Genomic DNA, 57671 nt, shown 5'->3' on the forward strand with positions numbered 1-57671 from the left:
TTTATTCTTATTAAAAAAGTCACGTTTTATATTCCGTGACTTTTTTAATAATTGAATTAATAGATAGAGGAAAGGCAATATTGGTTGTGATATTCCTTGTTTGATTTATGACATTTACTGATTATTTACCAAAAACAGTTCCACTTGTAATATTTCTGGTTTGTTTTATGACTTTTACTGATTATAATGTTTGTTATAAATAAGTGAAATACATTTACCAAGGAATAATACTAACTAATTATAAAATGTCTATCAAAACCTTTCTTTCGGTTTTGCATCGTGCTATGTTATAGCTGGGATACAAGTTCTAAATACAACTACACTTCATCCAGTGTACACAAATCATGTATCAAAATCATATTATAAAAATAAAAAACAATGACAAATAAATTAAAAAGCGTTGAATACGGTTTAGAAAAAATATTTGAAGGAGCACAAGACTTTCTTCCACTTTTAGGAACTGATTATGTAGAATTTTATGTAGGAAATGCTCTTCAGGCAGCGCATTATTACAAAACGGCTTATGGATTCCAATCTGAAGCTTATGCAGGATTAGAGACAGGAGTAAAAGACAAAGTATCTTATGTTGTAAAACAAGACAAGATTCGTATTGTACTGACGACTGCACTTAACTCTTCTTCTCCAATCGGTGAGCATGTGAAAAAACATGGAGACGGAATAAAAGTAGTTGCTTTATGGGTGGAGGATGCCAAAAGTGCATTTGAAGAAACTATCAAACGTGGAGCTAAGCCATTTATGGAGCCTACCGTTACTAAAGATGAAAATGGAGAAGCAATACAAGCGGGTGTTTTTGTATATGGTGAAACGGTTTTTATGTTTACAGAACGTAAAAATTACAAAGGAATCTTTTTACCTGGATTTACGAAATGGGAATCAGACTATAATCCGGAACCTGTTGGTCTGAAATTTATTGATCATATGGTTGGAAATGTAGGATGGAACGAAATGGATACATGGGTAAAATGGTTTGAAGATGTAATGGGATTTGTTAATTTCTTATCTTTTGACGACAAACAGGTTTCTACCGAATATTCTGCCCTAATGTCAAAAGTTATGGCAAATGGAAATGGAAGAATTAAGTTCCCGATTAATGAGCCAGCTGAAGGTAAAAAGCGTTCTCAAATAGAAGAGTACTTGGATTTTTATGAAGACGCTGGGGTTCAGCATTTGGCATTGGCTACCGATGATATTATCAAAACGGTAGAGGAAATGAAAAAAAGAGGTGTCGAGTTCCTATCCGTTCCGCCACAGGCATATTATGATGCCATCCCTGATCGCATCAAAGCTCATGCTGACAATTTCAAAGAAGATTTAAATGAATTGCAAAAACTGGGAATTCTGATAGATGCTGACGAAGAAGGTTATTTGTTACAGATATTTACAAAACCTATTCAGGATAGACCTACATTCTTTTTCGAAATTATTCAAAGAATGGGAGCTAGAGGTTTTGGTGCTGGAAACTTCAAAGCTCTTTTTGAATCAATTGAAAGAGAACAGGAACGCAGAGGTACCTTGTAATGTATAATGTGTAATTTTAGTTTGAATATATACAAAGCCCTAAAAAAATAGGGCTTTGTTATTGAGAAAAACGTTGATACAAATATTCATAGATAGAGAAAAAATGGATGACGGATTAAATAAAAACCAATCGATAGGATATCTGGATTTTGATGATAAATCTGAAAATAGTATAAGTAGCAATACGCTGCTTGAAGACTACTATAAAATCATTTATATGGAGAAAAACGGTAGCATTATTGTAGATTTCGTAGAGTACAGCTTTACAGAAAACGCCTTGCTTTTCTTTAGTATTGGCCAGCATTTTCAAATATCCAAGGAATCTAGAGGAAGTATTATTTATTTCAATACTGATTTTTATTGCATAGCTTTCCATGATAAAGAGCTTGCCTGTGACGGGCTCCTTTTTGATAATGTATTCGAGCTGCCTTATCTAAATTTGTCAACGAATCTGGACATACTTTTCCTAAAACTAATATCTTCTATAAAAGTAGAGATTAATAAAAAAGATTTTTGGGCTGAAGAAATGATAAAAACATACATCAAACAAATAATCATTTCAGCAACCAGAACTTTAATAAAATCAAATAATGATAGTCAAATCGTTTCATATGATAAGGAGTTAGCCAGAAAATTCAGCCAATTGGTCGAGCTTCATTATCGTACGAATCATAATGTCTCTGATTATGCAAATATGCTGAATATTACACCTAAAAACCTCAATAGAAAAATTGTATCTGAAAAACAGGTAGCACCAAGCATCATTATTAAGCAAAGAATTATTCTTCAGGCTAAAAGGTTACTTGCTAATACAACCTTAAGCATTAAGGAAATTGCTGATTACCTCGGGTATGAAGACTACTCATATTTTGTGCGATTTTTCAAATCACAAACGGGTCTGCCACCTCTTTCTTTCCGAAACGCTCTTTAAAGAGTTCGTTGAAGGAAAAAAGTCCTATTAAGAATGAAGTATATGCATTGATGACACGTTTTATAGATAGTAATTTTGTCAAGTAATTTAAAACAAATTTAAAAATGAAAGCAAAAGTAACAGCTAAGTGGCAAGGTAATTTTAAAAATGGAAGCGGTAATTTCGATGCAGCACATTCAGCCATTGGAAGCAGTGTTTTTAAACACAATAAATCTGAAGGAGAAAATACCGCTACAAATCCAGAAGAATTGATGGCCGCAGCACACGCTGCATGTTATACAATGACGTTAAACTATATACTTACAAGCAAAGGGATTGAGGCAGAATCTTTAGAAACATCTTGTACAATAACAGCAACCAGCTTCGATATTACGAACTCTGATTTAGTGCTAAATGCAAAAATATCAGGTTTAAATGAAGAAGAATTTTTAAACTATGCAGAACAAGCAAAAGCTATGTGTCCGGTAGGAAAAGCTTATAAATTAGAAGTTTCACTAGTAGCTACTCTAAATTAAGACTAATTTCGTTTATTCTTATTAAAAAAGTCACGTTTTATATTCCGTGACTTTTTTAATAATTGAATTAATAGATAGAGGAAAGGCAGATGAAAATATCTGCCTTCTTAAAAATTACCAAATCTGGATTTTAGATCTGTATCAACAATCCGAGAAGTGAAGACAGTAACAGTACACACTTCCAACAGTTTAGTCTGTTTTTCATAATCAATCAATTTAAAGATAAATTTAAAAGTATTTTGTATTTATTTATAGATGTATTGCCTCACCTAAGGCATCTTCAATAGCATCTTTTATGGCTTCACTCATAGTTGGATGTGGAAAGATAGTATCCAATTGCTCGTGCCATGTTGTTTCCAATTTACGCGCAGTTGTGGTTTGAGCTATCAACTCCGTTACATTATAGCCAATCATATGCGTTCCAATCCATTCTCCATACTTGGCATCAAAAATCACTTTTACAAAGTCTATTAATTAAGTCAATACAAAATCACAAATAATGTACAACTAACACCATTTATTAAAAAATGAAAAAAATTTTTGTCGCAATTGCTCTACTATCCATTTTTGGAGCCACGGAATTGAAGGCTCAATATGCTTCTGAATATGACGGCGGTTTGGTCGTTAAATTAAATCCAGAAGGAAGTAAATATGTCCGATTTATTCTTTTGGGACAAACTTGGTTTCAGGATTACGAAGGAAAACACGCCAATGATGGATTTTCTATCAAACGAGCGCGCGTTCTTGCTTATTCACAAATCAATGATCGATTTATGATTTTAACACATTTTGGTGCAAATGGAATCTATGATAATAATCTTTCTCCGATGGGAAAAAGTACAGATGTATCGTTTTTCTTGCATGAAATGTTTTTACAATATAAGGTAACAAACAATTTAGCAATTGGTGCTGGAGTTCACAATTTTGGTGGAATTTCTCGTGGAAATGGTCAAGGTTCTATCAATATGTTGACCTTAGATAATAACAGAGCTGACTGGTCAACACTTGGTTTGTCTGATCAATTTTCAATTCATTTGGGAATGTTTGCAAAAGGGCGAATTGGAAAACTGAATTATCGTTTAGCATTAAGTGATGCTATTACTAATACTTTAGATGGAAACTCTTCGACAGTTTTAGAAAACGGACAAGAAAAGTATTTAGGAAAAGCGATACTTGGAGAAGGAAAATATGCGGTTTCAGGATATTTTGATTATCAATTTTTAGATCAAGAATCAAATGCTTTACCTTATCGCGTTGGAACCTATTTAGGAACTAAAAAAGTATTTAACATCGGAGCAGGATTTTTCAATCAAAGTAATGCAATTGTCAAAAAAGAAAATGATAATTTGGTTGGAGAAAATGTAACTCATCTTGCTGTTGATGCTTTTTATGATGCGCCAATCGGAAAATCTTCTTCGATAACAGCTTATGCGAAATATCAAAATTCGGACATGGGCGAAAATTATGTACAAGGAAATGTTGTAGGAGATGGAAATCAGTTTTCTGGACATGTCGGGTATTTATTGCCTAAAAACATCAAAGAAGGAGAAGGAAAATTCCGTAATAGAATTCAGCCGTATGTAGGATATTCTTACAGAGATTTCAAAGGTCTAGTAAAGCCTGCAAACGAATTAAAATTAGGTGGAAACTGGTACATTGATGGTCAGAATGCTAAAATTTCTGTAGAATATCAAAAATCTTTCGATCAACCAAAACACATGGACGACATGATAACAATACAAGCAATGATATTATTATAAAAAAACACACAAGAATTAACACAAAAACACATTATTTATGAGCGAAACTGCTAACAAAAAAACAATCTGGAAAGTGATTGGTGCTTCCTCGATGGGAACGCTAATTGAATGGTATGACTTCTTTATTTTTGGAAGTTTAGCTGTTGTAATTTCTACTAAATTTTTCCCTGCTGACAATCCTACAGCTGCCTTTTTATCAACATTAGCAACATTTGCTGCTGGAACTATGGCAAGTAACCTTGTGATAAGTCTTCGCAACAAAGGGTTCATTCGAAAGCGTAGATAACCTTCCATTACTATTTGTCCGGCAAGCGTACCCGTAATGGTACTGCTTTGTCCGGCAGCAATCAAAGCTACAGCAAATAGTTTTGCTGTAAAATCGCTTCCGAGGTGCTGTGGCAATAATTCATAAGCCTGCTTTAGCTCTGCCACGTCGGAACGTCCGGTTTTATAAAAAACTGTAGCGGCAAGAATTAATATAGCTGCATTTACAAGCAATGCCATATTTAGAGCAATGGCACTATCCCAAAAATTGAGCTTAATTGCTTTTTTGATACTGGCATCATCACGATTAAATTTACGTGTCTGCACCAGTGCAGAGTGTAGGTATAAATTATGTGGCATTACCGTTGCACCGATAATACCGATAGCAATGTACAATGCAGTATCATTCTGTATATGTGGTATCAGTCCTGTTGCAATTTCATCTACATTAGGGTCAGCTACCCATATTTGTACAAGAAACGACATTCCTATAACGAATATCAAACCGATGATAAAGGCTTCGAGCTTGCGCATTCCCCATTTTTGCAAAGTCATCAACAGGAATGTATCTAAGGCTGTAATAGCAACACCCCAAATCAAAGGCATTCCCGTGAGCAACTGTAAACCAATTGCCATCCCCAATATTTCTGCAAGGTCTGTCGCAACAATAGCGACTTCAGCAAGTATATATAATACAAAATTTACCTTCTTAGGATAAGTTTCCCGGTTTGCCTGTGCCAAATCTCTATTTCGAACAATCCCTAACCTGGCAGACAAGCTTTGTAGCAACAAGCCCATAATACTACTCATTACTAAAACCCAGAGTAATGAGTAGCCAAATTGGCTACCACCGGCCAAGCCTGTTGCCCAGTTGCCTGGATCCATATATCCGACACTGACAAGATAAGCCGGTCCAAAAAAAGCCAAAACTCTTCGCCAGCGAGATTGACCAGGAACAGTCGTGTCTACAGAATTATGTACTTCGCTTAATGAAGATTGTGATTGTTTTTTAGCCATTTCACAAATATTTTTAGGATAAAAAACTGCCGCAAGATTTCTTGCGGCAGTCTAGCTTCTTAGTTAGAACTTCATCTTTTGAATTCGAACCGCATTTAGAATAGCTAATAAAGCTACACCTACATCTGCAAATACGGCTTCCCACATAGTGGCTAATCCTCCTGCACCGAGTATAAGCACTATTGCTTTTACTCCGAATGCCAATGCTATATTTTGAAAGACGATTTTTTTAGTCTGTTTTCCGATATTAATAGCCATTGGTATTTTGGATGGCATATCATCCTGAATGACAACATCAGCAGTTTCAATAGCGGCATCACTACCTAATCCTCCCATTGCAATCCCAGCATCACTCAACGCAATAACAGGCGCATCATTTACACCGTCTCCAACAAACGCCACGCTGCCATTACGGGATTTGATTTCCTTTACTCTATTAACCTTGTCTTCAGGTAATAAATCTCCGTAGGCACTGTCAATGCCCAACTGTCCCGAAACAAACTGAACAACGGTATTTTTATCACCACTCAACATTGTGGTTTTTACACCCATTTTACGCAGCTTTTCAATTGCTGCTTTTGCATCTACCTTAATGCTGTCCGAAATGGTTAAATATCCTACAAACTTTCTATCATAAGCAACAGCTATTACCGTGTAAACGATGTTTGCGGTATCTGCATCATGGCTGATGTTGAATTTATCGAGCAATTTGAAATTACCTACTAAAAGCTCTTTACCGTTAACGGTGGCTTTTAATCCGTGTCCTGCTATTTCTTCAACATTTGCTAAATTTACGTCGGCATCTACCTCTCCCCAATAATTGTGGATTGCCGTTGCAACAGGGTGTGTACTTTGACTTTCCAATACGTTGACGAGGTTGAGAATTTCGTCTTTATTGAATTCTGGTTTGATAAAGACTTCCTGTACTTTGAAAACACCTTCGGTGAGGGTTCCCGTTTTATCCATCACTACATTTTCTACTTTGGCAAGAATATCAAGGAAATTAGACCCTTTAAGCAGAATACCATTTCGACTTGCGGCCCCAATACCACCAAAATAACCCAGAGGGATGGAGATTACCAAAGCGCAAGGACAAGAGATAACAAGGAATACCAATGCTCTATACAACCATTCACTGAATACATAATTATCTACGAAAAGTGCGGGAAGTAAGGTAATAGCAATAGACAGATATACGACTATCGGCGTATAAATTTTGGAAAATTTACGGATAAACAACTCCGTTGGTGCTTTTTGTGATGTAGCATCCTGAACCAGTTCCAAAATTCTGCTCAACTTACTATCCGAATAATCGGTTGTTACCTTTATTTGGCTTACGGTGTTGAGGTTAATCATACCTGCCAATACAGTTTCACCTTTACTTTTTGTATCAGGTTTGCTTTCTCCTGTAAGGGCTGCTGTATTGAAAGAGGCGGTTTCTGAAATTAACTCCCCGTCCAATCCTAATTTTTCGCCCGGCTTTAATTGAATAACATCACCTATGTAGGCATCTTCAGCTTTTACAACAATAGGCTTACCTGCTCTGATAACCGTTACCTCATCAGGGCGTTGGTCTAACAGGGCTTTAATATTACCTTTTGCTCTTGATACTGCAATAGTCTGAAAGACTTCGCCTACGGAGTAGAACAGCATTACAGCTACTGCTTCAGGATATTCGCCAAGTGCAAATGCACCGATTGTTGCAATAGCCATTAAGAAAAATTCTGAAAAGAAATCTTTGTATCTGATACTTTCAACAGCTTCTTTGATTACTGGCAACCCAACAGGCAAATAAGCGATAACGTACCAGGCAATTCTAACCCAACCCGTGAACCAGGTTTGGGGAAAGTAATTATCAAAACCAATAGCAACAAGTAATAAAGCTAAAGATATACCCGCAGGCATAAATAACTGAAAGGTGGTTTTACCCTCTATGTCGTGACTGTGGTCGTGGTCATCACCGTGGCTGTGCCCGTGGTGATCGTGATTGTGTCCGTGGTGGTCGTGATTGCGTCCGCTTTTTTCTATATGGTTGTGGTCATCATCACAATGTTTAGTATCGGCTTTACTGCAACTTTTGCCGCCAGTGTGTCCGTGTCCGTCATCGGAATGATTAGCATCTTTCAGCAAATCTGATGCACCTGCATTTTTATAAATCTTTTCTGTTTTCAAACAGCATAGTTGATTTCCCTGTGTATCATATTTATGTTTATGCTCTTTTTTATTTACCAGGTTCAGACTATCGTCTGTACTACAACATATTTTTGACATATCTAAAATTTTTTTTATTTCTATTTGTAAAACAAAATTACTCTGCCATTTTGGGAACCTGGTTGCAAAAGCGAAACAGCTACCATTTTAGCAAAACCCTTATATTTGATTTACTGGCTGATTGCTTATTAGGAACAATCAGAGGGTATTTGTTATTTTAGTGTGCGTGAGCGTGACCGCCACCACCTGATAATTTCGCATTGATGAAAAACGCACCTTTGGTAACTATCCTTGCATCTTTGGGAATTTCCGTTACTGGAGTAATGCTCGTATAACCCATTTCTGTAACACCTGTAACCACTTCAATTTTTTCAAAATTTACCGTGCCTGCCGCTTCCTCTTTATGCGCTGTCTTTTCATCGCCGTGGTCGTGCCCGTGTCCGTCTTCTTCTCCGGCTGCCTGCGGCTTTTTGTTGGTAATGACAAAGATGTATTTCTTACCGTCCGCATCTACCACCGCATCATTTGGAACTGACGGGGAAAGCACATTGTTGAGGCTCACAATCGCCGTAATGTTCATCCCGTCAATCAGTCCCTTTACATTGCCTTTTACACGGGCGTGTATGGGAATGGTTTTGCTGTCGTTTTCAAACGCCGAACCAATACCGTATATCACGGCATCGTGCTCGTTTACCGGATTATTGGTCAGGGTAAAATGTATGGTCTGCCCGGTTTTCAGCAAGGGCAAATCTTTTTCAAATACATTCAAATGCAAATGCAGGGAACTGTTATCTACAATTTCAGCCACAGGCGAAGAAACATCTACATAGCTGCCGATTTTGCCGTACACATTGCTAATGGCTCCGCTAATGGGGCTTGTAACTATCAGTGAGGATTTAAGTGAACTGTTGCTGACTGAATTTGGATTGATGCCCATTAGCTGTATTTGTTGATGCAAAGAGGCTTTGCGGGTTCTTAACGCATTGAGTTCGGCGGTGGCATTTTGCAGGTTTTTCAATGCCCCGGCATTGCCGGTGTTCAGTTCTTTTTGTCTTTGCATTTCCTGTTCGGCAAAAGTTATTTTACTGTTGATGGTCAGGTATTCTTCCTGCAACTGGATAAACTGCGGGTTGGCAATGGTGGCAATAACCTGTCCTTTGCGTACATAGTCGCCAATCTGTACATTAATAGATTTTATCACGCCACCGTATAAAGAGGTAGCATTTGCCTTGCTACTGTTGGGCAAACTCAAAATACCGTTCGCTTTAATAGTGGCGGTTAGTTCTTTCATTTCCACCACACCGTATTTGATACCTACAGCTTCAATCTGTTGGGGCGTAAGTGCCGCAACGGTGGCAGCGCCCTCTTCGGCTCCGTGCTCGTGTCCGTGCCCTGTATCGGCTTTTGCTTCCGTTTTGTGCTCGTGGTTATGACCGTCTTCGCTTTCCTTTTTTTGACTATCTCCACAGGCGGTCAGGGAAACTGTAAAGAGTGCTGCTAAAAACATTTTCGATATATTGTTCATCTTATTTGTTATTAAGGTAATTGTATTGAATTGCTGAGTGATTGTAACTGTTCAGAACGTCCAGATAATTTTGGCGGATATTGATTGCCTGCGTTAAGAACTGGCTTAGTTCTGCAAAGCTGATATCTCCCGAGCGGTAGCTTTGTGACGCCGCTTCGGTAATATCCTTTGCCTGTTGCAGTCCCGATGTTTCAAAGAAGCTCAACAAAGCCATATTCTTTTCCATTTCTGCGATGGCAGATTTCTTGTCCGTTGCCATTACCTGCGTTTGGTAAGACAATAGGTTTTCCTGTACTTCCTTTTCCTTGTTGGCTACATTCACTTTGTTTTTATACGCACCTGCACCAAACAACGGGAAGCCTACCGAAACCGAAAAGCCCGTAAACGGGTCTGAAACGCCGTACAATCTCTGGCTGAATACCCTTGCTGAAAATTCGGGCAAATTGCTTTTCTTTTGTATCTTGATATTTGCCGCCGCAACGCTTACATTTTGCTGCTGCAACTGCAATACCGGGTGTACATTGTTTTCATCATACAAGTTCGTTTCCAATTTCTGTAACGGCTCATCTATTGGGAGTATCCATTCGTTACGATTGAGCAATACCATTAATTGCTGTTGCTGTATTACAATTTCCTTATTGTTCTGCTCCACGTAGGCTTTTAACTGTTTGAGTTGGGCATCTGCCGCAATCTGGTCGAGCTTTGCGACGTCGCCCGTTCTAACCCGAACCTGTGTTGTATTGAAGAGGTTGGTGTAAATGCTGTCAAGGCTTTTCAGTAACAGATTTTTATCCTGCAAAAACCACAACTGGTAATAAGCGGTTCTAACGTCTTTTCGGATATTGGCATTCATAACCTCTGTATTCAATTCGGAATATTTTAGCTGTGCTTTTAAATAGTCCTTGCGGGCAGCATATAAGCCGGGCCACGCAATACTTTGCGTAAGCCCGATTTTCCATATACCCGTTTTGTCCGATGGTCTTAAATCTTCATTTTCTACAAATACCTGTGTCATTGGTATATCGTTAGCGGTCTTTACATTGTATTTAGCCGCATCAATCTCCGACTTATTGACGTTGACCTGCCCATTGCTTTGCAATGCGGTATTAATAGCAGTATCTATGCTTACCCTTTCCTGGGCATTGGCAGTGGTCATACCTCCGATACCCAGTAAAAGAGCGATTACGGTTGTTTTCACACCTTTACTGTTTTTGAAATTAAATTTTGAATTGAATATGATGTAGAGCAATGGCAATACAAACAGGGTAAGAAATGTAGCCGTTATTAATCCGCCAATCACTACTGTAGCCAATGGCTTTTGTACTTCTGCCCCGGCACTGGTGCTGATTGCCATCGGCAGGAAGCCCAGTGATGCTACCGTTGCCGTCATCAATACCGGACGTAACCGGATTTTTGTTCCCTCGATTGTCCGTTTTATCACATCATCCAAACCGTCTTTTTTCAGTTGGTTGAATGTGCCTATCAATACAATACCGTTCAATACGGCAACACCGAACAGGGCAATAAAGCCGATACCTGCGCTAATACTGAAAGGCATTCCCCGCAGCATCAAAGCAAACACACCGCCGATGGCACTCATCGGGATGGCAGTAAATATCAAACCTGCCTGCTTGAATGAACGGAATGTGAAATAAAGCAATGCGAATATCAATAACAGCGATACTGGTACGGCAATCATCAGGCGGTTACTGGCTTCTTTCAGGTTCTCAAACTGACCGCCGTAAGTAAAGTAATACCCTGTGGGCAATTTTACTTTTTCGGAAAGCTGCTGCTGAATATCGGTAACAACGCTTTGCACATCACGTCCGGCTACGTTAAAGCCAATCACAATGCGGCGTTTTCCCGCTTCACGGCTGATTTGTGCGGCATCCAATTTGTAATTGACATCAGCAACCTGCGATATGGGTATCTGAAAGCCTGTATTAGTTGGTATCATCAGGTTCCTTACATCTTCGATGCTGCTGCGGTGTACGCTATCCAACCTTACCACAAGCTCAAACTGCCTTTCGTTCTCATAAATAACCCCGGCTGCTTTACCTGCAAATGCGGTACTCACAATATCGTTTACCTGTTGTATCGTCAGCCCGTAATTTGCCATCCGGGTACGGTCGTAGTCGATGTTAATCTGCGGCAAGCCGTTTACCTTTTCCACCTGTGGCGGTGTGGCTCCTTTTACCTGCTGTACTACTTCGCTAACCTTATTGGCATACACGCTTAACGTGTCCATATTCTCCCCGAATATCTTAACGGCAACGTCCTGACGAATACCTGTCATCAATTCGTTGAAACGCATCTGTATCGGTTGGTTCTTCTCAAAGAAAACGCCCGGAATAACGGACAGCCTTTCCATCATTTCATCCCCTAACTCGTTGTAGCTTTTCTTGCTTTTCCATTCGTCCTGCGGTTTGAGGATAATCATCATATCCGTAGCTTCAGGCGGCATCGGGTCGGTAGGCACTTCGGCAGCTCCGGTCTTGCCGACTACCATTTTAACCTCGTCAAATTCTTTAAGAATGCGGGATGCCTGCATCGACGTTTCTATACTCTGATTGAGCGAACTTCCCTGAGGTAAAATACAGTGAAAGGCAAAATCTCCCTCCTGCAACTGCGGGATGAACTCGCCGCCCATTCTGCTGAACAGAATAACGGCAACTACAAATACCGCAGTGGTAACGCCCACTAACCAATATTTAACCCTGATAGCTTTCTGCAACAAAGGTTGGTAGAAGCCTTGCAGCTTATCCATAAACTTGTCGCTGAAATTCGGCTTGTCGTGCCCTTTTTTCGGCAGGAACAACGCACACATCATTGGGATATAGGTCAAGGACAATATCAATGCGCCGAAAATGGCAAAGCCTACGGTTTGCGCCATCGGTGTGAACATTTTACCCTCAACGCCTACCAACGTCAGGATTGGGATATATACGATAAGGATAATGATTTCGCCAAATGCGGCACTTGTCCTGATTTTGGAAGCGGACAAAAATACTTCCTCGTCCATTTCGCTTTGGGTCAGTTTATTGGTGGATTTCCGCAAGCCCAAATGGTGTAGGGTTGCTTCCACGACAATAACGGCACCGTCCACAATCAAACCGAAGTCAATCGCTCCCAGGCTCATAAGGTTGGCACTAACGCCAAACACGTTCATCATCCCCAATGCAAACAGCATCGCTAACGGAATGGCTGATGCTACGATTAGCCCGGCTCTTAGGTTGCCCAGAAACAGCACAAGCACAAAAATCACAATCAAAGCTCCCTCAATCAAGTTCTTTTCCACTGTGTCCATTGCCCTGCCTACTAATTCGGTACGGTCTAAATACGGCTCGATGGTTACATCTTCCGGTAATGATTTCTGAATGGTGGGTAATTTCTCTTTTATCCGTTTTACCACCTCGTTACTGTTCTCGCCTTTGAGCATCATTACCACACCGCCCACGGCATCTACTTCTCCGTTATAGGTTAGTGCGCCGTAACGCACGGCACTACCGTAACGCACATCGGCTACGTCTTTAATAAAAATGGGTGTATGCCCCGTGATTTTTACGGGTATATTTCTAATATCTTTCCAACGAAGTAGCCAAGCCCACACCACGGATAAAATAAGCGTTAGGCTTCTTGTCGATATATGCACCGCCCGTATTCTGATTGTTTTGTTCCAGTGCGTTGAATATGTCGGGAATACTTACGGTCATCGCTCTCAATCGGTCGGGGTTTACCGCAACCTCGTATTGTTTCAATTCTCCGCCAAAGCTGTTTACTTCGGCAATGCCTGGCGTGCCGTACAACTGGCGGGCAACAATCCAATCTTGCATTGTACGCAGGTCTTTGGCGTTGTACTTATGCTCGCTGCCTTTTTTGGGGTGGATGATGTATTGATAGACTTCTCCAAGCCCTGTACTTACCGGAGCCAGTTCAGGCGTGCCGATACCTTTCGGAATTTTTTCTTCGGCTTCTTTCAGTTTTTCATTGACCAACTGCCTTGCAAAGTAGATGTCTACATTTTCTTTGAACACTACCGTAACGACGGAAAGCCCGAACCGGGATATACTTCTTGTTTCTACTAAATCGGGAATGTTGGCGATGCTCTGCTCAATGGGGAACGTAACCAACTGTTCCACTTCCTGCCCCGCCAGTGTAGGACAGGCAGTAATAATCTGTACCTGATTATTGGTAATATCCGGTACGGCATCTATTGACAATTTGGTTGCACTCCATACGCCCCAAATGATAAGAACCAATGTCATTATAGCAATGACGATTTTGTTCTTGATGCTGAATTTAATTATACTATCTAACATTTGAATTTGTATTAAGCCTGAAATGTTTTGTATTTGGTGTCTACTGCGGATATTCCATCATTAAAAAGCAGCCGGAATATCGGTCGTCAATCATAATGAGAATTACAGGCTCCCGCAGTTCGTCGAGGCTTTCATCGTAGAAGAAGTCATAAGATTTCATCAGGGCTAAATTGCCAATGATGACTTCGTGCCCGTTTACAAATCCTTTGATACCATAACCAGGTATCTCTTCAAATTTTTCGACCTTGTAATCGGATAGCGTGATACCCGGAAGAAATTTGAGCAAACTGCTTGCTATACGGTGCGTGGAATGGGATTGCATTGCTGCCGTATAAGCAATCACGATTTCTTTTTCGGGTACTGCACATTCAAAGGAAATTACATCAAACAGGCGGTTGCTTTTGTAGGCTGTATCTATATCTGCTGAATAATGATTTTTTATTGCCATTGTCATATTATTTTAATTTACAAGGCAAAATTATCAGTCGGTTTTGGGAACCTGGTTGCAAATACAAACAGCCATATCGGGAAATATGGCTGTTTGTAAATTTAAAGATGAGTATCATAAAATATTATTTTGTTTTAACGAACCTCGAACATTCGTTGCACATTCCTTTCATTACAAAATTGATACTCTCCAACAAAAATTTGTCGGGCAACTGGATAGGCGGAATGGCAATACTTTCGAGGCAGAAGGTATTCTTGCATCGGTTACAGTTAAAGTGCACGTGCAAGTCGCCAACGGTGCACATACAGTTATCGCTGCAAATAGAATACTTCATTGCGCCGGAGCCATCATCAATAGTATGAATGAGTAGGTTATCGTGAAAGAGGGTCAACGTCCTGAATATGGTCGATTTATTGACCGTTTCCAGTTCGGTTTCCAAATCAGTCAGGCTGAAAGCCTTTTTAAAGTCAGACATTCTTCTAAAGATTAACAGCCTAACCGAAGTTGGTTTTATGTTCCTGCGCAATAGTTTTTCTTCTAAATCTTTCATTTTGTCATTGTCGGTTTTAGAACCGTATTTAAAATCTAATGTAAAATTATAGAAGCTGCTATGCACAAGTATTATAATTTCCTTTGATAAATTTGTGATTTTTACTGTTAGGTTTTATAGGTAATGGATATAACCTATTTCGGGCAGGTATTTACAGTCTTCGCAGTTGTCATACGCAACGGTTGCTTTTTCGGGTTGGTCAAAATTGATTTCCAAAAACGCATTAGAAAATAACGCATATGGCGGGTATTCCGCAATGTGATTTTTCAGCATCTTGTGGGCTTCTACCACTGGTGCTCCGTAGAGCTTCTCGAATTTCCCGATTTTGTATTTGGTAAATTCCCCGTAGTGTACAATTATCTTTAATGATAAAGGAATTTCTATTGCCAGTTGTAATGCGAGGCGTTTGCATTCCTTTTGAAAATCGTTGTACATCTGTTCTATCTGCATCAATGTTTCTTCAAAGGTGGGCAGGTTGTGGTACTTGTAAAAAAGTATCGCATCGCCCTCAACCTCGGAAATTTCAAGGCAAAGGATATTGCTATCCATTACTGATTTGAGCAGGCTTTCTGTTATGTATTTTCCAACAAACATATTTGATTTGATAACGAAATCCGTAAAGCCTGAAATGTCGGGTATCATTATCATACCGTTTTTATTGGCAGTATCGTGTTGCATTTATATCATCGTATTAACCATTAAAAATGCAGGGGCTTGTTACCGTCCCCCGCAAATTGAGTGTATCTCACTCCAACAAAAACTATTTTATCTGCCCAGTAGCTTTGTGGTACACAGCTTCGGCTATTTTGTACCGTATTTTTGCATCCAACATATTGCTGTATGCTCTTTGCCAAAGCGTTTCAGCTATCAGCACATCTTCTCCGGTAATGGTTCCGGCTTTAAAGCGGTCATTGCTCAACTTCAAATTTTCGTCGGCTTCAATTAATGACGCCTGCATCAAATCAATGTTATTCGCCTGCAATTGCAGATTAAGCATTGCGTGCTCAATCTCCACCGTGATTTGGCTTTTCAGTTCTTTCAAACCGTATTCAGCCGAACGTATATTAGCTTCCTGCTGTTTTACTTTTTCTTTTCTGCTACCCCAGTCAAAAACCGGGATTTTCACGCTTAGCATACCAAAGTAGGTTAGCATATGGTTTTTGGTCGGGTCGCCAAAGTTAATACCCTCTTTTCCAAAGGCAGCCATTCCATTGAGCGATAAGCCTACCGATGGTTTCAGGTCGGCTTTGAGCATACTTTTGGTAAGCTGGCTCATTTTAATGCCATTGGTTGCCAACTCAATTTCCGGTCGGTTCGCATCGACAGCATCCAAAACACCCTGCTTAGAAAAGTCGCCCGTACTCAATGTATCGGCTACGTCTATACCTGTTGGGGCTTCCATCCCGATTAACTGGCTCAATCTTCTTTTTGCCAGGATGAGCTTATTCTCCGCAGCCTGCAAACGGGCTTCGTTTTCATTCTGGAGCACCTTTGCCCGCAATACATCGTTTTTGTAAATCAATCCTGCCCCAAACTGGTTGTTCAGGAATGTATAATGCGAAGCCAGTTGCTTTTTAACCTGCTGTTCCAGTTTGATTTCTTCCTTAGCCTGCACTAAAAGCCAGTAAGCGGTTTCGGTAGCCAGTAATACTTCGTCTTCCACCAATCGTTGTTGCGCATTGCTCATCTGTATATTGGTTTCTGCCATCTGCTTGCCGTACTTAATCTTACCGCCTGTGTAAATCGGCTGTGTAACGCTGACCATCGGTGCAAACCCGTATTCGGGCAGCATTGTGTTCAATGGCTCGCCAAAGTAAAAGGCGGTTGCCGAAGCATCCAGTTTTGGTCTGCCTGCCACATCCGCAATCAGCTTGTCGGATTGGGTGGCAATTACGTCTTCTTTAGCTTTGCCTATTCTGTTATTGTTTTTTAATGCCAGTTCTTTGCTTTCCGCAAGGGTTAGCTGCTGTTGTGCAAAGAGGTTGTTTGTTCCCTGCAAAAGAACGAAACCGCATATAAAAACCTTTATGACTGTTTTATATCTTTTCTGTAACATAATCCCTTTTTATGATAAATATTTTTGGTGGTGAACATCGGTATCGGTATTGCGCTCGTGCTGTTCATCCGATTGTTTGTTTTTAGGTGGTTTTACGAACCTGTAATACAGTACCGGAACGATAAATAATGTGGTAATCATTGATACCAGAATACCGATTGAAATGGTACTTGAAATCGGTCCCCATTCCGGCGAGCCACTCGCCATTAACGGTATCAAACCGATTGCTGCCGCCATTGAGGTAAGGAAGATTGGTCGCATTCTTCGTTTAGCTGCAAACAGGGCTGCTTCTCTAATCGTATGACCGTGCTCCCTTACCAGTTCATCTGCATAGTCCACGAGGATAATCCCGTTACGGACTACGATACCCAGTAAGGCGGTAATACCGATGATTGCCATAAACCCGAACTCGTACCCTGTAAGGAACAAGCCCAACATTGCGCCCAGTAAACTCAACGGGAACGAAGCCAGTACAATGAATACTTTACCCACACGCTTGAACTGGAATAACAGCACAAGGAAGATGAGAACGAAACTTATCATAAAAGCCTTTCCCATTTTGGGACCGCTTTCCAGTCCATCCTCATACTCGCCGCCGTAGGCAATCTTAATGCCTTTAGGCAGTTTCAGGCTGTCAATTTTAGGCTGTACTTCTGCAAATACTTCTGCGGGTTTTCTGCCCAACTGCGCTTCGGAAGAAACGGTTAAGGTTCTTAACCCGTTACGGTGTACAATAGCCCCAGTATGCCACGACGGTTGTAAATCTACCACCTGCTTTAGAGGAACCTTAGCACCGAATGTTGAATTGATGTACATATTGCCCAAAGCATCCAGATTTTCCCTGTCGCTTTCGTCTGTACGCAATACAATGTCGATGGCTTTATTGCCCTCCCACATCTGCGATACCGGGTATCCTTTTATCTTTGCACCCAATGCCTGTGCTATCTGCGCTTTGGTAACGCCCAAACGCAAGGCTACATCTTCTTTAACCACGGCTTTCAGCCCTACATAATCATTCTGATAATCGGTGCGCACCCAGTTAGAACCTTTAGTGTTTTCCAGTAATGCTGCAACCTGCTTGGCTACTTTTTTCTGCTCGGTCATATCCTTGCCAATCACACGGATTTCAATCGGTGCGTGCTGCTGCTTCTTGCTTAGCTGCCTAACCCGCACATAACCGTTCGGCAGGTAGTTGTTGAATTTCTGTACATACTCGTCTATCATTTCTGCCGTTGCATCTTTGCTTGTGGTATTGATGAATACCTGCGCAAAGTTTTCCCGTGGGTGCTCCGGTGCATAGGTAGAGTAGAAACGTGGCGAGCTTGTACCGATAAAACTTGCTGTGTTTACAATGCGCTTATCGCCTGCAATTTCCTTTTCTATCTTCTTAACGGCTGCTTCGGTTTCGTGGATATTCGTACCGTTATCCATCCACAATTCAAGGTTGAACTGGTTTCTTTCCACGATAGGGAAAAATTCGGTTTTAACCTGACTACCTACCACGAAAGACAGTAAGAAGATAACCAAACCTGCTACCAACGTAGTTTTCTGCCATTTCATACAGAACTCGATTGCCCGGTCGAAACCGTCCTGCATCCGGTCTAAGAAATTGCGTTTTTTGGGTTTATCATCGTGCTTTTTCAATCCTTTTTTCAGGAAGTGGTAACACATATACGGCGTAAGGAACAAGGCTACAAGGAACGAAACCGCCAAAGCTATGCTTACGGTAATCGGTATCCATTGCACAAACTCTCTCGTAAGCCCGGTAAGCGTAAATGCCAACGGCAGAAACGATAGGACAATGGTAAGCGTAGCCGTGAAAATGGGAACCATCAACTGCGTGGCACTCTGCCAGGCGGCAGTCCACGACGGTATTTTTTCGTCCACTTTCTCGATGTAATTATCCACTACGATAATGGCATCATCGACCACCATCCCCAGTACGATAATCATTGCCGCCAAACTAACCTGGTGCATTTCGATACCCAACAAATTGAGGATAGCAAATGTTACGGCAATGGTAACGGGTGCTGCAATGGCTGAAATGGTGGCAACCCTGAACGGCAGCAGGAGCATTACGACCAAGATAACGGCTGCAATGGCGATACCGAACTCGATAAAGAAATGCCCCAAATTCATATCAACCACTTCGGGTTGGTCAACAATGGTGCTGACCTGCACATCTGATGGCAGGATTTCTTTTACTTCAGCAACTTTCTGTGTCAGCGCATTACCCAAATCGACAATGTTCTGTCCGGGCTGCATTTCTACGGTCAGCATCATTACATCGTTTCCTGAAACGGTAATTTTGCTTTTCAGGTCTTCATATCTTCTCTCGATGTTGGCTATATCCCGCAAACGGATATTGCCGCCCTGCGGGGAACTATATACAATCAGGTTCCCGATTTCATTTTCATTCTGATACTGCGCATCCGTGAAAATAAGGAAACGGTTTTTGTCAATTTCAATATCGCCACTCGGAATAGTTACATTCTGTTGGCTTAATGTGTTTGTGATTTCGTTGATACCGAAACCGTATTGCTTCAATACATCTTCTCGCAGGGTAATAAATACCTGCTGCTTCTGTCCGCCGTAACGCTTGATTTTGGAAACGGACGGTATCGTCTTAATGCCGTCTTCCAGTTCATCCAAATAGTTTTCCAACTGGGCGTAAGAACGACCGGGGGCTGATACGGCAATCATCTGAACAACCACATCGCCGAAATCGCTGTTCACATACGGTCCCTGTACGCCCCGTGGCAATGCTAAAGGCATATTGGCATCCAAACCGTGCTGTAAAGTATTCCAGAATTTTTTGGTGTCCTTTACATAGTCCTGCAATTCTACCGTTACAACCACCTGTCCGGGCTTACTTTCCGAATGGGTTTTTTCTTTTTTGATTTCCTCGAAACCGAACAGGTATTGTTCCAGCTTGTCGGTTACTTCTTTCTCTATCTGCTCTTCGTCGGCTCCGGGGTAGAAAGCCACAACAAGCCCCTGTCTAACTGTTACACGGGGGTCTTCACTTCTCGGCATCGTCATTAATGAAATTAACCCGGCAAACACCATAATAACGGTAATCGCTATCGGTACTTGCGGAAATTTCATTGCCGCTTCAATGAGGTTTATCTTTCTTTTCATAAATTATTCAGATTTTGGGGCTGATGCTGTTACCGATGTAGTTTGCGCTTTTACTTTCTGCCCGTCTTTCACGTTATTTTGCCCGGCAAGGATAATGGTCTGGCTTTCGTTAAGACCATCGGTTATAATAACCGCATCGCCTACGATTTTGCCCACTGTAACCCTCGTCAGCTTAGCGGTGTTGTTCTTATCTACCACGTACACGTGCGGGATTTTATCTACATTGTTGATGATGGCGGTAAGTGGTACACGTACCTGCTTAACCTTTACCGGGACGCCTGCAAGCACTTCGGTAATCATTCCCGGCATCAGCACGCCGCCCGGATTGTCCAAGCGTACTTTAAGGGTAAATGCTTTTGAAATTTCATCGGCTACGGGATTAATGATGGTGATTTTACCCGTGAAATTGCGTTGCAATGTAGGAATATTCACATCTACCTGCATCCCTTGTTTAAAGCTGCCGATTTCGCTTTCGGGTACGGCAAACTGCGCATATACCATATCTGTTTTTACAATGGTAAAGGCAGGAACGCCCGGTGCTGCCATACCGCCAACCTCGGCAGTTTTCACGGTAATTATACCATTGGTAGGCGAATGCAAACGGCTGTCGGCAATGCGCTTGCGGTTGATTTTTTTGTTGGCTTCTGCCTGCGCTACTTTGGTCTTGATGTCGATGTAATCCTTTTCAGGGAAACTTCCTTTTTTGTACAGTTCATCAAATCTTCTGAACGCATCCTGGCTCTGCTCTAAACTGGCATTGGCAATCTGCAATGCCGCTTCGTACTCGGTGGCATCAATGCTTGCAAGAAACTGTCCTTTGCTCACTCGCTACCCCTCATTTACACCCACACTGTTAATCGTGCCGGGAACGGCAAAACTTATGGTAGTCATATTGTCGGGAACAATGGAACCCGAATAGGAAACGGATTGCTCGGTTTCCGAACTGTTGATAGTGGCTACGGTTACTACCGGAGGCTCATCTTTTAACTGTTTTTCTTCTTTTTGTTTGCAACTCTGTATCAATCCGGCTCCGATAAGGAAGAGGGATAACAAACCAATTTTACTTGTTCTCATCTTACATTTATTTTGTTACGCTTCTTTGTTTAGTTAAACTTTGAAAATTTTAAATACAGGGGCAAAGGTCGGGTTACAGCTAAGGTGCAGCTATACGAAATGACGGGTAAAAGTTGTGAAATTTACTTTTTTGATTTGGTGGTATCTGCCTGAAACAAACAGAGCTACTGATGTTTCAGTAGCTCCGATGCCTGCATTAAAAAAATAGCAAAATGCTTGGGGGATGGATTGGAAAACCCTTAATGCGGGGGTTGCGCTTCGTCCATCTGCATAGTAACGGCTTCCCCGTGTTCCTGCTTTACCTGCTTGAAATAGCTTGATGTAAAGCCCGTGTGTTTTTTCAACTGGTTGGAAAGGTATGCCTGACTGCTGTACCCCAGTACGTGGGCAATCTCGGTCAGCGACATTTCGGTATGTACCAAAAGGTCTTTTACCTTTTCAATCTTCCGACGAATGATGTACTTTTCGAGTGTAATTCCCTCCACTGAAGAGAATAAGGCACTCAATGTATCGTAGTTCTTGTGCAGCTTGCCACTGATTAAGGTTGTGAATTTGGTAGGTGTGCCGCTTTGCAGTTGCAACGTGATACCTTTCTCCACCAACTCTTTTATCCTGTTTATTGTCTTTTGGTTTTTGTCATACATCAGTTCCAAGCCGATGCCTTTCAGCATCGTTTTGATTACTCCCAACTTCTGCGAAAAGTCTGTCGTATCCTTTATGATGGCTTGCCCCAGTTTTATATCCAAAACCTCAAAACCCAAAGCTGTCAATTCCTGTTCAAGAACATAGGTACATCTATTGCACACCATTCCTTTTATTAATAGTGTCATATCTTCTAAAATGTATAAGTTCCTTTATTCAATGGTCAAAATTCTGCATTTGCCCCCGACAAACTATTATGATATTCCGGCTTTGTTTTGTGAAATTTTATGAAAATCGGTGCAGTAACATTAAATATCATAAACTAAATAAGGAAAAGTACATAGCTACTTCCGACCATCTTACGGAATTTTGTAATAGACAACATCCGTATAAAAATGAAGAACAAAAAGAGCAACGAACATCAGGTTTTAAAGGTGCTGAAAGATTACAACGCAGGTAAAAGCGGACTGGAACTTTTCGAGAAATACGGCGTTTACGGCACGAACATTTTTGAACTGAAACACAAATACAAGGATTTAGGGATGGATATTCTTGTAGAATTGGTAAATTTAAACGAAGAAAACAGCAGGCTGAAAACAATGTATGCCGAACTGTGCATACAGCACCGGAAGCTCAAAGACCTGCTGAAAGAAGATTTCTGACAGGACAGTCGGGAGCGGTAAGCAGCAATTTAAAATACTATTACTATGACAAATGTAACGTACAAATACGCTACGGTTTTGGTAGCAATACAGAACCTACGCAACGAGGGGTATAACGTGGATTTCAATCTCGAAGAGAACTGTTTAATCTGCGGCGATAACAAATATACCATTGATGATTTTGAGATTGAGCAGGTCTATCGCTATGAGGGCGAAAGCAACCCAAGCGATGAGGCTACGGTGTATGGCATTGCCTCGAAAGACGGTTTAAAAGGAATTTTGGTTACGGCTTATGGTGCTTATACCGATAGTATGAGTACGGCAATGCTCCGCAAACTGGCACTAAAAAACGATTAAGATTTTAAAGTATGATAAAAGTGTTTATAGCCGGAGCCACCGGGTGGGCAGGCTCGGCAATCGCAAAAGGTGTTTATAACGAAAAAGGAATGCAACTGGCAGGCGGCTTGTCACGCTTCAATAAACAAGAGAATTTAGCCGAAATCCTGGATTTCGGAAATGATGAAATCCCATTGTTCGGAACCATAGAAGAGGCACTGGAGCAAGTGGATTTTGATGTACTTGTCGAATTTACCAAACCAGATATTGCCAAAAAGAATATCCTGTCAGCCTTAAATAAAGGAAAAAAAGTTGTGGTGGGTACTTCGGGACTTACTAATGAAGATTATACCGAAATAGAAAAGGCAGCCAACGATAATAACACTTCAGTACTTGCCGCAGGCAACTTTGCCATTACAGCCGTCCTGCTATTCAAGTTCGCTTCTATTGCTGCGCAGTATATTCCCAATTATGAACTCATAGACTACGCAAGCCAAAACAAAGTGGATGCGCCGAGCGGCTCGGTAGCGGAACTGGCGCATCGTTTGTCGGGCATACAGCAATCGAATATTACGGTTCCCGTTAAGGACACCATTGGCAGCAAAGAAACAAGGGGTGCAGATATTGAGGGCGTACAGGTGCACGCTGTAAGGCTTCCGGGTCACGTGTTGGGTATTGAAGCCATCTTTGGAATGCCGGACGAAAAGCTGATTTTAAGGCACGATGCGGGAAACAGTGCCGAACCTTATGTAAAGGGCGCAATCCTTGCCATCGAAAAAGTAAGCACGTTCAAAGGGTTGAAAAGGGGTCTTGATGCGGTAATGGATTTCTAAAAAAACAAAGTGCAAAATAATAGCTGAAACTGATATTTTGCCTTTTTTCTATACCCGGTATTTACTGCACCGTCACACAAACATCGGCATTCATCGGGTAGCTTTGGCAAAGCAAAATTATTCCCTCTGCGATATCCTGTTCTGTCAGTGCCCCGTTATGGAGCATCCGAACTTCGCCATCGGTTTTTACTGCCCAACAAGCCCCGCAGGTTCCATTCTTACAGGAACTCGCCACTTTGATATGGTGCTCTTTCATCGCATCCAGAAGCGACTGCTTCGGCTGTACCTCAATGAGCGATGTGCATTCATACGTTTGCTTTTCCTCGTTCTCGTAGTAGTCCTCGTAATAGTTTACAATCACATCTTTAACAGTACCGTCCGTTTCCAAATCGCCCGCATTCCCCGGAACCGGGTCGAAGTATTCCAAATGGATATGGTCTTCGGGAATGTACAAGCCCGTTAAGGCATCCTGGTACAAATCCATCAGCCCGTTGGGTCCGCAGATGTAATAATGGGCTGCAGCAACATCGCCAACCAGTCTTTTAATGACCGAACGTAAAACAAGCAGATTGAACCTGCCTGCAACGTGGTTGAGTTTGGTGGAAATAAAATCAGGTGCAGTAAAGGAATAACAAATATTCAATTCTTGCGCTGCCTGCATCGCTTCCAGTTCATTCCAAAATATGGTTTCTTCCGGTGTTTTATTGCTGTACACCAGTAAGGGTATCCGATTGCTGTTTTCAACGCTTTTCAGCATTGCGTATAACGGGGAAATACCGCTACCGCCTGCCAGTAAAACAATTTGGGATTGCTCGGCTATCGGTTTTTCTAAAACAAAGCTGCCAAATGGGGCTTCTATTTCCCAGGCTTCGATGTTGTCTGCATTATTTAAGATGTAATTGCTCATCTTTCCACCTGTAACCCTTTTAATAGTAATGGCGGGAAATTCGTCAGACGGCACAGAACTGAACGAATACGAACGTATGAGCAGTTCGCCGTTTACGGTAAGCCTGATGTTGAGGTACTGACCGGGCAGGTAGGTAAACGCCTGCTGCTCCGTGTCAAAGTATAGGGTAATGGTATCTTCGGTTTCCTTTATAATTTTATGTGTTCGCCACGTGTATTTCTTCATCCCTCGGTTTTTAATGTCTTGCATTGCTGATAAAAAGAAAACCTCTGCTCCTGTACACAAAGCGAGGTTTCATAAAGACTTCTATTTAAAAGTTTGCTGTTCTGATAATTATAGTTCGTTTTGCTTTTCCTGTTGTCTTCTGATGATTTCGAGCTTGTTTTTTCGTATCTGCTTAAAATGGGCAGACGTTAATCCCGTATAGGTCATTAATTGCTCGGACAGTTCCGTCGGCTTTTGATAGCCTAACGCCTTTGCGATTTGTGACAGCGATTGCTCGGTGTACACCAGTAACTCTTTTACCTTTTCGATAATGCGCCTGATATAGATAATTTCAAGGCTCATATCATATTTAACAAGGAACAGATTGTTCAACTGGTGATAATCTGCTTTCAATTCGTTTGTAAGCTGTACGGCAAACGGTGCAGATTTACCTGTGTCCAACCTGTTCTGTATAATCCGGTCTGCTACATTGCAAACTTTCGTCATTATCTCCGAACAGTCGCCTGAATTTTGTTTCTGTAACATTGCTTTTTATTTATGGAACGAGATTTAACTGTTTCATACGCTGGGTAGCTTTGGTAAAAAATACCGGAGAAGTACTGGTGTGCTTGCTCCGGGACTGTCCAAAACTTATCCGCAGCATCCTGTTGAACAACTTGAAGCCTTTCCGCTGTCGTCGCCGCCAACTTTGTAGCCTGCTTTTTCAATCGCCTCAACCAACTCTTCTTTCACTTCGTCGTTTTCAACTGAAACAGATAATTTTCCTGCTTCCAGTTTTTCTACTTTAATGCCGTCAATGTCTTTGATTGCTCCGTTTACTCTCGACTGGCAGTGTGCACTTTGCATATCTGGTATGCTTAATTCTACATTTTTCATTTGAACTTATTTTTTATTGTGATACAAATTTCCGTATTAAACGAGGTGTTACTATTATGGTATTCCCTGTAAGATTTGTGATTTTTACTGATTTTGAAATCGCCGTGTTATTCCACGATTAATTTACCTTTCATATAGATGTAATGACCGGGAAACGAGCACAGGAAATCATACGAGCCTTTTGCCGGAGCCGTAAAGGTAATTTCTGTGGTTTGCCCACCGCCAATCATATCCGTTTTTGCGATTACGGCGTTTTCCATTCCTTTAGGTATGTAGCCGTTGTCCTTAGCATCTATCGCAGCATTGGCAAAAGTGTTGAAGTCTGTGCCCTGGGCAAGTATAACAACATTGTGCCCCATTGCCTCAATCGGTGCTTTTCCGATGTGCTTTAAAATGAGCTTTACGGTTTCGCCTGCTTTGGCTTTCAGTTCGGTTTTGTCGAATTTCATATCATCGCCGCCGCTAATGGTAATTACATTTTCGTTCCCTGTTTCTGCGGGGGCAACTGTTTCTTCTATTACAGGCTGATTGCTCTCCTGTGTGGTCTTGTCTTTTTGCTGATTGTTGTTACAGGCAGTAAATGCGATTACCGACAATGCTAACACTAACTTTTTCATTTCTATTTGAGATTTTATTTTGTTATCTGATAGTGCAAATTTCAGTACATAAGGTCACTTCCTCATTACGCTTTTCCCTGTTTGATTTGTGATATTTACTGATTGGACAGGGCACAAAAAAGAGGGCTGCAATAACCCTCTAAATTTTAAACAAAAAAAAATGCCAGTATTACGCTGCCATTTCCTCACAAGCCTTTGCACAAGCTCTGCACGCTTCTGCACATTCTTTACAATGCTCCATACCCATTGCAGCGTGTTTCTCACACTCTTCAGCACAAGCGTTGCAAATGTCAGCACATAGTTTGCAAATCTCTTTGCTAAATTTACCATCAAGACTTAATACGTTTGCTGCCGCTTGGCAAATAGCTGCACATTCCAGGTCTAACTGGATACATTTCTTTACGTGTGCAACATCATCTTCATTTAAACAAGCAATGGCACATTGGTTACAGATAGCTACGCACTTCAGGCAAGCCTCGATACACGATTGAAATTTTGTTTGTATCATAATATAAAATTTAAAAAATTAAGAAATAGATTTTATACTGTTTCTAACAAATATCAGTCCCTTGCAAAAGAAATGCTTTGTAAAATTCCTTGTTTGAATTGTAAGATTTACTGATTTGATATTTCGTAATATAAGGCTATATAAATAAAACCTACCTAATATTATTTCTGTAAAGAATTAGAATAAAAAAAACGACAGTCCCAATTAAGGAACCGCCGTTTTAGCAAACGCAATAAAGCTAAGTTCTACATTATTTTTTCAGTTTGTCGGCAGGAGGATTGTAATCAGACAATGTTGTTACCCTTACGGTATCAACCCCGGTAATATCCCAAGTGATAGGTATCATAGTCATATACTCACATTTCGGACACATATCACCCTCTGAACCTATCATTTCTTTATGACCGGGACAGCCTGTAATCAAATGTCCGTGGGCATCAATCAGCTCGCCTTTTTCGTTCCTGTCTTTTGCTGTAATTTTTTCGGCGGGTTTTTCAACCACCTGTTCCGTAGCGTGGTCGTGCCCGTCGCCCTCGGTGTGTGCGTGTCCGTCTTTTGCTGTTTTGGTATCGCCCCCGCAAGATGCTAAGAAAATCGCTAAGGAGGCAAATACGCCTATCAATAATTTGTTCACTTTCATTTCTATTTATTTTTTAGAGATTAAAAACTTGATTTTATTCCAGTAAGATTAATGATTATGATGGTCGTGTGCTGACGGTTCAGCCTTTACAATACATAGCACCGAATTATCGTGTAGATGTGCTGGTGTTTCCAACTGGATGGTAACGTGATGGATATTCATATGCTCTAATTCGTGTTCTACTTTACGAAGTAATATTTCACTTTCTTCGATAGTCATTTTTTCATTTACAACGGCGTGGCACGTAAGTGCATTCAATCCACTTGTAATTGTCCAAATATGCAGGTCGTGAATACTTTTAATACCATCGGTTTTAAGGATTTTTTCATTGACCTTATCCACTTCAACATTTTCGGGTGTGCCTTCCATCAATACGTGTACCGATGATTTAGTAACTAAATACCCACTTCTCAATACCAGTATCGAAACAATAACGCTTGCCAACGGGTCTGCCCACCCCCAACCGAAAAACATAATGAGCAACGCTGCGATAATTGCACCAACCGAACCGAGCATATCACTGATGACGTGCAGGTAGGCTCCACGCATATTGAGGTTTTCCTTTACGTCAGCACCACGCATCATTATCCAGGCTACAAGCACATTAACCAATAAGCCTACAATTGCTACAATGAGCATACCTCCTGATTGAATTTCCGGTGGGCTCTGAAAGCGTTCTATCGCCTCGTAAATGATATAAACTGAAATCAGGATAAGTGTTGCACCGTTGATAACTGCTGCAAGTATTTCAAAGCGCTTATAGCCGTAGGTCTTACTGTAATCGGCTATTTTACTGCTGAACTTAAAGGCCATCAGCGCAATGAAAAGCGATATTGCATCACTCAACATATGTCCGGCATCGGCTAATAAGGCAAGGCTGTTTGTCAGAAAACCTCCCACTACCTCCACTACCATATATGTAGTGATGATTACCAAGCTAATGGTCAGGGTCTTTTTATTCGCAGTATGCGAGTGGCTGTGTCCGTGGTCTTGTCCCATATTTACTTGTGATTATTGTTTCACTGCTGCAAATATCAGCAGCAAAACGTTTCTATCTATTTTAATATTCTTTGTGTGATTTATCGGTTTACTTCTTCCATTTCAAACGTAAACTGTTACTTACCACACTTACACTACTCAACGCCATTGCGGCTCCGGCAATCATTGGGTTTAGTAAGAAACCATTGATTGGGTAAAGAATACCTGCTGCAATCGGAATACCTATAAGGTTATAGATAAATGCCCAAAACAGGTTCTGCTTAATGGTTGATACGGTTTGTTTTGATAGTCTTATGGCTTGAGGTATTTTGGTAAGGTCTGATGAAATAATGGTCATCTTCGCCACGTCCATTGCGATATCCGAACCTTTACCCATTGCGATACTTACATCGGCAGTTGCCAGTGCTGTACTGTCATTGATACCGTCGCCAACCATTGCTACTACTTTGCCTTGCTGTTGCAGTTCTTTCACAAAATCAGCTTTGTGCTGTGGCAAAACTTCGGCTTTGTAATGCTTGATACCAGTTTGCTCGGCGATAGCTTTGGCGGTAGCCTCATTATCTCCCGTCAACATATACAGTTCGATATCCGCATCCTGCATTTCTTTGATAGCCTGTACCGATGTCTCTTTAATTTTGTCGGAAATAGCGATTACAGAAAGAGCTTGTTTACTGTTTGCAAACCATATAACGGTTTTAGACTGTGTGCCCCATTCGTCCGCCTGCTTTTGCAGTTGGTCGGCAATGGTAATGTTGTTTTCGGCTAACAGTTTTTTATTACCTACATAGTAAGTGTCGCTGTTGTAATCGGCTTTTGCGCCTTTACCTGTTATACTGTCGAAGTTTGATAATAAAGTTGTAGAAACGCCCTCCAAATTTTTCACAACGGCTTCCGCTAATGGGTGCTCCGATTGCTTTTCAATGCTCAATAAAACATCTTTCGTCGCATCGTCATTGTTCAGCCATTGGATGCCTGTAACCTGTGGTCTTCCCTCGGTAATCGTACCTGTTTTATCCAGCACGATAGCGTTTACTTTCTTCGCTAATTCCAAACTTTCCGCATCTTTAATCAGGATGCCGTTTTCTGCACCCTTACCAACGCCCACCATAATAGCGGTAGGAGTAGCCAAGCCTAAAGCACAAGGACAAGCAATAACCAATACAGTAACGGCTGCTAAAAGACCTTGTACAACACCATTCTCGCCTCCTAAGAAGAACCAAAGAATAAATGTCAGGATAGCAATACCGATTACTACCGGAACGAAAATACCTGCGATTTTATCCACCAGTTTTTGTACGGGTGCTTTACTTCCCTGTGCATCCTGCACCATTTTGATGATTTGGGCAAGCATTGTTTCTTTACCCACTTTTACCGCCTTGAACTGGAAGCTACCTTTTTGGTTGATGGTTCCGGCAAATACCTTTTCGTTTTCCTTTTTCAGTACCGGAACAGGTTCGCCGCTTAGCATACTTTCATCTACATACGAATTGCCCGATACAACTGTACCATCCACCGCAATTTTTTCGCCCGGCTTAACCAAAATAATATCGCCTGCGTTTACATCTTCGATGGCTTTTTGTCTTTCCGTGCCGTCTGCTTCTATTACGATAACCGTTTTCGGTTGCAAGCCCATCAGCTTTTTAATGGCTGATGAGGTATTGCCTTTGGCTTTTTCTTCCAATAGCTTGCCCAATAAAATAAAGGCAACGATTACGGCTGCGGCTTCAAAGTACACGTGTGCGTGTAAACCTCTTTGATGCCAAAAGTCCATAAACAGCATATTGAATACGCTGAATATATAGGCGATACCTGTACTCAATGCGACAAGTGTGTCCATATTGGCAGAACGGTGTTTCGCCTGCTTCCACGCATTGATAAAGAAGTCTTTACCTAACCATAAAACTACCGGAGTGGCGAATGCCCACATTATTTCATTACCGTAAGGCATATCCATAAAGAACATACCGATAATGACCACCGGTAGCGATAGGATTACTGCCCAAATGGTTTTGTTTTTAAGTTTTCTGAATTTTTCGGCGTGGATAGCTTCTAAAGTTTCCTGTTGCTTGCTCTCGTCTTCGAGCAATAGGTCATAACCGCCGTCCTGTACCGCTTTCCTGATTTGCTCGGAATTGGTTATATTCGGCAGGAATTCAACGTTGAGGTTTCCCGTACCGTAATTCACTTCGGCACTTACTACGCCCGGCGTATATTTTGCCATACTCTCGGCACTGCCTGCACAAGATGCACAGGTCATACCTAAAACGGGATAAGTCTTTTTAACAGTGGGAACGCCGTAGCCTAAATCTTTAATTGCTTTTACAGCTTCGCCTACTACCTCGTTATCATTAACGGTAATAGCCGCCCTGCGGTTATTTAGCTCTACTTTGTGGGTTTCTACGCCTTTTACCTGTGCCAGTCCTTTTTCGACGATTAATGCACAGTGCTCGCTTTCTACATCCTCTAAAGGAATGTAAATTGTTTCTTTATTGGTTGCCATATCTCGATTGCTTTATTTTCATAATGCAAAGGTGGCAACAATAAAGAGGAGTTCTATTGTGAAATTCTGGGTTTGATTTGTAAGATTTACTTAAACCTTATCCAGTGGCTTGCGCTTGTCTTCCCTTATCTGCTTGAAATGGCTCGGTGTAAGCCCTGTTACTTTCTTGAACTGGTTGCTCAAATATGCCACGCTCGAATAATTCATACGGTCGGCAATCTCGCTTAACGACAGCTCATCGTACACCAACAGTTCTTTTATCTTTTCTACTTTCTGTGCGATAAAGTACTTCTCAATGGTCGTACCCTCAATATCGGAAAACAGGTTGCTAAGGTAGTTGTAATCGTGGTGCAGCGCATCGCTCAACACATCCGAAAGATTGGTTTTCGCATCGTTGTCCTGATGGTGCACCAGGTCAATGATAACGTTCTTTATTTTCTCAATCATCCGGCTCTTCTTGTCGTCGATGACCTGAAAACCCAAAGGGTCTAAAACGTTTTCCAATGCCTCACGCTCTGCTGTGGTTAAATCTTTTTTAAGGATTATTTCGCCCAGTTTTATATTGGTAGCCTCTATGCCGAGTTTGTCGAGTTCGTTCTGAACTACGAGAATACAACGGTTGCAGACCATATTTTTGATAAATAATGTACTCATATTTCGCTAAATCACAATTCATTTTGTTGCATCAATACGCAACCACAAATTTAAGATTAAAAATTAAGTATTTATTGATTATGAGTGACTAAGTGATGCAAACGACGGTTTTCATAGGGGAAAATAGCTAAAATATTCCCCATTGTAGGGGAATATTGGCGGTTAAAGTGCTGTTTATTAATAACATTTGCTAAGGTACTCTGATATTGATAACGTAATCCTCCCTACTATGAGAAAGTTATTAGGAACTATTGTTACCGAAATTCAGGAGCAGGAACGGAAACTGTCAATTACGTGCTCGGGGCTAATTGAAGAGGCTTTTCAAATGACGGTCTTTCTTCAGGAGCTATTGGTTTCGGCAAAAGAATGTGTGCTAAGTTCGGAATTTGAGAACGATGCAAAAGAGATTGAGTTCTTTAAAATGATTAAGCCCCAAATCCTGGGCAAACTCATCTATTATAACAAGCTCTACCGGATAGAAACCTCGTGCCCGGTCAATAACGGGAAAATATATCATAACTATTTCTCGAACCATTTAACGGAGCTAAAGATTGAGTTTAGGGAACACATCTGCAACTCCCATTTTTATCGCTACTACCGTTCGGGCAGGGTGGATAAAGACCACGAATATTTTAAGCGTGGGCAGATAAACTACCTCGATGGGCTTAATAGTTACGTATTTGAAATCGACCCGCAATTCTCTACCTATTACGATTACAAAGTAGCCCGCATCCTCGCCAACGACCTCTTATACGCCTACCTCTTAACCAAAATCAGCCCCGAAGAAAATTCCGATACATTTTTCAGTAGCGCCAGCGAAATTAAAGAGCTATCCTGGACGGACAGCAAGAATGCTCTGATTGAGCTAACGTATGCCCTCTACGCATCAGGTGCTATTTCAGGAGGTAAGTTAGGCATCCGGAAGCTCACTGCTATTTCACAAGTGTTGTTCCGAATACCACTGACCGATGTGCATCACGCATTCCACCGTATGAAAACCCGTGCAGGCTCTCGCACCTTGTTTTTAGACCAGTTGAAACAAGCACTGGAAGAATATATGGATAAAGACTTATAAACACTCCATCAATAAAGGCTTTGAAAGCAATACGCATTCCGTATTGCTTTTTTTTGTGCCTGCGTTCGCCAATATATGGCAATTGGCGAACGGGCATATTTCCTTATCCCAAAATCGGAAAATCTGCCGAAACGCTTATTTAATAAGGCTTTCCGGCAAATTGTAAAATTTTCAAAAAACCGCTTTTTCAATTGGCAAGCATTGGCGGACAAACACTGCCACAATTCTGAATTTTGCCCTGTGAACATTAAACGACAGCGCAATGAATATAATAACAGTTGACGAAGAAGTGTGGCAGCACCTTAACGAACGGTTGAAAGCCATTAGCGAATATATCCTGAAACTGGAAGATACAAGCTATGATAGTTTGTGGCTCAACAATCACGAAGTCTGCCAGTACCTCCACATCAGCGAAAAAACATTGTGGCGTATGCGCACCAACGGGCAGATAGCCTTTTCAAAAATGTACGGGCAGTATTACTATACGATTGGTGCTATCAAGGAAATGCTTAACGCCAATGCCGTACAAACTACCGATGAGTATGTGGAGCAGCTTATGGCGAAAGGCAAAAGCTACATTAAACAAGGCAGAAAGCTAAAATCAGGTAATAAGTAAAAGTTTTGGGTATGAATATCGACAAAATGGAATTTGTGGCGTGGATGGAACGCATAATGGATAGGCTTGACATTCTCGGCAACCACATAGACGATTTACAAAAGAAGCGCAATAGCATAGACGGAGAAGAATTACTGGATAATCAGGATTTATTACAAATGCTGAAAATCAGCAACCGTTCCCTGCAACGGTATCGCTCCATCGGTAAGCTGCCTTACTATACCATCAGCGGAAAATTGTATTACAAACTATCCGATGTGCATCAGTTCATCAGGGAAAGTTTTAACCCGCCTTTGCCCAAACTGGATGCCAATAAGTGACAAACACTGCCTTTGAGTGCCACATAGTGCAATACGGTGCAGGCTTCCTTTACATTCGACAGCGAACTTTTAAAATTTTCAGAATATGAGTGAAGAAACAACTAATAAACAGGAAATGCCCGAACAGCTTTCGGACATATTACTCGTACTGGATAAAGAAAAAATGAAAATCCAGGCAGTGAAGAGTATCGACGAAAACGGGAAAATGGAAACCGTCGAACCCACGAAGAAAAACCAAAACCAGTTTATGCGTGTGGACAAAAGCGGCGATTTCTTTTCCAACTTCTTTTCCAATTTTTTCAGCCAGTTAAAGAACCCTACAAACTTTACTTTCTTCAAAGTACCCGCCCCTATTGCTGCTGAAAAAGCACAGGAATTACAAAAGCACGTAGATAAGCCCACTCCCGATGGCGAGAAAGTGCTGAAAGAACTCGAAGTAAAGGCAGAACCGCAACAGGACAAAAAACAAGAAAATCAAAATAATATGGCAACAGCACAAACAACAACGGAAACGAGTGAATATCGCTACAAGCCGGAGCAGATTGATTGGGACACAATGAAAAACCTCGGATTAAGCAAAGAGTATCTTGAAAAAAGAAACCTGCTTGACCCTCTATTAAGAGGTTACAAAACCAATGAACTCTTACCGATAGGCATTAACCTCGGCGGTTCTATTCTGCGCACGGATGCCCGCTTGTCTTTACAGCAAGCGGAAGACGGTAATGTTATCGTGGCAATACACGGTATCAAAAAAGAGCCTAACCTCCATTTTGAGTTTTTCGGTCACAAGTTTACGGACGAAGACAAGAAAAACCTGCTTGAAACGGGCAATATGGGGCGTGTAGTCAATTTGGTAAATTCTAAAACGGGCGAACTGATGCCGTCTATTATCAGCATTGACAGGCTTACCAATGATGTAGTGGCATTGCGAACTGATTTCATAAAAATACCTGATGAGTTAAAAGGTGTGAAACTGAATGACGAGCAAAAGCAAACCTTAATGGAAGGCAAACCGCTTTATCTGCAAGGTATGATTTCTACCAAAGGAACAGAGTTTTCTGCAATGGTACAGTTTAATGCGGACAAACGATATGTAGAGTTCCTGTTTGACAGAAGCAATAACCATCAGCAGGCGCAAACCAACCAACAAACCAATCAACAGGGCAATCAGCAGAATAATCAGCAAAGCCAACCGCAGGAAGCTCCGAAAACTTTCAGGGGCAAAGAACTGGACGATGAGCAGTACAACAAATTCAAAGCCGGGCAAACCATATATGTGGAATTGAAAGATAAAAAAGACCAACCCTACAAGGGTTATATCACTTTCGACAAAGATACCGGAAAGACCAACTTTGAATTTCCCGGTCAGTATAAAGCACGGGTAGAAACTGCCGAAACCCATAAAACACAGACTGCCGTTAATTCAGAGGGTAAGACCAATGAAGCAACCAAGAACATCAAAGAGCCTTTGAAGTCCGGGCAACAAAGACCGAAAAATGAAAAGCAGCAGGAACAACAAGAAAAACCCGAAACTCCTGCAAAATCCAAAGGCAGAAAAATGTAATACAGTATGAAAACAATTATAGCAGAAAAACCAAGCGTAGCAAGGGAGATAGCCGGCTTGTTGGGAGCATCTGAAAAAAAGGACGGCTACCTGACAGGTAACGGCTATTTTGTTACGTGGGCATTCGGTCATTTAATAGGACTGGGAATGCCCGAAGATTATGGGATTACGGGATTTGACAAAGCCGCTTTGCCTATATTGCCTAACCCGTTTTTATTGACCGTTCGCAAAGTCAAAAAAGATAAAGGCTATACTGCCGATGCTGGCGCATTAAAGCAACTGAAAGTAATCAAAGAATTGTTCAATAAAAGCGATAGCATTATCGTGGCGACAGATGCAGGTCGTGAGGGCGAACTCATTTTTAGGTACATTTATGAATACCTGAAATGCAACAAGCCGTTTGAACGCCTTTGGATTAGTTCGCTTACAGAAAAGGCAATTAGGCAGGGCTTTGACAACCTTAAAAACGGAAAAGAATTTGACGGGTTATATCAGGCTGCACAAGGCAGAAGCCGTGCCGATTGGCTTGTAGGCATCAACGCTACACAGGCGTTGAGCATTGCCGCAGGCAATGGTATTTACTCGCTCGGAAGAGTGCAAACTCCGACGTTGGCTTTGATATGCAAACGCTATCTCGAAAACAAAAATTTCTCTGTAAAGAAATATTGGCAGATACAATTGCTACATCACAAAGCACAGGTTGATTTCAAAAGTATTTCCGTTACCAAGTGGGATGAAAAGCATCTTGCTGATGATACGCTGAAAGCCATTCAGCGCAATGAAATTGCAACCGTTACATCGGTAGAAACCAAAAGCGTTACAGAACAACCGCCCTTGCTTTTTGATTTGACGGGCTTGCAAAAAGAAGCCAACAAAAGGCTGAAATTATCTGCTGAAGCAACGCTCAATATTGCGCAAAGCCTGTACGAAAAGAAGTTTATTACTTATCCCCGTACCGGAAGCAAATACATACCCGAAGATATGTGGGCAGAAATTCCCAACCTTGTGCGGGCATTGCAGAACCGTGAAGATTGCAAACAAGCCCTTACCAAAATCAAATGGGGACGGTTCAATAAACGTATCGTGAATGACCTCCGTGTAACGGACCATCACGGTTTATTGATTACCGACAAAGTGCCGTCTGTACTGAATGCAGATGAAGATAAGATTTACAATATGATTGCACTTCGCCTGCTCGAAGCCATATCACAAGCCTGTGTCAAAGAGATAACCGATGTATCATTGCAGGTGTTGCACTACGATTTTACGGCAAAAGGTTGTAAAATTCAGGAAGCAGGTTGGCGTTCCATCAAAGGAAGTTTTACCGATGATGGCGAAGAGCCAGTGCAGGAACTACCCGAACTGACTAAAGGCGATGAACTCAAAATAAAAGAAGCTGCCGTTTTGGAAAAGCAGACCAAACCACCAGTCCTTTATACCGAAGCCGGGCTTCTATCGGCTATGGAAACCGCCGGAAAAGAAATTGAAAACGAGGAAGAACGGAAAGCCCTGAAAAATATTGGTATTGGTACTCCGGCTACAAGAGCCGCCATTATCGAAACCTTGTTTACCCGTAATTATATCCAAAGGGATAAGCGTTCTTTAATACCTACAGAAAAAGGATTGCAGGTGTACGGGCTTGTTAAAGAACGCAAGATTGCAGATGTAGCTATGACCGCAGAATGGGAACTGGCATTGCAGAAAATTGAAAACAACGAAGCGGATGCCGGAGCATTTCAAAAGGAAATGGAAACCTATGCGAAATCTATTACCGATGAACTGCTGCAAACTTCTATTGCAAATACTAATCAGCCAAAATTGACCTGTCCGAAATGCAAAAGTCAGCAACTCATCATTCGTGACAAGATTGTGAAATGTTCTGATGAGGCTTGTAATTGGGTGCAGTTCCGTACCGTCTGCGGGGTACAAATCAGTATCGAAAATATTGTAAGCCTTATCAATAAGGGTAAAACGGCTTTAATCAAAGGAATGACGAGCAAAGCCGGAAAGAAATTCGATGCTTATATCGTGCTGAAAGAAAATGCAGAAACCTCCTTTGAGTTTGAAAAAAACAAAAGCAATAAGCGTAATGGAAAATAAATCGTCTATTATACCCAAAGAAATAAGGAACCTGATTTATACTATTCGGGGCAAACAAGTAATGTTGGATAGTGACCTTGCTGCCTTGTATCAGGTGGAAACAAAGAACCTCAACAAAGCCGTAAAACGGAATATCGAGCGTTTTCCTGCTTCGTTCTGCTTTCAACTGACTGAAAAGGAAGTTGAAAACTTGAGGTTCCAATTTGGAACCTCAAGTTTAAATTACGGTGGCAGACGTTATTTACCCTATGCTTTTACCGAACAGGGGGTTGCAATGGCATCTGCCATACTCCGTTCGGACATAGCGGTAAGAATGAGTGTTCAAATAATGGAAGCCTTTGTAGAAATGCGGCGTATGCTCATTAGCAATGCTTCTTTGTTTCATCGGCTAGATAATATTGAATTGAAACAACTGGAAGCCGACCAAAAATTTGAAGAGATTTTTAAGGCTTTGGAAAGCGACAAGCTGCACAGCGAAAAAGGTATCTTTTACAACGGACAGGTTTTTGATGCCTATGCTTTTGTTTCTGATATTATCCGTAGTGCCGGAAGTTCCATTATCCTGCTTGATAATTATGTGGATGATACGGTGCTTACTTTATTGGGTAAGCGCAATGATAATGTAACTGCCACTATCCTTACCAAAAGTATCAGTCACCAGTTACGGTTGGATTTACAACGCTACAACAGCCAATATACTGTAATAGATATTGAGATTTTCTCCGATGCCCACGACCGTTTTTTAATTATTGACAATACAGAGCTTTACCATATAGGGGCATCGCTCAAAGACCTGGGCAAAAAATGGTTTGCCTTTTCTCGAATGGATATTGAAGTCGGCAGGATGCTCCAAATCCTTAACAAGCCATAAAAATGAACCTCTGAATTTTTCAGAGGTTTTTTATTGTCCATTACGCCAAATACCGCCTCTCAAAGCCAAACCCTGCAACATTCACAAAGGCATTTGCTTTCGCTTATAATTTTAGGATTTAAGTAAAATTCTAAACAAAATATAGTATGGACGTACAGCAAAAAGACCTATCGTATTTCAGATTACGACTGCAAGAATTATTAAACAGCAGCTTCCCCGAAAAGGTACACGACCAAAAATTTATAGACCAACGGTCTTCGTGGGCTGCCAACGCTTATGAGGGGGCGTTCCGGTCGGGAAACGCCTTAGAGCAATGCAATGAAATAGCTAATTACATATTGTTTGAGGGCTTACACTTCTCCAAGTTCGACACGGTTTTTAAAGTGGTATGCAATGAGTTTGATACCATAATGGCAGATGAGGAACTGCGACCGTTCGCCCTGAAAATGTTTCCTGTTTGCGAACCTGTATTTGCAGGATATGAATTAACCGATGATTTCATCCACGGGTTTGAGTTCGATTTACTCTATACCGAACTGACCGGAACCATCGCAATATGGATTGAGGAAAATGGGCTTCAGTAAGCGGTTCCATCTCCAACAGAATATTGATGCCCTGCGAATTGTTTTTAAACTGGAAAAGGAGAAACGGCAAGCCACCGTAGGCGAAAGACTGCTAATGATGCAATACAGCGGATTTGGCGGTCTTAAATTCGTTCTGAACCCCTTTGAAAATGAAATAGACATCAATAATTGGAGAAAAACGGAACACGACCTCTTTCCGATTACGCAGGAACTCCACCAACTACTCAAAGAAAATTCCGAAGACGATAAGCAATACCGCAGGTATGTGGATAGTATGAAAAGTTCTGTTTTAACGGCTTTTTATACCCCGCCAGAGGTCATAGATGCCATTTCATCAGCCTTGCGGGATAGCGGTCTGCATATTGATAAATTCCTCGAACCCTCCGCAGGTATCGGCTCATTCATACAATCCTTTTCGGAAAGTCAAAAAGCCAATGTTACTGCCTATGAAAAGGACTTGCTGACAGGCAAGATTTTAAAGCAGCTCTATCCCGAAAGCAATGTACGTGTAAGCGGTTTTGAGGAAATTCCCGAAAGGGAACAAAACAGCTATGATGTAGTAGCCAGTAACATTCCTTTTGGCGATACTTCCGTATTCGACCTTTCTTATTCCCGAAGCAAGGACAATGCAAAAATACAGGCTGCCCGAAGCATACACAATTACTTCTTTCTGAAAGGTGCTGATATGCTCCGTGAGGGTGGTTTGTTAGTTTATATCACTTCACAAGGCATATTGAACAGCCCTAAAAACGAACCCATACGCAGGGCGTTAATGCAGGATAATAATTTGGTATCGGTTGTAAGATTACCTAACAACCTGTTTACAGAATATGCAGGTACGGAAGTGGGAAGCGACCTGATTATCCTGCAAAAAAATACGGCAAAAGAAAATCTGACCGACAGGGAAGATCTGTTTTGCCGAAGCAATCCAACCGAATACAATACACCAGGCAATGCCTTGTTTCAAAACAGTGCAAGGATTGTGCATACAGACTACAAATTAGATACTGACCCATACGGACAGCCTGCCTTAATCTATACGCATAAAAATGGTGTTGATGGGATTGCCAAAGATTTGAAACAAATGCTTTCCGAAGATTTCGGTAAGCATCTGAATTTGGGTTTATACAAAGGCAAACGGAACGATGAGCCTATTATACAAATTCCGATTGAGCCAAAGGTTATACCTCCGGTAATAGAGCCTGTAACCATTCGGCAAAAACTACAACCCGAACCAACTCCGGTAGTCCGTCAGGAAAGCCCGCAGGAATTGAAACAACTAAGCATTTTCGACCTGTTTGAAAGTGCGGGCGAACCTGTTGCCGTAATTGCGTTACCCAAAAGAACTACCCGAAGCAAAAAGCAAAGCACCCGAAAAAGCAGAGATACAATAGGTCGCCAAACCGATCTGTTCAGTGGTGCATTGCAGCAAACCTATATACCGCCAAAAACCAACGGTACTGCTAACGGTACTCCAAAGATAAACAGCAAAAATCAGGAAGCAATTGGCGACCTGTTTTCACAAATAAACGGGAATGGCCAGACTGATAAGTCAGCCGTTCCCAATGCCATTAATAACGCCATTCCCGAACCTACCCCGTATAGTGGCGAACTGCAATCATTCCACCGTAATGATTGCCTTGTTGCGGATAATGGTTGGGTTGGTTATCTGCAAGATGTCGAAAGAAACGAAGAAAAATCATCAGCAACCTTTCATACATTGCAATTACCGACTTTACAAAAAGCAAGAGCCGAAGCCTATATTGCCGTAAGGGACAGTTATATTAACCTCTATCAAAAAGAAGCTGAAAGGCAAACCGAACACAAGGAAGAACGGGAAACGCTGAACCTCCTTTATGATGCCTTTACTAAAAAATACGGCAATCTGAATGCTGCCGACAATGCCAAGCTCATAAAGACAGACAGCGCAGGTAAGGAAATACCGTATCTGGAGCGTATTATCGGGGGCGTAATTCACAAAGCAGATATATTCAGCCGCCCCGTTAGTTTTTCTACTACCACATTAGCAACCGACAATCCCGAAGAGGCTTTAGCGTCATCGCTGAACAAATACGGAAGCGTGGATTTGGATTTTATGTCCGAAATCAGCAGCCTGCCTGCCTATACGCTGAAAGAAGCCTTGCACGGGCGGTTGTTCTACAATCCGCTACAACAGGAATATGAAATTGCTGAACGGTGGATAGCGGGCAATGTTGTTGAGAAAGCAAATGATGTACGAGCATATCTCGAAAACAATCCTGATGATAAGGAAGCCAAAGAAAGCCTTACCGCTTTAGAAGAAGCCCGACCAAGACGGATTGAATTTGAGGAACTTGATTTTAACCTCGGTGAACGGTGGATACCCACGGGAATTTATGCCCGGTTTGCTTCGCATTTGTTTGATGCCGATGTACTGGTTCATTATTCGGAAAGCTCCGACGACTTTTCCGTAAAGTGTCATCAGGGCAATATGCACATTTGGGAAAAATATGCAGTCAAGGCAGAAAGCCGAACATTTGATGGTATTGCGCTGCTCAAACACGCCCTTGTCAATACCACGCCGGATATTACCAAAAAAGTAATGGTTGGCGACCAAGAGGTCAAGGTACGGGATATGGAAGCCATACAAATGGCGAACACCAAGATTGATGAAATCCGTACCGCCTTTACCGACTGGCTACACGCACAGAACGATGAGTTTAAAAACAGGCTGACCGACCAATACAACGATACCTTTAACTGTTTTGTTCGCCCGAACTATGACGGCAGCCATCAGGACTTTCCGGGATTAGACCGAAAGGCAGCAGGTATTGAAGACCTGTATTCAAGCCAAAAGGACACCGTTTGGATGATAAAACTGAACAACGGCGCTATCTGCGACCACGAAGTAGGTGCAGGAAAAACGCTGATAATGTGTACAGCAGCACAGGAAATGAAGCGGTTGGGCTTAGCCCATAAACCAATGATAATTGGGCTGAAAGCGAATATACCTGCCATTGCTGAAGACTACCGCAAAGCCTATCCACACGCTAAAATCCTTTATCCAGGTATTGATGATTTTACACCTCAAAAACGCCTCCGGATTTTCGGGGATATTAAAAACAACGATTGGGATTGTGTGATACTCACGCACGACCAGTTCGGAATGATACCGCAATCGCCCGAAATACAAAAGGAAATCCTCGAAATAGAATTAGACAGCGTAGAGCGCAACCTCGATGCCCTGCAATCGCAAGGTAAGGAAGTAACAAGAGGGATGCTTGCGGGTGTAATCAAAAGGAAAGAAAATCTTGAAGTAAAACTGAAAACACTCCAACACGATATTGAAAACCGCAAGGATGATATTGTGGACTTCAAAATGATGGGTATAGACCATTTGTTTGTGGACGAAAGCCACCAGTTCAAAAACCTGATGTTCAACACCCGTCATACAAGGGTAGCCGGACTGGGTAATGTGGACGGGAGCCAAAAGGCACTTAACCTGCTCTTTGCTATCCGCACCATTCAGGAGCGAACCAATGCGGATATGGGTGCAACCTTTCTTTCAGGTACAACCATCAGCAATTCCTTAACAGAACTGTACCTGCTGTTCAAATACCTGCGCCCTCGTGCATTGGAAAAACAGGGCATTCATTCTTTTGATGCGTGGGCAGCTATCTATGCAAGGAAAACGACCGATTATGAATTTTCGGTAGCCAATAATATAGTCGCTAAAGAGCGTTTCCGCTACTTCATCAAAGTGCCGGAACTGGCACAGTTCTATTCTGAAATCACAGATTACAGGACGGCAAAGGATATTGGTATTGACCGCCCCGAAAAGAATGAGGTATTGTACAATATACCGCCAACGCCCGACCAAGAAGATTTTATCCAAAGCCTGATGCAGTTTGCTAAAACGGGCGATGCTACTTTGCTCGGAAGATTACCGTTATCGCAAAGGGAAGAAAAAGCAAAGATGCTCATTGCTACGGACTACGCCCGTAAGATGTCCCTTGATATGCGAATGGTAAGCGGAATGTATGACGACCATCCCGACAACAAGGCTTCGCATTGTGCGGCAAATATTGCCAAGTATTACAACCAGTTTAATGCACAAAAAGGAACACAGTTCGTTTTCTCTGATTTGGGAACCTACAAGCCAGGCGAATGGAATGTGTACTCCGAAATAAAACGCAAGCTCGTGGAAGACCACGGCATACCTACAAACGAAGTAAGGTTTATTCAGGAAGCCAAAAATGATAAGCAGCGTAAAGACCTCATCAACGGAATGAACGAGGGTAAAATCCGTGTGCTGTTCGGCTCTACCAGTATGTTGGGAACGGGTGTTAATGCACAGAAAAGAGCCGTTGCCGTTCATCATTTAGATACGCCGTGGCGACCGAGCGACCTTGCACAAAGGGACGGGCGGGCTATCCGAAAAGGCAACGAGATAGCCAAATTCTTCGCTGATAATAAAGTTGCTGTGATTATCTATGCCGTTGAAAAATCTTTGGATAGTTATAAGTTCAACCTGCTGTATAACAAGCAACTTTTTATCGACCAGTTAAAGACTAATAACCTAAGCAAAAGAACGATTGATGAGGGAAGTATGGACGAAAAATCGGGAATGAACTTTTCGGAATATGTGGCAATCCTATCAGGAAATACAGACCTGTTGGATAAAGCCAAACTTGAAAAGCAGATTGCCGGATTGGAAAGCGAAAAGCAGGCGTTTAACCGTTCTAAATCCAGTGCCAAATTTAAGGTGCAGGATTATACGGAAATGTTGCAAAGTACCCAATCCCGTTTGAACCGGATGAGTACAGACTGGGAAAACTTGCAGCAACGCCTACAAAAGCATTCAGACGGAACAATCGCAAATCCGGTGCTGTTGGATGGCTTACCGCCGAATGCAAACCCGAAACAAATCGGTACGAAACTCAACCAGATTGCGGATAAAGCTCGTACCGCAGGGCGATATGAAGAAATCGGCAGCTTGTATGGTTTTACGCTGTTGGTTAAAACTGAAATCTCTGAAAAAGAGGGAGCAGATATTAGGGTAAACCGTTTTTTGGTTCAGGGCGAGGGCAACATCAAATACACCTACAACAACGGCATAATGGCGAAAGACCCTGAAACCGCAGCAATGAATTTTTTGAGGGCTTTAGAAAAGCTGCCGGGCTTTATTAAGCAGGAGCAGGAGAAAATTTCTGAAATACAAAAAGACCTGCCCATACTTCAGGAAGTGGTTAACGGTACGTGGGCTAAGGAAAGCCGATTGAGCGAACTTAAAACGGAACTGGCTGCTGTTGAGAGGAAAATACAGCTATCCATTACACCGGAAACAAAAGCAGATACTCCGGAACAAGTGGAAAAGCAGAAAGAAACCCCAATGGTTCAGGAAAGCATTGTACGGGCAAAAGGTATTCATATACCTCGTGGTATATTGTAGTAATATAGCATACGGGCAAAATAAAAGGGAGGTGTTAGACGGTGTTAGACTTCCCTTTTATTTTATCACTCCTGTACCAAATGCTGTAAATCGGGGTCATTCTTGATGCGTTCCATTTCACTTACAACAATATTTAGTATATCTGATTTTATCTGTTTGTAATTGGCTTCAATTTCCTGCTTCATTTTATCTTCACCCTGCTTATCAACAAAGGACAGGATTTCCGGTATTTTCTGATAGGCTTTTGTTTCGGCAGCAACTGTTTCATTATCTACCACAATTTCGGCGTGAAATATTTTTTGCTCGATACGTTCATCAAAGTTATCCGATACAGAACCTACAAACATACCTTGTGTCAAAGTTGAGATTTTTGATGCAGGTATGAGGCTGTCTAACTGTGTGGATATCGAAGTAGATTTATCATTTCTGTTAATGGTCATACTTTGGCGTTTCTGCAACACCTTGCCGAAGCGTTCAGATAAACTTTTTGCCGTTTCTCCAACCACCTGACCACTGAATATATTACCAACCGTGTTCTGTATTACCTTGCTCTCTTTGTCGCCGTAATCCCTCGTTAATTGCGAAAAGTCCTGAAAGCCCAGGCAAACGGCTACCTTATTACTTCTCGCCGTTGCGATAAGGTTATCCAGTCCCCTAAAATAAATTGTGGGCAACTCATCTATGATAACCGAACTCTTTAACTGCCCTTTTTTATTGATGAGTTTTACAATCCTTGAATTGTACAAACCCAAAGCTGCGGAGTAAATATTTTGACGGTCAGGATTGTTACCAACGCATAAAATCTTCGGCTCGTTCGGGTTGTTGATGTCGAGCGTGAAGTCGTCGCCAGTCATTACCCAATAAAGCTGCGGGCTTATCATTCTTGATAAAGGAATTTTTGCAGAAGCAATTTGCCCCTGTAACTGGTCTTGTGCGCCGCCTTGCCAAGCATCCATAAAGGGCGATAAATAATTCTCTAAATCAGGGTATGAGGTAAGAATTGTGAATACGTCCGAATACTTTTTATTCAGTAATTCAATGGCGTGCGGGAATGTGCAATACTTGCCGTTTTCATAGATTTTCAGATACCAAATAATAGCTGCAAGCAAGATAATTGGGCTTTCCACGAAAAAATCCCCTTGCTTCTGTATCCACGACCTGTTGAGGTTCAGCATTATGGTATAAGCTGCTTCGTAAGCATCGGAAATATCCGTCATAAAGTCGGGATTGAGTGGATTGCAACGATGGCTCTTGCGTGGGTCGTCAAAATTTATCACATAGAATTTCGGCTGAATTTTATACTTGTCGCGATGCTTCAGTAAGTGATTGTAGGCAATGGTAGAAAGGTCGTCGAATTTGAAATCGTAGATATACATACTAAAGCCTTTCTCAATCTGCTGCTTGATGTAGTTATTTACGATAGCATAGGATTTTCCTGAACCCGGAGTACCCAACACGATAGATGCCCTGAAAGGATTTACGATGTTTATCCAACCGTTGTTCCATTTGCCCTTGTAGTAAAATTTGGTGGGCAAGTTGACGGAGTATTCATTTTCCATCAGCTTGGTTTCCTGTTGGAAGCTCTCGTTTTCATTATTGAAAACGTCGTCCATAAGGTTAGTACGGAGCAAACGGCTCATCCATACACCTGCCATCAATAAGGAGATATAACCTAAAGAGATGGTAAGGATATACAGAAATGTGCCTGTTGCCGGAGATAGCTTTAATAATGAGGTATTAAGAAAAAACAGCACAAAGCCTACCCCCAAAGCCACATAAATTTTAGACCAGGTTATCTTCTCATTTTTTACGCCTTTCGTTCCTAAGCAACTCAAAGCCAACAAAACCAAAGCAAATGCTTTGGTGTATAAGGTATGTGAGAACAAACCTGCCGTTCTGTCGAAATTGCCCAGTATTTTGTTGATTACTTCCAACGTCCACCCACGTTCTAAAAAGAAACCGTAGCAGAACCAATAAAGGTGCATCAGTACCAAAAGAATACTGACTGCCCGCATAAAAGCCATTATCTTGGCAAGCCCTCTTAAATCGTCTTCTCCCTGCATTATTTTAAGTTTTAATGTTCGGGCGTGAATTTAAAGGCTCTATGGAGTGGCTATAAGAAAGTGGCAGCCAGTGGCGTTGTGTGGCAGTATTTGGCTGATTACTATTTCTGACCTCTTTGGCGTTTGCGTTTCTTCTTCATCTTGTTAGCAAAATCCAATTCTTCATAATCCTCGCCCTGGGCTTCGGGTAGCAAACCGCCCAATGCTTCAATCAAACCGTCTTCGTGTTTTTCCGTAGTTAAGAAATCGAACAAATGGTGTGCTTCTTCCGCAGGAAGATCCGCATCATTTGATGTGGATATTTTGGGTTGCTGTAAAGCAGGTTCTTTTATCTCCGGTTTGATGTTATTGTTCCAATAATCATTAAAGACATTGGCAGAAAGTTCCTTTGCTAAGCGTGAACCGTTCCAAACCGTTTTAGAATTATGGTCTATAAAAGTCATTCCGTAAATGCGACCTGTATCATTCCGGCGTACCACTACGTTAATGCCCTGTTCAGCCAATTGCTTTTTGAAAGCCTGCTCATCGCTCGTTGTTTTCAGGGCAATGGTAGCGGCAGCTTTTAGGGTTTGCTTGCTTGGGTGGTCTTTTAAAGCTGTTTTGCATTTCGCAAAATGCAATTCCAAAGCAGGTAGCCCTGCGCCCTTGCCGAAGAGGGAAGCCTTAAACGGATGCCCGGCTCTTTCGCCTTTTTCATTTAATGGAATGTACAATAAACCCTGCTGCATTTTTCCCTGCAATTCTCCTTCGATTTTCTCGGCGGTAATATTGAAAAGAGATAGCAAGGCATTGTATTCGCCCAAACTTTGGTACTGGTAATAGTTCGGCAGGTGTCGGACTACCGAAGCGATTTGGCTTTTTACATCGCCTGCCCTATAATCTACCGGACGGAAAACCTTATCATTCTGATTGCGCTCTTTATCTGTTGCGGGTATCAACCCGTGTTTTTTTTCCAACTCCCGGCACAGGTTCATAGACCGCATTTTCTCGAACTTATCCGAAATTTTTTTGCCCTGCTCATCAACACAAACCGATACAATATGGATGTGGCTGCGGTCAATATCGGTGTGTTTGAATACTACAAAAGGCTGTTCGCCGTAACCCATTTCACGCATATATTCCTCTGCTATTTCCCGAAATTTATCATCGCTTACCTTGTCATTCGGGTCGGGGTTGAGCGAAATATGCAAAGTATGTTTCTCGGTATTTCGGTTGGCAATCAGATAGGGCGCAAAAGATTGGGCTAATTGTGCAACGGAATAATGCCCGTTAGCGGTTTCAATTATCTTATTGGCGAACAAAATTTGTCCGTTTTCATTTTCTACTTTGAGCTGATTGTACGCCAATGCTCCGTATAAATTCCCGCTTCTGCCAATCTTTGCTATCATTTCTACCGCTATTTTTTGAGGTATTTTGCATCAAATTCCTCGCTCATCTGAATGATTTTTTGACAGAGCATCGCCATTTCAGCCGTTTGTTTTTCCAGTTTGTACAGGAATGCTGCGGCTTTTTTCTCCGAAAAATTCTTGTACAACAGCTTTACAATTTGGTTGTAGTTCACGCCTATGGAACGGAACTGGCTGTGAAAAGAGGTCAGCCGCATATAAAAATCAACTGTTCCTTTGTCAATCTGAATGGTCTTTATGGTCTTGTCAAAGATGCAGGACGTAATAAAATGCGCCTTTACCTGCATACCTGATTTGTCAAAAAGAGCAAGAAAACGGGCGTGTTCCTGCTCGTTAAAGGAAATCGTGTATCGGATGTTCGCCGGGTCTTTTTTCGGGCGGCGTCCGGTCTTCTTCTGTTGCTTATTGTTATTATCATTCATCACTAATCCATTTTAAATCCATACAAAACCCTGACTTCGGAAGGTGTTTTCTGCCCCTGCAAAGGGCAAGTTGTTTTGAGCATCGGAAATCATTCCGAGATGCTCAAAACACAACTTGCCGTGTTCCGTTGAACACAAAAATCCGTCCGCCAAAAAAGGCGGAACCGGATTAAATGTAACAGGGAAAAACGGCTCGATGCCGTTCCCGTTACCCTCCGATTTGTCAAAAGTCTTTTGCATAAATCCGTTAATAAAAATTATTGTACAAAGTAAAGCCCTGTTTACGAAAGCATTGTGCTGTATAGCAGTGCCAAACACTGCCTTTGAACGCCAAACACTGCCACATTGATAAACTCCTTTGTTTATCTCTTTTTATTTGTACCAACAAAAGGAAGTAAGTGTATAGATAGTTATGCAGGTAACAACATAAGTACCTAACTACCGAAGTAAGTAATCAAGCAAACAGGTACATAGAAAAGTACCTGTTCAGATACCTGTTTATGTTGTTCTGTATGCACAAGTGCAAGTATTCAGGTAAGTAGGTCTGCTTGTACATATCTACTTATCTGCCTACCGATGTAGGCGTGTATTCAAGTACATAGATAGGTTGGTCTATGGGTAAATAATTACGTACGTAAATAAATCGGTGCATAGCAACATACTTAAATACAGAGGTGTCTATCTGCGGACATAAGCATTTACGCATATAGGTAATGGAGTATATAAATAATTAAATAAATAGAGATATGAGTACAAAACACAAAACAGTATTTATCGCCTTTTCTTCTCAAAAAGGCGGTGTCGGCAAAAGTACATTCACCACACTTGCTGCAAGTACCCTGCATTATCGTTTAGGTTATAATGTAGCCGTATTTGATACGGATTTTCCACAGCACAGCCTGATGAAAATGAAAGAACGTGACCTTAAAATGGTAATGGGAAACGAAGCCCTGAAGAAACAGGCGTATAATCAATTTATGACCATAAACAAAAAGGCGTATGAGATTATACAGCACGGGGCTGATAGTGTATTAGAAAAAGCCCAGGAATATGTAAACGCTTCTCCTGTTCCGATTGATGTTATATTCTTCGATTTACCCGGAACCGTGAACACACCCGGCATTCTTAAAGCGTTGGCAGGAATGCACCACATTTTTACTCCCATCACGGCAGACCGTGTGGTAATGGAAAGTACGCTTGTTTTTACACAACTTTTAAAGGACGTGATTATGAAACAAGGTGAAACTTCCATTAAAACAATTAACCTGTTTTGGAACCAAGTGGACGGCAGGGAAAGTACACCATTATATGAGGTATATAACAGCCTTATCCGCCAATTAGGATTAAGCCTGATGCAGAGCCAAATCAAGAGCAGTACACGCTTTCGTAAAGAAAGCGAAGTGAACAGCAAAACCGTTTTCCGCTCCACGCTATTGCCTCCCGACGAACGGTTGATGAAAACCTGTCAGTTAAACCTGTTTATGAACGAATTTTTAAAAATCATTCAATTATAAGCCCTATGGAAAAAGGAAACAAGAAAAGGGTTACTCCCGATATAAACGAAGAACTTATGATGAGCCTTATGGTGGATGGTATCAAAAAGGATGGCATAAAACTACCTCCTGAGCCCGTAAAAGAACCCAAAAAGGAAAGTGAAGTTGAGGAAACAAAACAACAGGCTGACCGAAACAAAGTCACGGTTAGAGAAAAGAACAGAACAAGGCGAAACGCTGAAACCGATTACGAAAATATCTTTTTCAAAAAAACCGACACCAATGCCCGTGACGGAAAAACGGTCTATATACGACCGGAATTTCATGAAAAGCTGACACGCATTATTCAGGTGATTGGCGAAGATAAGATTAGTATATACGCTTATCTGGACAATCTGCTGGACTACCATTTTCAGGAATTTGGCGAACAGATTACCAAGAGCTATAACGACAAGTATAAACCCATTTAATAATTGGAGATATGGAAAAGAGCAATAAAGCGACCAGAGCAAAGAAGACAAACAAATCGTATTCTTCTAAATTCCTTAAAAGGAACACACTGAAAGGAAGAGGCGATAAATCTATTTATGTCCGTCCCGAATACCACGAAAGGCTTACCCGGATAGTGAAGATTATCGGTGCGGGAGAAATCCCACTGTACGCCTATTTGGATAATATCTTAAAGCACCATTTTGAGTTGCATTCCGAAGAAATTCTCGAAGATTATAACAAGAATAATAAACCTATTCTATAAAGTATTTGATTATGAAAAATTTATTTAAGAAAAAGGCACAACATAAAAGCACCGCACAATATAGTGCCAGGTTTTTAGCCAATCGGTTTCCGTCCGGTCGTAACGGTAAGGTCGTTTACATACGTCCCGAATACCACGAAAGATTGCTCCGTATTGTACAAGTAACAAGGGAGGAAAAAACAACGCTCTACTCATACATTGACAATATTCTTGAACACCACTTCAAGGAGTTCGGGGAAGATATTACAGATTATTTCAACGACCATTTTAAACCCATTTTGTAGCTATGGAAATAGTAATTGTGATATGCCTACTGATAGTCATTGTCCTGCTATTGCAGGATAAGATTGTCATTCATAAAAGGTCGAAACAAGAACCTCCGCAGAAGAAAGCCAATCCGAACCTGCCCGATATTATGGGGCAACCAAAACCCGTAGAACGCCTTTCAGTGCCAAACACTGCCAATGAACGCCAAATTCAGGAACCGGAGATAAACCCTGCTAATTTAGACATTGAATACGACGAAAATGAAAGCGTAGGTATTCAAATTCCGCAGGAAGAGCTGGACGAAGTTTTCAGAAATATACCTGATTTGGAAGAAGAGGAAGAAGAATGGAACAGGTACGGAATATCCGGTGGCGATGACGGTTTTGCCCAAGGGGTTACCTTTGAAGAACTAAGCTCCGTGGGGGTGTTGCTCCAAAAAGAAGAATTGGAACCAGCCCAAAAGGAAACAGCGATAGCAATAGTTCAAAAAATACAGGGAACCGAATTATTCAGCCTATTGGAAAATTCTATGGAAGATGCTTCCCGAAGAATAGCCGAGCTTTTGGATAGTACCCTTTCATCTGAAACGGAAGCCGGTTCTTCCACTTTGCGGAAAAGTGATTTGAGTGATTTTGACATTGGGGAGTTTGTGTAAAAAAATAGAAGATTTTAAATGAGCCTGAAATTTAGTTTTTCAGGCTCAATTTTTTCTCACTCATTTCGCCAACTTCAATATTCTGTATGCCCCCCTTGCCACAACTAAGAATACAATAGCTCCGATAATCAAATCGGGATAGCTTGAATTGAGCCAATGAACCAAAAGCCCTGCAACGATAACACCCGAATTGATAATAACATCGTTTGATGTAAAAATCATAGTTGCCTGTATGTGGGCTTCTTTGCTTTTGTTCTTTTGCAACAGGTAAAGACAAAATATATTTGCCATTAGTGCCAAAACAGAAACGATAATCATAGTTTGAAAATCGGGCATTTTTTCAAAGCCTAAAAAACGCCTGATAACTTCAACAAAACCAATAACAGCCAATAGGATTTGAAAGTACCCTGCAAATTTGGCGATGTTGTTTTTCCTTGCTATTGTTCCACCCACAGCGAATAAAGCCAAAGCATAAACGATACTGTCCGCAAGCATATCCAAACTATCAGCTACCAAACCCATTGAATTGGAAAAAATGCCAAACACCATTTCCAATCCAAAGAAAACGAAATTAATAATCAGTACAGTCCAAAGTAGTTTCCGTTGGTTATTATTTGTATCTGTTTCAAAAATTGCATTGCTTTCTTCAGTTGAAATCAATGTAGTATTCAGGTTTAGTGTTCCCAAAGCCGTTAAAATCGGGTCGGGATTTCCATTGTGATAAACGTTCAGCTTTCTGTTTGGAATATCAAACTCTAATGATTTTACCGTATCAAAGTTTTGCAGTTTCATACGGATTAACTGCTCCTCACTTGGGCAATCCATTTTTGTAATATTGAATATTGTTTTGTTCATCTTTTAAAGTTTAAATTTTATTCCTCCGTTAATTACAAATCCGTCCAATGGTGCATAAATATCTTTAAAAACAGGGTTGGTTATAGTACCTGTATAAATGTTATCAAAACGTGTCTGTCTTGTATCAAGGAAGTTTTCAAAGTTGATATATAAAGAAAATCTTTCCCAAATCTTTTCAGCCATAAAGCCACATGTCCAATAATCGTTTCCTATTGTTCCGTCATTGAGCTTTTGCGGACTGAAATAATAGGCTTCTAAACCAATCTTCCATTTATCCTCAATTTCATACATCAGTACAGAGTTAATACGGTGTTTTGGGGTTAATGGATTTTCGGTAGTTGTTCCGTTTTCAATCAATCGGGTATCGGTAAAGGTGTAGCCCAGAAACAGTTTCAAATCATCATATCCTATTTTTACGTTGGTTTCTGTTCCTTTAGTATGTATGTAGCCCGATGAATTGATGAACTGATAAAGATTAGCAGATGGATTTTGAAGCAACAAAGGATTATCCAGATAAGTATAAAAAAACAATTGGTTTATGCTGAATGTCCAATCATCGCCTATATTAGTACGGTAGTTGATGTCTGCATTTGCTCCGTAGCTCCTTTCTAATTTATTGGTTTTATCGTTAATAGGCATTACGTTTTGATATTGTATGCGTTCGCTTTCTTCGGTAAAAATGGTTGGTGTTTTGTAGCCAAATCCGCCCCCGACACGTGAAGTCAATCCATTTGCAATCTTAAACAATGCCGATACTCTTGGCAAAAAAACAGCTCCATAATCAATCACATAATCCGTCCTTAAACCTGCTTCCAATTGAAGCCAATCGGTAGCCTTAAAAGAATTTTGAACGAAAGCCCCGAATGTGGTATGAGTATAATCCCTCAACGGAAATGCAGTAATCTGTTTTTCTTTAAAATTATCAGTCCAAATATTAACGCCTGTTACCCATTCCGATTTTTCTTTGCTGTGCGTATAGCTTGCTTCCGTAAAAGTAGCGGTCTGCGTTCCCTCAAATTCGTAATTCGGAATAGCCGTATTGCGGTTAAAATAACTTACGCTGTTTTTGAATTGTACAAAACTGTTTTCGTTTACAGTATGGTCAAAAACAAATTGAGTGGAATAACGCTGTGTTTTGTTTTCTTCAAAATATTGATGGGTGTTATCTCCTTTGCCTTTGATGTAGAGCATATCGCCACCCAAACGGTTTTCAATGGTGGTATTGATACCAAAGTTCATTTTTGTTTTATCATTGAAGTAAACAAATAATTTAGGGTTCAGTACATACCTTTCAAATTGGGGAATGGCAGAAAGCCCGATTTGTGCAGGGTCGTAAGCTCCGTTGCGATTGTGCGAAGCAAATATTGTCGTTCCGATTTTCTTAAACTTCTGTCCGTAAAAACCGTTGATGTCTAAACCTCTGCCCGATGTTCCGTTTAAATGAAAGCGTAAATCCCTTTCTTCCGTTGGTGTTTTGGAAATCAGATTGACCAGACCTGCTATTGCTCCACCACCATACAGCGTGGAAGTTGAACCTTTGATAACTTCCACCTGCTTTAAGTCAAGGGGTGGGATTTGCAACAAACCTAACCCACTTGAAGCACCCGAATAAATCGGGAAACCGTCTTTTAAGATTTGCGTATATCGTCCGTCAAGCCCTTGAATACGAATACTTGCGTTGGCACTTGTGGGCGATGTGGTTTGTACATGAATACCTGTACTCTCACTCAAAAGCATACGAATATCCCCTGCTTTCATATTGCCTTTTTCGTCCAATTCTTCACCTCCGATAAATTCAATTCTTGTAGGGATATTTTGGATAGTTCTTGTACTTCTTGTTGATGAAATAACGATTTCTTCCAAATCTTCCGATTGTTCAGAAAGTAGGATTTCAATCGGGGTTGTATCTTTTAACGGAAAATTAAAGCTGTCGGTACGTTGGGCAAAACCAACATAACTAAATTGAATTTCCTGCAAACCGTTTGGAATACCTGTTAATATGATTTGTCCGTTTTCATCTGAAGTTGTTGCGATTGTAGTTCCCGTAACCTGTGCGGTTACGCCCATTAAAAGCTCTTTTTTTTCACTGTCTTTAATTACAGCTTTGAACGTATTTTGTGCATATACACAAAGGTTTAGTGCCATAAAAAATGACACAATAAGTATTTTTTTCATTGTAAAAATGATGCTTAATATGAATAAATGGATTATAGCGGTGCTAAGCACCGCAGGAAATAAACTGTGCTGAAAGCACTAGATATTAAACAAGCTGTGGGGGATGCCAAACGGAAAAGGGAAAATCAGAAACAGGCGGTGTTGGCATTGTTCCTAATTTTCTTTGCGGTTCTTTTACTGAATGTGTAACCGAAAAATGAAAAGTAATTAAAACAAATCCCGTACAGGTATTACAGCTAAAAAATGGCGAACAACAACCCTTATTGCAATCTTGGTCTTCCTGTCCGTTTTGTCCTTGCTCGGTTGTATGCTCCTGCATACATTTATCCTCAATAAAAGTCGGTACTGCTGATAACAGCAATACATAAACGGCTAATATTAAAGATATAAATTTCATTTTGCGAAGATAGTAAATAAACATTGTCCAATAAATATATATCCTCTTTTTTTCATCTCTATAACGCCACCCACCGCCAAACAATTCCACTGACTGCCACTTTCTTATAACGCTCTAATTTCTGAAACACCTTTGTCCCGAAAGCCCGCAAGGTGCGGGATAACAATAACAAATTAATGTGTTTCAGTTATGGAAAAACAGAGAAAAAAAGTTTTGCTGGCAGCCGTGGCTATGCTGTCAGGAATTGGTGCTTTCGCACAGGGAAACGGTACAGCAGGTATCAACGAGGCTACCCAAATGGTAACGTCTTATTTCGACCCCGCAACCCAATTAATCTACGCCATAGGTGCAGTAGTCGGGTTAATCGGAGGCGTTAAGGTGTACAACAAATTCAGTTCGGGCGACCCCGATACATCCAAAACTGCGGCAAGCTGGTTTGGTGCGTGTATCTTTTTAATCGTGGCAGCTACCATCCTGCGTTCATTCTTCCTTTAATCCTTTGCTTTATGAACAATTACAACATAAACAAAGGCATCGGGAGAACGGTGGAATTTAAAGGTTTGAAAGCGCAATACCTTTTCATCTTCGCTGGCGGACTACTCGGTACGCTCATCTTCGTGATGATACTGTATATGGCAGGCGTAAACTCTTACATCTGCCTGTTTCTCGGAGCAGGCAGTGCTTCGCTGATTGTGTGGCAGACCTTTTCGCTGAACAGGAAATATGGTGAACACGGATTAATGAAAATAGCTGCTAATAAAAGGCATCCCCGCTACATCATCTGCCGCAAGCCTATACACCGCTATTTAAAATTCACTCCTAAATCGAATGTCCTATGAGAAACGTTGCAAAAACTACAACGCTGGAAAACAAATTTCCGTTGTTGGCAGTAGAAAACAACTGTATTCTTTCCAAAGATGCAGATATTACCGCTTGCTTTGAAGTGCGTTTGCCGGAACTGTTTACGGTCGCTTCTGCGGAATATGAAGCCATTCATTCCGCTTGGCACAAGGCTATCAAGACCTTGCCTGATTTTACAGTTATTCACAAACAGGATTGGTATATTAAGGAAAGCTATGCGCCCAATTTGGCAATCGAAGACCAGAGCTTTTTATCGAAGTCTTACCAACGTCATTTTAATGAGCGACCGTTCCTAAACCATTACTGCTACCTCTTTTTAACTAAGACAACTAAAGAGCGTATGAGTATGCAAAGTAATTTTTCATCGCTTTGCAAAGGTTCGCTGATGCCAAAGGAAATCAGGAACAAGGAAACGATACACCGCTTTATGGAAGCGGTGGCACAGTTTGAACGTATCGTAAACGATAGCGGTTTCATAACCCTGAAACGTCTTACCGAAGATGACATTATCGGAACGGACGAAAAACAGGGATTATTGGAACAGTACCTTACGCTATCAAGGGAAGCTGGAACACCGATGCAGGACATCGCTCTCGGAACGGAAGAAGTCCGTATCGGGAACAAAAGGTTGAGCCTGCACACCTTGTCCGATACTGACGATTTACCCGGAACGGTATCGGCTGATACCCGTTTTGAAAAGCTATCTACCGACCGAAGTGATTGCCGTTTGTCATTCGCCGCACCTGTGGGCTTGTTGTTAAACTGCAACCACATTTACAACCAATATTTGTTTTTGGATAACAGCGAAGCCAATCTACAAAAGTTTGAGAAGTCCGCAAGGAATATGCACTCACTGGCTCGTTACAGCCGTGCCAACCAAATCAACAAAGAGTGGATAGAAAAGTACCTCAATGAAGCACATTCGTTTGGTCTATCTTCCGTAAGGGCACACTTCAACATTATGGCGTGGTCGGAAGACCCTACTGAACTGAAACAGTTGAAGAATGATTGCGGTAGTGCTTTGGCTTTAATGGAATGCAAGCCACGTCATAACACTACAGACGTAGCTACTTTGTATTGGGCAGGAATGCCGGGCAATGCTGGCGATTTTCCGAGTGAGGAAAGCTTTTACACGTTCATAGAGCCAGCTTTGTGCTTTTTTACAGAAGAAACCAATTACCATAATTCACCATCGCCATTCGGGATAAAAATGGCTGACCGATTAACGGGGAAGCCTATCCATTTGGATATTTCAGATTTGCCGATGAAACGTGGAATTATTACCAATCGTAATAAGTTCATACTCGGCCCATCAGGTTCTGGTAAATCTTTCTTCACAAACCATATGGTACGACAGTATTACGAACAAGGCGCTCACGTTTTGCTTGTTGACACTGGTAATTCTTATCAAGGATTATGCGAACTCATTAAAGGTAAAACCAAAGGCGAAGACGGTGTTTACTTCACCTATACCGAAGATAATCCGATTGCTTTTAATCCTTTCTATACCGATGATGGCGTGTTCGATATTGAGAAGCGTGAAAGCGTCAAGACTTTGATATTGACCCTTTGGAAACGTGATGATGAACCACCAACTCGCTCAGAAGAAGTAGCATTATCAAATGCTGTATCAGGCTATATCGAACGCATCAAACAAGAAGATGTTTACCCATCATTCAACGGCTTCTATGAGTATGTAAAAGGCGATTACCGAAAGGTACTCGAAGAAAAACAGGTAAGGGAGAAAGACTTTGACATTGCCAATTTCCTGAACGTACTCGAACCCTACTACAAAGGTGGTGAGTATGATTATCTGTTAAACTCTGATAAGCAGTTAGACTTGTTGAGTAAGCGTTTTATCGTATTTGAAATTGATGCGATTAAAGACCACAAAATCCTCTTTCCCATAGTTACCATTATCATTATGGAAGTCTTCATTAACAAGATGCGTAGGCTGAAAGGTATTCGCAAACTCATCTTAATTGAAGAGGCTTGGAAAGCCATTGCCAAAGA

General features: G+C 41.4%; 48 protein-coding genes and 5 pseudogenes (1 of these 53 running past the window's edge). 24 read left to right on the forward strand and 29 right to left on the reverse strand.

Going from position 1 to position 57671, the window contains the following annotated elements:
• Window positions 1-378 precede the first annotated feature (378 nt).
• The 3 genes from hppD to NQQ59_RS20350 all read left to right on the forward strand — a co-directional run bounded on the left by hppD (window position 379) and on the right by NQQ59_RS20350 (window position 2985).
• Window positions 379-1539, forward strand: coding sequence for a 4-hydroxyphenylpyruvate dioxygenase (gene hppD, locus NQQ59_RS20340; RefSeq protein WP_159333301.1), 1161 nt, complete (start codon window positions 379-381; stop codon window positions 1537-1539).
• 103 nt (window positions 1540-1642) lie between these two features.
• Window positions 1643-2470: a helix-turn-helix domain-containing protein gene (locus tag NQQ59_RS20345; protein ID WP_257698422.1), complete on the forward strand. Its 828-nt coding sequence runs from the start codon at window positions 1643-1645 to the stop codon at window positions 2468-2470.
• Window positions 2471-2574: 104 nt separating this feature from the next.
• On the forward strand, window positions 2575-2985 hold the full coding sequence (locus NQQ59_RS20350) for an OsmC family peroxiredoxin (protein ID WP_038330952.1): 411 nt from the start codon (window positions 2575-2577) through the stop codon (window positions 2983-2985).
• A gap of 249 nt (window positions 2986-3234) precedes the next feature.
• On the opposite strand, the pseudogene NQQ59_RS20355 reads toward NQQ59_RS20350, so the two are convergent.
• A pseudogene (locus tag NQQ59_RS20355) lies at window positions 3235-3450 on the reverse strand (dihydrolipoyl dehydrogenase); the annotation flags it as partial.
• A gap of 62 nt (window positions 3451-3512) precedes the next feature.
• Here NQQ59_RS20355 and NQQ59_RS20360 point away from each other — a divergent pair.
• Window positions 3513-4745, forward strand: coding sequence for a hypothetical protein (locus NQQ59_RS20360; protein ID WP_219071568.1), 1233 nt, complete (start codon window positions 3513-3515; stop codon window positions 4743-4745).
• Between the two features lie 37 nt (window positions 4746-4782).
• A pseudogene (locus NQQ59_RS20365) lies at window positions 4783-4968 on the forward strand (MFS transporter); the annotation flags it as partial.
• Here the strand turns inward: NQQ59_RS20365 and NQQ59_RS20370 are convergent.
• From NQQ59_RS20370 to NQQ59_RS20420, 12 genes and pseudogenes are all read right to left on the reverse strand, one after another.
• A pseudogene (locus tag NQQ59_RS20370) lies at window positions 4923-6026 on the reverse strand (Nramp family divalent metal transporter); the annotation flags it as partial. The pseudogenes NQQ59_RS20365 and NQQ59_RS20370 overlap by 46 nt on opposite strands.
• A gap of 63 nt (window positions 6027-6089) precedes the next feature.
• Window positions 6090-8297, reverse strand: a complete 2208-nt coding sequence (locus NQQ59_RS20375) for a heavy metal translocating P-type ATPase (RefSeq protein WP_219071567.1) — start codon at window positions 8295-8297, stop codon at window positions 6090-6092.
• Window positions 8298-8454: 157 nt separating this feature from the next.
• The gene (locus tag NQQ59_RS20380) at window positions 8455-9762 is read right to left on the reverse strand and encodes an efflux RND transporter periplasmic adaptor subunit (protein WP_066434357.1); all 1308 of its coding nucleotides are present in this window, start codon (window positions 9760-9762) and stop codon (window positions 8455-8457) included.
• Window position 9763: 1 nt separating this feature from the next.
• A pseudogene (locus NQQ59_RS20385) lies at window positions 9764-14081 on the reverse strand (CusA/CzcA family heavy metal efflux RND transporter).
• Window positions 14082-14121: 40 nt separating this feature from the next.
• Complete coding sequence (locus NQQ59_RS20390) at window positions 14122-14529, reverse strand: hypothetical protein (RefSeq protein ID WP_146193372.1); 408 nt, start codon at window positions 14527-14529, stop codon at window positions 14122-14124.
• Window positions 14530-14653: 124 nt separating this feature from the next.
• Window positions 14654-15079 (reverse strand): Fur family transcriptional regulator, encoded by a 426-nt coding sequence (locus NQQ59_RS25360; RefSeq protein ID WP_082738301.1) that lies wholly within the window; start codon window positions 15077-15079, stop codon window positions 14654-14656.
• A 114-nt stretch (window positions 15080-15193) separates the two neighbouring features.
• A complete protein-coding gene (locus NQQ59_RS20395; RefSeq protein ID WP_066439821.1) occupies window positions 15194-15757 on the reverse strand; it encodes a DUF2652 domain-containing protein in 564 nt (187 codons plus the stop codon).
• Window positions 15758-15839: 82 nt separating this feature from the next.
• The gene (locus NQQ59_RS20400) at window positions 15840-17135 is read right to left on the reverse strand and encodes a TolC family protein (RefSeq protein WP_066439822.1); all 1296 of its coding nucleotides are present in this window, start codon (window positions 17133-17135) and stop codon (window positions 15840-15842) included.
• Window positions 17136-17144: 9 nt separating this feature from the next.
• The gene (locus NQQ59_RS20405; RefSeq protein ID WP_066439828.1) at window positions 17145-20276 is read right to left on the reverse strand and encodes an efflux RND transporter permease subunit; all 3132 of its coding nucleotides are present in this window, start codon (window positions 20274-20276) and stop codon (window positions 17145-17147) included.
• Window positions 20277-20279: 3 nt separating this feature from the next.
• Entirely contained in the window at window positions 20280-21101 is an 822-nt protein-coding gene (locus tag NQQ59_RS20410) for an efflux RND transporter periplasmic adaptor subunit (protein ID WP_257698423.1), read from the reverse strand.
• A gap of 3 nt (window positions 21102-21104) precedes the next feature.
• The gene (locus tag NQQ59_RS20415; RefSeq protein WP_257698424.1) at window positions 21105-21350 is read right to left on the reverse strand and encodes a hypothetical protein; all 246 of its coding nucleotides are present in this window, start codon (window positions 21348-21350) and stop codon (window positions 21105-21107) included.
• A gap of 239 nt (window positions 21351-21589) precedes the next feature.
• Complete coding sequence (locus NQQ59_RS20420) at window positions 21590-22180, reverse strand: helix-turn-helix domain-containing protein (protein WP_066439830.1); 591 nt, start codon at window positions 22178-22180, stop codon at window positions 21590-21592.
• Window positions 22181-22387: 207 nt separating this feature from the next.
• Here NQQ59_RS20420 and NQQ59_RS20425 point away from each other — a divergent pair, with 207 nt between their 5' ends.
• The 3 genes from NQQ59_RS20425 to dapB are packed head-to-tail and all read left to right on the forward strand — an operon-like array spanning window position 22388 to window position 23823.
• Window positions 22388-22654, forward strand: coding sequence for a hypothetical protein (locus NQQ59_RS20425; protein WP_050377136.1), 267 nt, complete (start codon window positions 22388-22390; stop codon window positions 22652-22654).
• Between the two features lie 45 nt (window positions 22655-22699).
• Complete coding sequence (locus tag NQQ59_RS20430; RefSeq protein ID WP_066439832.1) at window positions 22700-23011, forward strand: hypothetical protein; 312 nt, start codon at window positions 22700-22702, stop codon at window positions 23009-23011.
• An 11-nt stretch (window positions 23012-23022) separates the two neighbouring features.
• Window positions 23023-23823, forward strand: a complete 801-nt coding sequence (gene dapB, locus NQQ59_RS20435; protein ID WP_066439833.1) for a 4-hydroxy-tetrahydrodipicolinate reductase — start codon at window positions 23023-23025, stop codon at window positions 23821-23823.
• A gap of 61 nt (window positions 23824-23884) precedes the next feature.
• Here dapB and NQQ59_RS20440 read toward each other — a convergent pair whose 3' ends face one another.
• From NQQ59_RS20440 to NQQ59_RS20480, 9 genes are all read right to left on the reverse strand, one after another.
• Window positions 23885-24955, reverse strand: coding sequence for a flavin reductase family protein (locus NQQ59_RS20440; protein WP_164467814.1), 1071 nt, complete (start codon window positions 24953-24955; stop codon window positions 23885-23887).
• Between the two features lie 108 nt (window positions 24956-25063).
• Window positions 25064-25480 (reverse strand): helix-turn-helix domain-containing protein, encoded by a 417-nt coding sequence (locus NQQ59_RS20445; RefSeq protein ID WP_109568750.1) that lies wholly within the window; start codon window positions 25478-25480, stop codon window positions 25064-25066.
• Window positions 25481-25585: 105 nt separating this feature from the next.
• Complete coding sequence (locus tag NQQ59_RS20450) at window positions 25586-25831, reverse strand: heavy-metal-associated domain-containing protein (RefSeq protein ID WP_066439837.1); 246 nt, start codon at window positions 25829-25831, stop codon at window positions 25586-25588.
• 107 nt (window positions 25832-25938) lie between these two features.
• Window positions 25939-26448 (reverse strand): plastocyanin/azurin family copper-binding protein, encoded by a 510-nt coding sequence (locus NQQ59_RS20455; protein ID WP_066439840.1) that lies wholly within the window; start codon window positions 26446-26448, stop codon window positions 25939-25941.
• A gap of 169 nt (window positions 26449-26617) precedes the next feature.
• Window positions 26618-26956 carry a four-helix bundle copper-binding protein gene (locus NQQ59_RS20460; RefSeq protein WP_066436100.1) on the reverse strand — a complete coding sequence of 113 codons (339 nt, stop codon included), beginning with the start codon at window positions 26954-26956 and terminating at the stop codon, window positions 26618-26620.
• Between the two features lie 250 nt (window positions 26957-27206).
• Window positions 27207-27596, reverse strand: a complete 390-nt coding sequence (locus NQQ59_RS20465; protein ID WP_066436101.1) for a hypothetical protein — start codon at window positions 27594-27596, stop codon at window positions 27207-27209.
• Between the two features lie 48 nt (window positions 27597-27644).
• On the reverse strand, window positions 27645-28595 hold the full coding sequence (locus NQQ59_RS20470; RefSeq protein ID WP_066436104.1) for a cation diffusion facilitator family transporter: 951 nt from the start codon (window positions 28593-28595) through the stop codon (window positions 27645-27647).
• Between the two features lie 88 nt (window positions 28596-28683).
• Window positions 28684-31095 (reverse strand): heavy metal translocating P-type ATPase, encoded by a 2412-nt coding sequence (locus NQQ59_RS20475; protein WP_066436105.1) that lies wholly within the window; start codon window positions 31093-31095, stop codon window positions 28684-28686.
• Window positions 31096-31185: 90 nt separating this feature from the next.
• Window positions 31186-31749, reverse strand: a complete 564-nt coding sequence (locus NQQ59_RS20480) for a helix-turn-helix domain-containing protein (protein WP_066436106.1) — start codon at window positions 31747-31749, stop codon at window positions 31186-31188.
• A gap of 229 nt (window positions 31750-31978) precedes the next feature.
• On the opposite strand from NQQ59_RS20480, the gene NQQ59_RS20485 reads away from it, so the two are divergent.
• The 8 genes from NQQ59_RS20485 (at window position 31979) to NQQ59_RS20520 (ending at window position 44310) form a co-directional block, all read left to right on the forward strand.
• Window positions 31979-32824 (forward strand): RteC domain-containing protein, encoded by an 846-nt coding sequence (locus tag NQQ59_RS20485; protein WP_066436109.1) that lies wholly within the window; start codon window positions 31979-31981, stop codon window positions 32822-32824.
• A 262-nt stretch (window positions 32825-33086) separates the two neighbouring features.
• Complete coding sequence (locus tag NQQ59_RS20490) at window positions 33087-33440, forward strand: helix-turn-helix domain-containing protein (protein ID WP_109568748.1); 354 nt, start codon at window positions 33087-33089, stop codon at window positions 33438-33440.
• Between the two features lie 11 nt (window positions 33441-33451).
• Window positions 33452-33760, forward strand: coding sequence for a helix-turn-helix domain-containing protein (locus NQQ59_RS20495; RefSeq protein WP_002978404.1), 309 nt, complete (start codon window positions 33452-33454; stop codon window positions 33758-33760).
• An 85-nt stretch (window positions 33761-33845) separates the two neighbouring features.
• Window positions 33846-35324, forward strand: a complete 1479-nt coding sequence (locus tag NQQ59_RS20500; RefSeq protein ID WP_213189188.1) for a DUF3945 domain-containing protein — start codon at window positions 33846-33848, stop codon at window positions 35322-35324.
• 6 nt (window positions 35325-35330) lie between these two features.
• Window positions 35331-37424: a type IA DNA topoisomerase gene (locus NQQ59_RS20505; RefSeq protein ID WP_213189189.1), complete on the forward strand. Its 2094-nt coding sequence runs from the start codon at window positions 35331-35333 to the stop codon at window positions 37422-37424.
• Entirely contained in the window at window positions 37414-38295 is an 882-nt protein-coding gene (locus NQQ59_RS20510) for an ORF6N domain-containing protein (protein ID WP_109568747.1), read from the forward strand. The genes NQQ59_RS20505 and NQQ59_RS20510 overlap by 11 nt, the downstream gene beginning before the upstream one ends.
• 146 nt (window positions 38296-38441) lie before the next feature.
• Window positions 38442-38879 (forward strand): DUF1896 domain-containing protein, encoded by a 438-nt coding sequence (locus NQQ59_RS20515; protein ID WP_066434609.1) that lies wholly within the window; start codon window positions 38442-38444, stop codon window positions 38877-38879.
• The gene (locus NQQ59_RS20520) at window positions 38866-44310 is read left to right on the forward strand and encodes an N-6 DNA methylase (protein ID WP_213189190.1); all 5445 of its coding nucleotides are present in this window, start codon (window positions 38866-38868) and stop codon (window positions 44308-44310) included. The genes NQQ59_RS20515 and NQQ59_RS20520 overlap by 14 nt, the downstream gene beginning before the upstream one ends.
• Before the next feature lie 65 nt (window positions 44311-44375).
• Here the strand turns inward: NQQ59_RS20520 and mobC are convergent, their stop codons facing one another.
• The 4 genes from mobC to NQQ59_RS20540 form a co-directional block, all read right to left on the reverse strand.
• Complete coding sequence (gene mobC / locus NQQ59_RS20525; protein WP_109568746.1) at window positions 44376-46373, reverse strand: conjugal transfer protein MobC; 1998 nt, start codon at window positions 46371-46373, stop codon at window positions 44376-44378.
• Between the two features lie 101 nt (window positions 46374-46474).
• On the reverse strand, window positions 46475-47761 hold the full coding sequence (mobB, locus tag NQQ59_RS20530; RefSeq protein WP_066440843.1) for a conjugal transfer protein MobB: 1287 nt from the start codon (window positions 47759-47761) through the stop codon (window positions 46475-46477).
• A gap of 8 nt (window positions 47762-47769) precedes the next feature.
• The gene (gene mobA, locus NQQ59_RS20535) at window positions 47770-48201 is read right to left on the reverse strand and encodes a conjugal transfer protein MobA (protein ID WP_066440844.1); all 432 of its coding nucleotides are present in this window, start codon (window positions 48199-48201) and stop codon (window positions 47770-47772) included.
• Window positions 48202-48213: 12 nt separating this feature from the next.
• On the reverse strand, window positions 48214-48441 hold the full coding sequence (locus NQQ59_RS20540; protein WP_257698425.1) for a hypothetical protein: 228 nt from the start codon (window positions 48439-48441) through the stop codon (window positions 48214-48216).
• Window positions 48442-48947: 506 nt separating this feature from the next.
• Between NQQ59_RS20540 and NQQ59_RS20545 the strand changes: the two genes are divergently transcribed.
• The 5 genes and pseudogenes from NQQ59_RS20545 to NQQ59_RS20565 all read left to right on the forward strand — a co-directional run bounded on the left by NQQ59_RS20545 (window position 48948) and on the right by NQQ59_RS20565 (window position 51370).
• A complete protein-coding gene (locus tag NQQ59_RS20545) occupies window positions 48948-49715 on the forward strand; it encodes a ParA family protein (RefSeq protein ID WP_034867773.1) in 768 nt (255 codons plus the stop codon).
• Window positions 49716-49720: 5 nt separating this feature from the next.
• Window positions 49721-50164, forward strand: a complete 444-nt coding sequence (locus NQQ59_RS20550) for a DUF3408 domain-containing protein (protein ID WP_034867772.1) — start codon at window positions 49721-49723, stop codon at window positions 50162-50164.
• An 11-nt stretch (window positions 50165-50175) separates the two neighbouring features.
• Entirely contained in the window at window positions 50176-50448 is a 273-nt protein-coding gene (locus NQQ59_RS20555) for a DUF3408 domain-containing protein (RefSeq protein ID WP_052114627.1), read from the forward strand.
• Between the two features lie 26 nt (window positions 50449-50474).
• A pseudogene (locus tag NQQ59_RS20560) lies at window positions 50475-50732 on the forward strand (DUF3408 domain-containing protein); the annotation flags it as partial.
• Window positions 50733-50734: 2 nt separating this feature from the next.
• Entirely contained in the window at window positions 50735-51370 is a 636-nt protein-coding gene (locus NQQ59_RS20565) for a conjugal transfer protein TraD (RefSeq protein WP_156309097.1), read from the forward strand.
• A 60-nt stretch (window positions 51371-51430) separates the two neighbouring features.
• Here NQQ59_RS20565 and NQQ59_RS20570 read toward each other — a convergent pair whose 3' ends face one another.
• The 3 genes from NQQ59_RS20570 to NQQ59_RS20580 form a co-directional block, all read right to left on the reverse strand.
• A complete protein-coding gene (locus NQQ59_RS20570; protein ID WP_026706462.1) occupies window positions 51431-52225 on the reverse strand; it encodes a cation transporter in 795 nt (264 codons plus the stop codon).
• Between the two features lie 3 nt (window positions 52226-52228).
• Window positions 52229-54400 (reverse strand): TonB-dependent receptor, encoded by a 2172-nt coding sequence (locus NQQ59_RS20575; RefSeq protein WP_026706463.1) that lies wholly within the window; start codon window positions 54398-54400, stop codon window positions 52229-52231.
• Between the two features lie 85 nt (window positions 54401-54485).
• Window positions 54486-54797 carry a hypothetical protein gene (locus NQQ59_RS20580; RefSeq protein ID WP_026706464.1) on the reverse strand — a complete coding sequence of 104 codons (312 nt, stop codon included), beginning with the start codon at window positions 54795-54797 and terminating at the stop codon, window positions 54486-54488.
• Between the two features lie 189 nt (window positions 54798-54986).
• Here NQQ59_RS20580 and NQQ59_RS20585 point away from each other — a divergent pair, with 189 nt between their 5' ends.
• The 3 genes in view from NQQ59_RS20585 to NQQ59_RS20595 are tightly spaced (at most 11 nt apart) and all read left to right on the forward strand, a layout consistent with a single transcriptional unit that may run on beyond the window.
• Window positions 54987-55292: a DUF4134 domain-containing protein gene (locus NQQ59_RS20585; RefSeq protein WP_026706465.1), complete on the forward strand. Its 306-nt coding sequence runs from the start codon at window positions 54987-54989 to the stop codon at window positions 55290-55292.
• Between the two features lie 11 nt (window positions 55293-55303).
• On the forward strand, window positions 55304-55636 hold the full coding sequence (locus tag NQQ59_RS20590; RefSeq protein WP_257698426.1) for a DUF4133 domain-containing protein: 333 nt from the start codon (window positions 55304-55306) through the stop codon (window positions 55634-55636).
• A protein-coding gene (locus NQQ59_RS20595; RefSeq protein WP_257698427.1) for a TraG family conjugative transposon ATPase crosses the window boundary here: on the forward strand, window positions 55633-57671 show its 5' portion. The gene runs 466 nt beyond the window's last position; 2039 of the gene's 2505 nt are visible here — the first part of the coding sequence; its start codon is at window positions 55633-55635; its stop codon lies off the right edge, out of view. Before NQQ59_RS20590 ends, NQQ59_RS20595 begins: the two co-directional genes overlap by 4 nt.

The organism is Flavobacterium panacis (assembly GCF_024649945.1).
In the GTDB taxonomy this organism is placed as follows: domain Bacteria; phylum Bacteroidota; class Bacteroidia; order Flavobacteriales; family Flavobacteriaceae; genus Flavobacterium; species Flavobacterium panacis.

Coding starts and splice junctions, on each gene's coding strand:
- NQQ59_RS20485 (WP_066436109.1), top strand. CDS start 31,979: ATGAGAAAGTTATTAGGAACTATTGTTACCGAAATTCAGGAGCAGGAA.
- NQQ59_RS20445 (WP_109568750.1), bottom strand. CDS start 25,480: ATGTTACAGAAACAAAATTCAGGCGACTGTTCGGAGATAATGACGAAA.
- hppD (WP_159333301.1), top strand. CDS start 379: ATGACAAATAAATTAAAAAGCGTTGAATACGGTTTAGAAAAAATATTT.
- NQQ59_RS20580 (WP_026706464.1), bottom strand. CDS start 54,797: ATGAAATTTATATCTTTAATATTAGCCGTTTATGTATTGCTGTTATCA.
- NQQ59_RS20390 (WP_146193372.1), bottom strand. CDS start 14,529: ATGGCAATAAAAAATCATTATTCAGCAGATATAGATACAGCCTACAAA.
- NQQ59_RS20575 (WP_026706463.1), bottom strand. CDS start 54,400: ATGAAAAAAATACTTATTGTGTCATTTTTTATGGCACTAAACCTTTGT.
- NQQ59_RS20420 (WP_066439830.1), bottom strand. CDS start 22,180: ATGACACTATTAATAAAAGGAATGGTGTGCAATAGATGTACCTATGTT.
- NQQ59_RS20415 (WP_257698424.1), bottom strand. CDS start 21,350: ATGAGAACAAGTAAAATTGGTTTGTTATCCCTCTTCCTTATCGGAGCC.
- NQQ59_RS20400 (WP_066439822.1), bottom strand. CDS start 17,135: ATGTTACAGAAAAGATATAAAACAGTCATAAAGGTTTTTATATGCGGT.
- NQQ59_RS20475 (WP_066436105.1), bottom strand. CDS start 31,095: ATGGCAACCAATAAAGAAACAATTTACATTCCTTTAGAGGATGTAGAA.
- NQQ59_RS20455 (WP_066439840.1), bottom strand. CDS start 26,448: ATGAAAAAGTTAGTGTTAGCATTGTCGGTAATCGCATTTACTGCCTGT.
- NQQ59_RS20550 (WP_034867772.1), top strand. CDS start 49,721: ATGGAAAAAGGAAACAAGAAAAGGGTTACTCCCGATATAAACGAAGAA.
- NQQ59_RS20515 (WP_066434609.1), top strand. CDS start 38,442: ATGGACGTACAGCAAAAAGACCTATCGTATTTCAGATTACGACTGCAA.
- NQQ59_RS20350 (WP_038330952.1), top strand. CDS start 2,575: ATGAAAGCAAAAGTAACAGCTAAGTGGCAAGGTAATTTTAAAAATGGA.
- NQQ59_RS20425 (WP_050377136.1), top strand. CDS start 22,388: ATGAAGAACAAAAAGAGCAACGAACATCAGGTTTTAAAGGTGCTGAAA.
- NQQ59_RS20585 (WP_026706465.1), top strand. CDS start 54,987: ATGGAAAAACAGAGAAAAAAAGTTTTGCTGGCAGCCGTGGCTATGCTG.
- NQQ59_RS20430 (WP_066439832.1), top strand. CDS start 22,700: ATGACAAATGTAACGTACAAATACGCTACGGTTTTGGTAGCAATACAG.
- NQQ59_RS20360 (WP_219071568.1), top strand. CDS start 3,513: ATGAAAAAAATTTTTGTCGCAATTGCTCTACTATCCATTTTTGGAGCC.
- NQQ59_RS20505 (WP_213189189.1), top strand. CDS start 35,331: ATGAAAACAATTATAGCAGAAAAACCAAGCGTAGCAAGGGAGATAGCC.
- NQQ59_RS20510 (WP_109568747.1), top strand. CDS start 37,414: ATGGAAAATAAATCGTCTATTATACCCAAAGAAATAAGGAACCTGATT.
- NQQ59_RS20570 (WP_026706462.1), bottom strand. CDS start 52,225: ATGAACAAAACAATATTCAATATTACAAAAATGGATTGCCCAAGTGAG.
- NQQ59_RS20465 (WP_066436101.1), bottom strand. CDS start 27,596: ATGAAAGTGAACAAATTATTGATAGGCGTATTTGCCTCCTTAGCGATT.
- NQQ59_RS20590 (WP_257698426.1), top strand. CDS start 55,304: ATGAACAATTACAACATAAACAAAGGCATCGGGAGAACGGTGGAATTT.
- NQQ59_RS20540 (WP_257698425.1), bottom strand. CDS start 48,441: ATGCAAAAGACTTTTGACAAATCGGAGGGTAACGGGAACGGCATCGAG.
- dapB (WP_066439833.1), top strand. CDS start 23,023: ATGATAAAAGTGTTTATAGCCGGAGCCACCGGGTGGGCAGGCTCGGCA.
- NQQ59_RS20545 (WP_034867773.1), top strand. CDS start 48,948: ATGAGTACAAAACACAAAACAGTATTTATCGCCTTTTCTTCTCAAAAA.
- NQQ59_RS20520 (WP_213189190.1), top strand. CDS start 38,866: ATGGGCTTCAGTAAGCGGTTCCATCTCCAACAGAATATTGATGCCCTG.
- NQQ59_RS20495 (WP_002978404.1), top strand. CDS start 33,452: ATGAATATCGACAAAATGGAATTTGTGGCGTGGATGGAACGCATAATG.
- mobC (WP_109568746.1), bottom strand. CDS start 46,373: ATGCAGGGAGAAGACGATTTAAGAGGGCTTGCCAAGATAATGGCTTTT.
- NQQ59_RS20395 (WP_066439821.1), bottom strand. CDS start 15,757: ATGCAACACGATACTGCCAATAAAAACGGTATGATAATGATACCCGAC.
- NQQ59_RS20375 (WP_219071567.1), bottom strand. CDS start 8,297: ATGTCAAAAATATGTTGTAGTACAGACGATAGTCTGAACCTGGTAAAT.
- NQQ59_RS25360 (WP_082738301.1), bottom strand. CDS start 15,079: ATGAAAGATTTAGAAGAAAAACTATTGCGCAGGAACATAAAACCAACT.
- mobA (WP_066440844.1), bottom strand. CDS start 48,201: ATGAATGATAATAACAATAAGCAACAGAAGAAGACCGGACGCCGCCCG.
- NQQ59_RS20555 (WP_052114627.1), top strand. CDS start 50,176: ATGGAAAAGAGCAATAAAGCGACCAGAGCAAAGAAGACAAACAAATCG.
- NQQ59_RS20490 (WP_109568748.1), top strand. CDS start 33,087: ATGAATATAATAACAGTTGACGAAGAAGTGTGGCAGCACCTTAACGAA.
- NQQ59_RS20405 (WP_066439828.1), bottom strand. CDS start 20,276: ATGAAAAGAAAGATAAACCTCATTGAAGCGGCAATGAAATTTCCGCAA.
- NQQ59_RS20450 (WP_066439837.1), bottom strand. CDS start 25,831: ATGAAAAATGTAGAATTAAGCATACCAGATATGCAAAGTGCACACTGC.
- mobB (WP_066440843.1), bottom strand. CDS start 47,761: ATGATAGCAAAGATTGGCAGAAGCGGGAATTTATACGGAGCATTGGCG.
- NQQ59_RS20380 (WP_066434357.1), bottom strand. CDS start 9,762: ATGAACAATATATCGAAAATGTTTTTAGCAGCACTCTTTACAGTTTCC.
- NQQ59_RS20480 (WP_066436106.1), bottom strand. CDS start 31,749: ATGAGTACATTATTTATCAAAAATATGGTCTGCAACCGTTGTATTCTC.
- NQQ59_RS20460 (WP_066436100.1), bottom strand. CDS start 26,956: ATGATACAAACAAAATTTCAATCGTGTATCGAGGCTTGCCTGAAGTGC.
- NQQ59_RS20345 (WP_257698422.1), top strand. CDS start 1,643: ATGGATGACGGATTAAATAAAAACCAATCGATAGGATATCTGGATTTT.
- NQQ59_RS20565 (WP_156309097.1), top strand. CDS start 50,735: ATGGAAATAGTAATTGTGATATGCCTACTGATAGTCATTGTCCTGCTA.
- NQQ59_RS20470 (WP_066436104.1), bottom strand. CDS start 28,595: ATGGGACAAGACCACGGACACAGCCACTCGCATACTGCGAATAAAAAG.
- NQQ59_RS20500 (WP_213189188.1), top strand. CDS start 33,846: ATGAGTGAAGAAACAACTAATAAACAGGAAATGCCCGAACAGCTTTCG.
- NQQ59_RS20440 (WP_164467814.1), bottom strand. CDS start 24,955: ATGAAGAAATACACGTGGCGAACACATAAAATTATAAAGGAAACCGAA.